Below are 56,930 nucleotides of genomic sequence, written 5' to 3' on the forward strand. Positions count from 1 at the left end.
TCGCCACGCTCGGGTTCATCATGAGCCGGCACCAGTCGCTGCGGACCCGCCTGCTCGCCGCCGGCGACGGGCCGCCGAAGCAGGTCCTCGCCGCGTCCGGCGCGATCACGCTCGAGGTCTACGACGACGACGGCGACCCCGAACGCCTCGCCGCCACGATCCGCGCCCGCTACGAGGCGCAACCGTGGGACCCGTACACCGACTGGCCGGTGCGGATGGCGGTGGTCGCCGACCCCGCCGACCCGGACCGGGCCCTGTGGTTCGTCGCCCTGTACTGCCACATGGTCATCGACGGCTACGGCTTCGAGGCGCTCATCGCCGACCTCGCCAACCTGGAGCCGGTCACCGGCCGCCACCTCGCCCCGGTCGGCGGCATCCAACCCCTCGACCTGGCCGCCGCCCAGCAGGAGCCCTCCGCGCTGCGGCAGCACACCGCGTCCCTGCGGTACTGGGAGCGGCACCTGCGCGCGATCGAACCCCGCCGCTTCCCGGCGCCGCTCACCCCGCGGCCGCAGCGATGGTGCGAGGCGACCCTCACCTCACCCGCGACGCACCTCGCGCTCGCCGCGGTGGCCGGGCGCACCAAGGTGCACACCGGCACGATCCTGCTCGCCGCGTACGCCGTGATGCTCGGCCGCCTGTCGGGCCAGCCGGTCGGCGCGTTCCGGATCGTCGTGAGCAACCGCTTCCGGCCCGGGTTCGCCGAGTCGGTCAGCAACCTGGCGCAGGCCGGGCTCGCTGTCATCGACACCGGCGGCTGCACGTTCGACGAGGCGGTCGCGCGGACCTTCAAGAGCCAGCTCACCGCCGGCATGTACGCCTACTACCACCCCCGCGACCTGTGGGCCCTGGTCGAGCGGGTCGGCGCCGAACGGGGCGTGGAGCTCGACACGGGCTGCTACTTCAACGACCGCCGCCGCTCCGCCGCGCAGGCGCCGGCCCTCGACGTGCCCGCACCCGAGCGGATCACCGCCGCGCTGCCGCATACCGCGCTGCGCTGGGGGCCGAGCTCCGACGAGTGGGATGCGACCTGCTTCCTGCACGTGGACGCCGCCGGCGACGCGGTCGACCTCACCTGGCGGGTCGACACGGCCGCGGTGTCCCCGCGGATGCTGGAGGCCTGCCTGCGTGGCATCGAGTCCCTGGTCGTGGACGCCGCCCTGGACCAGGCCGGGACCCGTCCCGCGGTGACCGCGGGCCGGCCGGGAGGCTGAGGGGCGCGGTCAGCGGCGGGTCCCGCGGGCCGGCCGGGAGGCTGAGGGTCGCGGTCAGCGGCGGGCGAGCCAGGCGCGGAGGTTGGCGACCCACAGGGCGACCGCGCCGGTGGCCAGCAGCGCCGCGACGGCAACCCGCCAGTGCTGCACGGCGGTCTCGACCAGGGCCCAGCCGGCGACCAGGACCACCGCGGTCATGACCCCGCGGCGCAGCAGGCGCAGCAGCCGGGAGCGGGCCGCGGCCTCCACCGCGACGAGCATGGCCAGCAGCGCGACGACGGACCAGAACACCCCGAGCGGCGGGTTGAGCACGATCAGCGCGGCGCCACCGAGCACCACCGACGCCGACGCCGCCGACCACAGCACCAGGAACCGGCGCCGCCTGGCGGCGGGCTGCGCCGCCAGGCGGTGGACCGGGTGCGCCGGCGGGGGCGGTGGCGGGTCGCCGTCGGCCAGCGCCACCCGCTCGGCCTGCAGCCGCTCCAGGTCCGGGTCGGCGCGCAGGTCCGCGGGGCGGCCGGCGGCCCTGGCCGCGGCCCGCCGCCGGCGGACCAGGCCGCGGTGCCGCGCGATGAGCGCCGTGACCTCGCGCAGGCGGGCTGCGGCGGCGCCGCCGGGGTCCGGTCCCTCGGCGTCCAGCCCGGCCCAGGTGACCGGGTACCCCCAGGAGGCCCGCACCGTCCCGTCCCGCTCGTACCGGGGACCGGCCGGCGCCCGTTCGCCGCCGAAGCGGTCCTCGGTGTCCAGGCCCCACAGCCCCCGGTAGTCGCGGACCCAGGGTGTGTCGTCGTCGATCAGGACCGGCGTCCACGCGTCCCGCTCGCCGGCGCCGATGCCCGGGCCGTCGCCGCGGTGGTAGTCCAGGAACGGCAGGCCGAAGCCCGGCCCGGCCGGCGCCGCCGAGCGCGGGGCGACCAGCCGCCGCGCCGCCCGCCACCAGGCGCCGGCGGTCTCCAGCCACGGCCAGCTGACGGTCGTGACGTAGTCGCCGGGCTGGTACGCGCCCGCGTGCGAGCCGCCGCCGGCGTAGACGACGGGATGCTCGCCGACGCGTTCGAGCTCCGGGTCGTCCCAGCGGCGGCGCAGCTCGGGGCCCAGCTTGTCGTGCGAGGAGAACACCACCCACGCGGGTGGTCCGCCGGGCTCCGCGACGAAGACCGTCACCTGCTCCCAGTCCGCCTCGTGGTCGTTGACGCCGCCGAACGTGGAGCGCCAGTCGTTCATGGCGTAGAAGAACCAGTACTGCATGACCAGGTAGCCGCCGTCGCGGGAGACCCGGCCGTAGTAGGGGCGGACCTCCGGCGACGGGCGCGCGGCGTGACGCACCTGCGCGGCGGCGCGGGTGCCGCCGGGCACCGTGCCGCGCACCAGCAGCGACATCCGCAGCGCCGCGTCGACGAGCCGGGCCGCCAGGCCGACGGCGGCGAGCCGGTCACCCGCCCGGAACGTGCCGGAACCCACCTCCCGGCGCCAGCGGCGGTACGCGGCCCCGCGCAGCGGCTGCTCCACGAACCGCAGATACAGCGGCTCGCCCCGCAGCCGGCGCCCGTGCTCGGCGAGCCGGTCCGGGTCCAGCTCGCCCGGCGGCACCAGACACCCGCTGCGCCCGCCGCGCCACAGGGACGCGGCCCGCAGGAACCCGTCGACGGGTGTGGGCAGGAACAGCTCGCCTGCCGTGTACCGGATCACGGGCTCGTAGCGGGTGAGCAGCCGCAGGTCGTCGGACACCCGGCTGGCTGTACCCAGGTGACCGGCCGGAAATCCTCAACGTCCCGCCGGTCGGGTCGATGCTCCGATCGGCCCCGTTTTCCGGTTTCCCGTGGCAAGGACGGCACATGAGCGCAAGCACTGCCCCCATCCAGGTGACGGTCCGTCGCGGTGCGCTGGTCGGCTGGATCGCCGACCGGTCCGTCGGGGCGAAGAACCTCATCGGCGTCGCGCTCGTCGCGCTGGTCGCGATCGGCGTCGGCATCCTGTCGATCACGAACATGTCGCAGCTCAACGACCGGCTCGGGCAGCTCAAGTCCCGGCACCTGGAGAGCGTCGAGCAGCTGGTGGTGATCCGGCAGGGTGTCAGCGAGAACTACCGGGGCCAGTCGCTGTTCGCGTGGTCGTCCTACGACAAGACGCTCGCCCCGCGGGCCCTGCAGGCGATCGACAGCGGCGACGGGATGATCGAGGACGCGATCGCGCAGTACCGGACCCGGCTGGCCGGCTCCGCCGCGCGCGAGGCCGCGCTGAACGACTTCGCGAAGGCGTGGACCGACTACAGCAACCTGCGCGACGTCGTCGTGTTCCAGAAGCCGCCCGCGGCCGGCACCACGGTCCCGACCGACCCGGCGGCCACCAATACCCTGTGGCAGAACCTCGAGGCGCAGATGAACGCCGCGCTGGGCAAGCTGCAGCAGCGGGAGGTCACGGAGTCCGCGGCGATGGCGAAGTCGGCCGCCGACGACTACGCGACCGCGCGGAACTGGACGATCGGCTCGCTCGTGGCCGGGCTGGGCCTGGCGCTGCTGCTGGCCCTCGCGATCGCGCGGCGGATGAACCAGCAGCTGCGCTCGGTCTCCGACACGCTGCGCGGCGTCGCCGACGGTGACCTGACCCTGCGCGCCGAGGTGTACGCCCGCGACGAGCTCGGATCGATGGCGGCCGCGATGAACCGCGCCAACGAGAGCGTCGGGCGCACCGTGCAGACGCTCGCCGCCGCGGCGAACACCCTCGGCGCGAGCACCGGCCGGCTGACCAGCGTCACGACCCGCATCGCGGACAGCGCCAAGGCGGCGGCCTCACGGGCGAACGTGGTGGCGGGCGACGCCGGTACCGTGTCGCACAACGTGCAGACGGTCGCGGCCGGCTCCGAGGAGATGGGCGCGTCCATCAGGGAGATCGCGCAGAACGCCAACGACGCCGCGCGGGTGGCCTCGGAGGCGGTCGGCGTGGCCGAGTCGACGAACCGCACGGTGTCGAAGCTCGGCGACTCCTCCGCGGAGATCGGCAACGTCGTCAAGGTGATCACCTCGATCGCCGAGCAGACCAACCTCCTGGCGCTCAACGCCACGATCGAGGCGGCCCGCGCAGGTGCGGCGGGCAAGGGTTTCGCGGTCGTGGCGAGCGAGGTGAAGGACCTCGCGCAGGAGACCGCGCGGGCGACCGAGGACATCTCCCGCCGGGTCGAGGCGATCCAGTCCGACACCGCCAACGCGGTCGGCGCGATCGGCGAGATCAGCCGGATCATCGCGCGGATCAACGACTACCAGCTGACCATCGCCTCGGCCGTCGAGGAGCAGACGGCGACGACGAGCGAGATGAGCCGCAGCGTCGGCGACGCCGCCCACGGCGCGGCGAACATCGCCGGGAACATCGCCGGGGTCGCCGACGCCGCGGACACCACGACGTCCACGCTGAGCGAGGTCGACGCGACGGTGGCCGAGCTCAACGGGCTCGCCTCCGACCTGCAGCTGGCCGTCGGCAGGTTCCGCATCTAGGGCGCTCACGCGGTCAGCTCGAACCGGCTGCCGGCGGCGTTGCGGCGCAACGCCGCCGGCAGGCCCGCGTGCCCGCACCCGGTCCGGATCGAAGGCATGTGCACGTCGGCACTGGTCCCGGCGCCGCCGGCGGAGGCGCGGGAGCGGATCCGCGCCGCCCTTCGACCGCCTCGCACCGGCCCACGCACGCGACGACGCCCGTGGCTGCTGCCAATCGCCGTAAGGCCGGCCGCCGCCATCCACCATTGCTGTGTGGCGCATGGTACTGTGCAGCGCATGGTAAGTGGTGGCGACAAGCTCGAGCAGGAGCTGCGCCGCGGGGTCGTGGTCCTCGCGGTGCTGTCGCAGCTGCGGACGCTGCGCTACGGCTATGAGCTGCGGCAGTCCCTGGTCGACCGGGGGCTGCCGATCGAGGAGGGCACGCTCTATCCACTGCTGCGCCGTCTGGAGGCGCAGGGCGTGCTGCGCAGCGAGTGGCGCACCGCGGACGGCCCGCCCCGGCGCTACTACGAGCTCAGTGCCGACGGCGCGAAGCTCTTCGAGAGCCTGACCGCCACGTGGCGGGGGCTCAACACGGCGATGGACCTCCTGCTGGAAGGTGAACGGTGATGACCGCCGACGAACTGATCGACAGCTACGTGGCCGACGTGGTCGGGCTCCTGCCCCGCGCGCAGCGCCGCGACGTGGCCCTGGAGCTGCGGATGCTGCTGAGCGAGGAGGTCGGCGCCGCGGCCGCCGGCAATGACCGCGCGGAGACGGCCCGGGAGATCCTGGCCGGGTTCGGGCGACCGGCGGAGGTGGCGGCGCGCTACGGCTCGCCGGTGACCCTCGTCGACCCGGCCGACACCCGCCGGTTCCTCACCCTCGCCGCGGGCGGCGCCGGGCTGGTCCTGTTCGGCGCCGTGCTGCAGGAGCTCATCGAGCGCGCCGCACCGCAGCGCGACCTGGAGCGGGCCGTGCAGCAGGCGCTCCCCGTCGTCTTCGCCTGGCTCGGCCTGCTCCTGGCGGGCTTCGCCGTCGCCGCGTGGGCCCGCCGGCGCCGGCCGGACGCCGGTTGGCGGCCGCGGCCGACGCCCACCGACCGGATCAACCGGCCCGGCCGGGCGGCCGGACTCGCCTTCTTCGTCCTCGGCACCCTCGTGCTGCTCGACCCCGCGAGGGTGATCTCCTCGCTCGCCGGGGAGCGCGCCGCGCCCGCGCTGCGGGAGGCGTTCGCCTACGACGAGGACTTCCTGCGGGTCCGCGGCCCGGTGCTGCTCACGCTGATGCTCACCGGCCTGGTCGTCCAGGCGGTCCTGGTGTGGCACGGCCGCTGGCTGCCACTGATCCACCACACCGACACGGTGCACGGCCTGATCACCTGCGCGGCACTCACCTGGGTCCTCGGCGCCGGTCCGGTCTTCACCGCGACCCAGACCGACCAGACGGCCAAGGGGTTCGTCGCCCTGATCGTGCTCGGCTCCGTCCTCGACCTCGCCGTCCGCGCCCGCCGCCACCACGTCCGCCAAGCCCTCCACCACTGAGCGCGAGCTTCAGGCACCCCGGCGCAGCGTCCTTCGGACGGGCCTGCCTCCGCGTCTCGCGCGAAGGGCAGGCGAATTGGACGACAGACCTGGTGTGCCGCGAACCTCGACCACCGGTCTTTCGATCGCCACGCGCATGCGTGTGAGTCGGCCGCGCCCTTCAGGGCGCAGGGCGTGCGACCAGCGGGAGCATTGGGGGTGTGGGGTGAGAATCCCCCACTGCTCTTCCGGCCGAAGGCCGCCGCGGAAGAAACAGCCCACTGAGAGCGCTCTCTTGACGGGGTGAGTTGCGACTTTGTAGGTTCGACAAAAGTCAATCTGTGAAGATTGCTTACGGTAACCGGACGGACACCGCCATGTCCTCGGGAGGTCGCCCAATGCAACTCCATGTCAAGGCTCGCACCATGCTCATGCTGGGTGCGACTGTGCTGACGTTCCTCACCGCCGTCGCGGTGCGGGACGCGGGAAACACCGCGGCCGAGGCCGCCATCGGAGGACTCACCTGGTCCGACGAGTTCGACGGCGCGGCCGGCAGCGCACCCAACGGCAGCAAGTGGAAGTACGACGTCGGCGGGGGTGGCTGGGGCAACAACGAGCAGCAGTACTACACGACCAGCACGAGCAACGCGGCGCTCAACGGCGCCGGCCAGCTCGTGATCACCGCCCGCCGGGAGAACCCGGCCAACTACCAGTGTCACTACGGCACGTGCCAGTACACCTCGGCCCGGCTGCTCACCGCGGACCGGTTCACCCAGGCGTACGGGCGCTTCGAGTCGCGCATGAAGATCCCGCGGGGGCAGGGCATCTGGCCGGCGTTCTGGATGCTCGGCGCCGACATCGGCAGCAACCCGTGGCCGAACAGCGGCGAGATCGACATCATGGAGAACATCGGCCGTGAGCCCAACCAGGTGCACGGCACCATCCACGGGCCGGGCTACTCCGGCGCCGAGGGCATCGGCGCGGGCTACACGATCGGCGCGCCGTTCGCCGACGCGTTCCACACGTTCGCGGTCGAGTGGGAGCCCAACGTCATCCGCTGGTACGTCGACGGCAACCTGTACCAGACCCGGACCCCCGCCGACCTCGGCGGTGACCGGTGGGTGTTCGACCACCCGTTCTTCATGCTGCTGAACCTCGCGGTCGGCGGCTACTGGCCGGGCTACCCCGACGGCACCACGCAGTTCCCGCAGACGCTGACGGTCGACTACGTGCGGGTGTACGCGTACACCAGCGGCGGTGGTGGCGGCAGCGCCGGACCGATCATCGGCAACGGCAGCAACCGGTGCATCGACGTGCCCAGCTCCAACGCGGCCGACGGCAACCGGCTGCAGATCTGGGACTGCAACGGCACCGGGGCGCAGCAGTGGACGTTCAACAGTGACGGCTCGGTGCGGGCGCTCGGCAAGTGCATGGACGTGTCCGGCGGCTCCACCGCTGACGGCGCGGTCGTGCAACTGTGGACCTGCAACGGCACCGGCGCCCAGAAGTTCACCCTCAGCGGGGCGGGCGACCTGGTGAACATCCAGGCCAACAAGTGCGTCGACGTGCAGAACGTGGCCACCGCCAACGGCTCGAAGCTGCACATCTGGACGTGCAACGGCGCCAGCAACCAGAAGTGGCACCGCTGATGTAAACCCGCGTCAGGTTCGACGCCACCGCAGCACCTCCAGGGCCGCGCCGACGGCGACCACGTTCTCCGCCAGGGGACGGGGGAGCAGCTCGTCGGCGCGGGCCAGGCGGCGCAGCACCGTGTTGCGATGGGTGTAGAGCCGTTCCGCGGTGCGGGTGGTGCTGCACTGCTCGCGCACGTAGGTCAGCACGGTCAGCTGCGTGGCCGTGTCGGCGTGCAGCAGGTCGCCGAGGGTGTCGGCGAGGAACTCCTCGGCCTGGGTCGGATCCGCGGTGAGCAGCGCGACCAGCTGCACGTCCTCGTACCGGGCGACCTGCTGCGGTGACGTGAGCCGGGTCAGCATCCGCTGCGCCTCCGCCGCGTCGAGGTGGCTGCGGCGGAAGCCGTCCACGTCGGCGCCGGGCCGGCCGATGGCGACCCTGACCTCAGGATGGCCGGCGAGGTCCTTGAGCACCGGCGCGGTGCCGGCGGGGAACCACACCCACAGCGCGGCGGCGCCGGCGACGACCGTCAGGCGGTGCGTGGCGCCGGCGGCGCGCATCACCGCCTCCGCGGCGCCCTCCAGGTCCCCGGTCGCCGCACCCGCCACGCTCCCACGATCGCGGCCGTGTGCGGCCCGGCGAGGCCGTAGCCGAGCTGCGCCTCGGCCCTGGCCCGGCCGATCGGCGCACCCTCCAGCAGCAGCGTCACCGCCGCCCGGCGCTCCGCCGACGCGCCCCGGGTCAGCTCGGCGCGCTCCGCCTCCATCCGCTGGGACACCGCCGCGACGGTGTCGTCGATGAACGTCGCGATCGACAGCGCCGAGGCGTCCAGCAGCTCGCGCAGCAGCACCGGATCCGAGGTCAGGTCGAAGCAGATCTCCATCCACCGGCGCCAAGCGACGCTCTGCGCCGTGCGGTACGCGTCGAGGCCGCGCTCGTCGAGGCCGCGGCGCACCATGTCCCGGGCCGCGTCCAGGGCCTCCGCGCCGGTGTTGGCGGGGACGCGGCGGCCCGGGTACCGGACGTTCTGCGCCGCCCAGTGCAGCAGGTTGGCGAGGTTGGCCCGCTTCGTCGTCTCCGCGAGGGCCGGGTCCGCGGCGACCGGCCGCATCCGGTCGCCGCCGAGGGCCGCCGCGTGCAGCTCCTCGATCCACTCCGCGCGCGGGTCGAGGGCGATCTCGGCGCCGCGCCGGAACAGCTCGGCGACCTGGGGCGAGATCCGCGGCCACCGCGGCTGCGCAGCACTGTGCACCATGCGGCGAGTATTTCGGTGCAGATTGCGCTAGCGCAAGGCGGTGGTCGTGGCGCATCGTCGTGCTCATGAGCACCGTGCCGGCAGCTGGGGAGCACCTCGACGTCCTGATCGTCGGTGCCGGCATCTCCGGCATCGGCGCGGGCCGCTACCTGCGCACGGAGCTGCCGGACAGGACCTTCGCGATCCTGGAGGCCCGCGCCGCCTCCGGCGGGACCTGGGACCTGTTCCGCTACCCCGGCATCCGCTCGGACTCGGACCTGCACACATTCGGCTACGAGTTCAAGCCGTGGCGGGACGAGGAGTCCATCGCCGACGCGCCCCGGATCCTGCGGTACCTGCGGGAGACGGCCACCGAGAACGGCCTCGACGAGCACATCCGCTACCACCACCGGGTGGTGTCGGCGTCGTGGTCGAGCGACGAGGCCCGCTGGAACGTCGAGGTCGACCGCGCCGACACCGGTGAGCGGGTCCGGCTCAGCGCCGGCTGGCTGTTCTGCGCCGGCGGCTACTACCGCTACGACGAGGGCTTCACCCCGCGGTTCGAGGGCCGGGAACGCTTCGCCGGCCCGATCGTGCACCCGCAGCAGTGGCCCGGGGACCTCGACTACGCCGGCAAGCGGGTGCTCATCATCGGCAGCGGCGCCACCGCGGTCACGCTCGTCCCGGCCCTGGCGCGTACCGCCGCGCACGTGACGATGCTGCAGCGCACGCCGTCCTACGTGATGCCGGTGGCGAAACGGGACCCGGTCGCCAACGCGCTGCGGCGATGGCTGGGCGAGGAGCGCGGCTACCGGGCGGCGCGGCGCAAGAACATCGCCCAGCAGCGCGCCGTGTGGCGGTTCTGCCAGCGGTTCCCGAAGACGGCGCGCCGGCTGATCCGGTGGGTCAACACGAAACAGCTGCCGGCCGGGTATCCCGTCGACGAGCACTTCAACCCGCCCTACGGCCCGTGGGACCAGCGGCTGTGCGCGGTGCCCGACGGGGACCTGTTCAAGGCCATCCGCCGGGGTACCGCCGACGTCGTCACCGACCGGATCGCGACCTTCACCGAACGGGGCGTGCTGCTGGCCTCCGGGCGGGAGCTGGAGGCGGACGTCATCGTCACCGCCACCGGGCTCAACGTCCAGGCCCTCGCCGGGCTGGCCCTGAGCGTCGACGGCCGCCCGGTACGCCTGAACGAGACCGTCGCGTACAAGGGCATGATGCTGTCCGGCGTGCCGAACCTCGCCTTCGCGATCGGCTACACCAACTCGTCGTGGACGCTGAAGGTCGGCCTGCTCTGCGAGCACTTCTGCCGGCTCCTGGCGCACATGGACGCCACCGGCACCGCCGTCTGCCGCCCCGAGGTCAGCGACCCCGCGATGCCGACCCGCCCCTTCCTCGACTTCGCCGCCGGCTACATCCAGCGCGTCGTCGACCAGCTGCCCAGGCAAGGAGACCGGATGCCCTGGCTCACCTCGATGGACTACCACTCCGACGTCAAGCTCCTGCGGACCGGCCGCGTCGCCGACCCGGAGCTGCGCTTGGAGCGGGCCCCGGCGGGGGTGACGGCATGACCGGCCAGCGAAGCGGCTCGGGCCGGTCATCAGCAGCGCAGTCCTGGGTCACGCGCCCGGAACGAAGTGAGGACGCATGACCGACGACCAGTTCGTGCAGCTGCCGGACGGCCGGCCGCGCATCTGCTACCGCGTCGACGGGCCCGCCGACGGCGCCCCGCTGCTGCTCGTCGCGGGGCTCGGCCTCGACCTGACCTCGTGGCCGCAGCGGATGCTCGACGGGTTCACCGCGCAGGGCCTGCGGGTCATCCGGCTGGACAACCGCGACGCCGGCCGCTCCTCCCGGGTCGCGGCCAGGCCGCCCGGCACCCTGCGGCAGCTGTTCGCGCGGCCGGTGCCCGGCGCGTACGACCTCGCCGACATGGCCGACGACGCGCACGGCCTCCTGGAGCACCTCGGCGTCGGGCGGGTCCACCTGGCCGGGATGTCGATGGGCGGGATGATCGCCCAGACCCTCGCAGCCCGCCACCCCGACCGGGTCGCCACCCTCACGTCCATCTTCTCCACCACCGGCGACCGGCGGGTCGGGCAGCCGGCCCGTTCGACGCTGGTACGGATGGCGAAACGACCCGCACGCACCGTGGAGGAGTCCGTCGCCCGGCACCTGTCGCTGCTGCGGCACATCGGCTCGACGGACTTCCCGCCGGACGAGGCCTTCGAACGGGCCTGGGTCGCGCAGCTGTGGGACCGCGGGTCCGGCCGGCCGAACCACGCCGGCGTCGCCCGCCAGATCGGCGCCATCCAGGCGTCGGGGGACCGCACCGCGCAGCTGCGCACGATCGCCGCGCCGACGCTCGTCATCCACGGCGACGCCGACCGCATGGTCCACCCCAGCGGCGGGCGGGCCACCGCCGCCGCGATCCCGGGCGCCCGGCACGTCGAGATCACCGGCATGCGCCACCACCTCGCACCCGGCGTCCAGGACCGCATCGTCACGCTCACCACCGGGCACATCGCGGCCGGCGCGGGGGTGCCGGAGTGAGCAGTGTCCGGGGCAAGGTCGCCGTCGTCACCGGCGCCGGCTCCGGCATCGGCCGGCAGCTGGCCGTCGAGCTGGCCCGGCGCGGGGCGCGGCTGGCCGTCAGCGACGTCGATCCGGCCGGGCTCGCCGGGACCGTCTCGCAGGTGCTCGGCCTCGGCGTCTCCGGCGATGCCGTGCACGCGGCGCCGCTGGACGTCAGTGACCGGCCCGCCGTGGAGGCGTACGCGGCCACGGTCGCCGCACATTTCGGTGTGGTGCACCAGGTGTACAACAACGCCGGTGTCGCGGGCGGCGGGCGCAGCGTGCTGGACAACGACTGGGCGGACTACGAGCGGACCCTCGCGGTGAACCTGTTCGGCGTCATCCACGGCACGAAGGCGTTCCTGCCGCACCTGATCGCGTCCGGCGACGGGCACGTCGTCAACGTCTCCAGCCTCAACGGCATCATGGCCCAGCCCTCGCTCAGCGACTACTGCGCGGCGAAGTTCGGCGTGCGCGGCTTCAGCGAGGCGCTGCGCGGGGAGCTCCTCGTCGCGGGGCACCCGGTGCGGGTCAGCATCGTGCATCCGGGCGGTGTGCGTACCAACATCGCCACCGCCGCCCTCGATCAAGCCCGGCGGCAGGGTCTTGCGGTGACGGCCCGGGACGAGGCGCGGACCCGGCTCTACAACGAGAAGCTGCTGAAGATGCCCGCGGACCGGGCGGCCCGCATCATCGTCGGCGGGGTCGAGGCGGGCCGGCCGCGCATCCTGGTCGGCGGTGACGCGAAGGCCGTGGACCTGCTGGTGCGGTTGCTGCCGCGGTGGTACCCGCACTTCGCCGTCCGGCTCGAGAAGAAGCTCTTCGGCACGGGGGTCACGGCCGCAGCAGTGCGGTGAACATGTCGCGCAGCGGCCCGGCCAGGTCCTCCTGACCGGCCGACGCCAGGGGCTCCATGGCCGTCGAGGAGCGCACCAGCGCGATCCCGATCGCCGAGGCAAGGGTGATCTGGGCGCGCAGCATGCGCCCCTCGGCGTCCGTGTCGCCGGGCCGCCAGCCGGCGGCGGTGGCCAGCCGGTCGGCGAAGGTGTGCAGGATGTCGGCCCGGATCCGCTCGGCCCGCTCGTCGCCGGAGGAGCGCAACAGCAGCAGCAGCTGGTTGCGGTACTGCGCGGCGTGCGGGCCGGCCAGCCTGGCCGCGATGTCGTGCGGGATCCGCTCCAGCGTCACGTCTTCGCTGGCCTCGCGCCCGAGCTCGTCGCCGACGCCCGCCAGGCACGCCTCGAACAGGCCCTCCTTCGACGTGAAGTAGCGGTTGATGAGGGCGACGTTGACCCCGGCGTCGGTGGCGATGTCGCGCACCGTGGCGGCCGTGTACCCGTCGGCGGCGAAGCGGCGCCTGGCCGCCTCCAGCAGCAACCGCCGGGTGCCGGCCGCATCCCTGCGCCGCGGCCCGGTCTGTGTCGTCATGGCCACCAGGGTAGCGGTGCCCCGATGTGACGTAAACGATTGTTGACTTATCCCCCGGGGCGGCCTTCTACTGGCTAAGTCAGCAATCGTTTACATACCTGCGGGGATCTCATGACGCGAACCATCGAACCGCCGGTCGCCACGAGCCGGCACGTCAACAGCACCCTGCTGGTGGTGTACCTGTCGCTCGGCGGCCTGGCCTTCGCTGTGCTCCAGTCGCTGGTCGCGCCGGCGATGTCGACGATCGCCCGGGACCTGAACGCCTCCACCGCCGACATCAGCTGGATCCTCACCGCGTACCTGCTGTCGGCCTCGGTCCTGACCCCGATCCTCGGCCGCCTCGGCGACATGGTCGGCAAGCGCCGTGTGCTCATCGCGGTCCTGGCCGTCCTCGCCGCCGGCACGCTCCTCGCCGCCCTCGCCCCCAACCTGGCGGTGCTGATCGTCGCCCGCGCCATGCAGGGCGCGGCCGGCGCGATCCTGCCGCTGTCCATCGGCATCGTGCGAGACGAACTGCCCCGCGAGAAGGTCGCCGTCACCGTCGGCCTGCTCTCGGCGATCTTCGGCGTCGGCGCCGGCGTCGGCATCGTCGGTGCCGGCCCGATCGTGGAGCACCTGTCCTGGCACTGGCTGTTCTGGCTGCCCCTCGTCCTCGTCGTCATCGCGCTGCTCGGCGCCGTGTTCGGCATGTCGGAGTCGCCGGTGCGCACCCCGGGCCGCCTCGACATGCTCGGCGCGTCGATCCTGTCCGTGTCGCTGGTGTCGCTGCTGCTGGCGATCAGCAAGGGCCAGGCGTGGGGCTGGAGCGACGGCAAGACCGTCGGCCTGCTCGCCCTCGGCGTGGTCGCCCTGGTCGTGTTCGTGCTCGTCGAGCGCCGGGTCAAGGAGCCGCTGGTCGACATGCGGCTGATGGCGATCCGTGGCGTGTGGGCCACCGACCTCGTCGCGCTGATCCTGGGCTTCGCCATGTTCGGCACGTTCCTGCTCGTCCCGACGCTGCTGCAGCTGCCCGCGGCGACCGGCTACGGTTTCGGCAAGTCCGTGTCGGAGTCCGGCCTGTTCCTGCTGCCGACGGTCCTGATGATGGTCGTGTTCGGCCCCATCGCCGGCCTGCTGAACCGGCGCTTCGGCCCCAAGGTGCCGCTGTTCCTCGGCGCCGTCGCGGTCGTCGCCGCGTTCACGCTGCCCGCCGTCGCGCACGGCGCCGTCTGGCAGGTCCTCGCATCCGGCCTGCTCACCGGCGCCGGCATCGGCCTGTCCTTCGCGGCCATGTCCAACGCCATCATCGAGAGCGTCCCGGCCGGCCAGACCGGCGAGGCCAGCAGCGTCAACACCATCGCCCGCACCATCGGCAGCAGCATCGGCACCGCCGTCGTCGCGGCCGTGATCACCTCCAAGAGCACGCCGCAGGGCCTGCCGACCGACGCCGCCTTCACCGCCGGCTTCTGGGCGTGCGCCGGCGTCGCGGTCCTCGCGGTCCTCGCCTCGCTCGCCCTGCCTTCGGCGCACCGCCGCCACGAGGAGGCCGTCGCCGCCGGCGTCGAGGACCTGCCGCCGGAGCCCACCGAACTGCACCTGCCGCACCTGCCGCACCTGCCGCACCACCACGGCACCCGCGGCTGACGGCCCTGCCCGGCGCCGGCTACCCTCGCCGACGCCGGGCAGGTCGCCGAACATCACCGGGAACACGGCGGCGCGCACGTCCCTGTCAGCGCCGGCGTGGCCGGCTCCGCCGCGCACCATGCCGGCGTGGCCGGCTCCGGCCTGCATCATGCCCCGCGTGGCCGGCTCCGGCGTGCTCCATGCCGGACGGCCCTCAAGGCGCCTCGATGGTGAACCCGGCGAACATCGCGGCGTCCGGCCGTCCTCGGCGACGCCAGTACGGTGCACGCCGGCCCTGCGCCCGCCCTGCGCCGCCCTACGCCCGCCCTACGCCCGCCCTACGCCCGCCCTACGCCCGCCCTACGCCCGTCCGGAGCGTGCATGGAGCGTGCCGCCGCGCGGCGCACACGGCTGCTCAACCGTGCCCGCGGCGCGGTTGCTGCTCAGCAGCGCCCGCGGCTGCTCGGCCGCGTCTGCGGCGCCCGTGGCTGAAAGGGCCGCTGTCGCTGAGCGACCAAAGTTGCATGGCGTCTCGTCGGCCCCGGCGGATTGGCGTACCCCGGCCTCGGCTGCCCGGCCGCTGTACAAGCACCGTACCGCAGCGCACCTAATTGATCTCCGGAGCAGTGGCGGCGTGGCTACGGTCCGCACTTTACCGGACCGGAGCGACGGACAGTCGACAGCTCTCTTGATCACGTTTGCGGCGGGCCGTGACAATGCCGGGCGTGGATACAGAGGACGAGCGGCAGCGACGGCGGTCGAGCGGGTGTGACTGGGCGCCGGACTGCGACATCCCGGGCTGCGACGGCTGCGACGTCCCCGGCTGTGACTGCAACTTCATGCTGGGGATGTCGCTGCTCGGCACGATGGCGATCAGCGCGCCGACGAAGCAGCCGCGGGCGAGCGCCAGTGGGCCCGGGCGCGCCGGGATGGTGGCCATCCGTGGGTATCAGCGCTGGCTGTCGCCGCACCTGCCGACCCGGTGCCGGCAGATCCCGACGTGCAGCAACTACGGCCTCGACGCGGTGCGCCGCTACGGGCTCGTCGTCGGATCCCGCCTGACCGCCGCCAGGATCCGCCGGTGCAACCCGTCAACCCCGCGGGGCACCCACGACCCTGTCCCGTAGACGACCGGCCGGTTCCTCGCCGCGGGCCACCAGGATGGCTTAGTCTCCCGCTACCAGCACCGACGGCGGACGGGAGCCACTGCGATGAAGGCCCTGATCAGCGGATTCATCTGGATCGCCAACTCGGTGAAGGCGACCGTGGCGACCTACCTCGTGCTCATGCTCATCGGCGGCACGCTCTACAGCGTCTTCGAGGACAAGAGCTTCGGCGACTCGTTCTGGTGGGCGGTCGTCACCGCCTCCACGGTCGGCTACGGCGACACGTACCCGACGACGACACCAGGGCGGATCGTCGCCGGCTTCCTGATCTCGATCATGGTGCTGGTCGTGATCCCGCTCATCACCGCCCACTTCGCGAGCAAGCTCATCGTGGACAACGACGCGTTCCGGCACGAGGAGCAGGAGGAGATCAAGGAGAACCTGCGGGCGATCCGGGCCTCCCTGGAGCGGCTTGAGCGGCAGCAGCTGGAGCAGCAGCAGGCGCCGTGAAAACCGATTGCGGTGCGCGGCCGGTTCCACGATCGTGGACCGCATGACGCTCTGACGGACGACACCCAGCGCCCTTTTTTCTTCGAAGTGAAGCGAGCGTCCGTGCCCCACCATCAGGCCGTCCCGGCCACCGTCACCGTGTTCGCCGGGCCCACCAGCTGGATCGAGTCCGACGCCGTCGCGCAGTGCCATCAGGTGGCCGCGCTCGACGGCATGCGCCACGTCGCCGGCATGCCCGACCTGCACCCCGGCAAGGGTGCGCCGATCGGCGCCGCGATGGCCTCGACCGTGCTGTATCCGTTCCTCGTCGGCTCCGACATCGGCTGCGGCATCGCCGTGTTCCCGATCAGCCTCAAGCGCGCCGTGCCGGAGAAGCTCGCCGCCCGGTTCCCCGATCTCGACACGCCCCTCGATCCGGACCGCGACGCCGACGACCCCGCCTGGGAGGTCCTGACCGGCGGCATCCCCGGCGGGCACACCGAGAGCCTCGGCACCGTCGGGCGGGGCAACCACTTCGTCGAGCTCGCCCGGGTCGGCACCGTGTTCGACGACGCCCACGCGGGCCGCCTCGGGCTGGCCGCCGGCGACCTGGTGCTCGTCGTGCACAGCGGCTCCCGCGGCTTCGGTGAGCGGATCCTGCGGGCGCACACCGAGGTCCACGGCGCGGGCCCGGCCGCCGATCCCGCCGCGTACCTGGCCGCGCACGACGACGCCGTGCGCTGGGGCTCGCTCAACCGGCGGCTGCTCGCCGCGCGGGTCGCCCACGCCCTGGGGGCGCAGCCCACCGAGCCGGTCGTCGACCAGTGCCACAACCTCGTCGAGGTCCGTGACGGGGTCTACCTGCACCGTAAGGGCGCGGCGCCCGGCGACGGCAGGGACGTGCTCGTCGCCGGCACCCGGGGCACCCCGTCGTATCTCGTCGCCGCCCACGCCGGGCCGGACGCCAACCACTCGGTGGCGCACGGCGCCGGCCGCAAGATGTCCCGCGCCGACGCCCTGCGCCGCGGCAAGGCCAAGCACACCGTCGAGGAGCTGCGCCGCACGCCGGTCGGGTCGCTGGTCGTGTGCGGTGACCGGCAGCTGCTGTTCGAGGAGGCGCCGACCGCGTACAAGCGCATCGAGCAGGTGATCGGCGACCTCGTCGAGCACGCTCTGGCCACGCCGGTGGCGACCACGGTCCCGCTGGTCACGTACAAGACCCCGGAGGCCGGCCCGGCGCAGCGCAAGGAGCGGCGCGGGTTCAGCAGGTGACGCCCTGCTTGGCCAGCTCGGCGATCAGGGCGGACGCGGTGAGGTTGGTGAAGTTCACGTCCTTGCCGGCGGCGGTCTCGATGACGTAGTCGTCGTCGCCGGAGTCCTGCTCGATCTCCACGTCGCAGTTGCCGGCCTTCGCGTCGGCCTCGTAGTCGTCGAGCTTCTTCTCGTTCTTCTTCTTTTTCTTGTTGTAGACCTGGTCGTAGTCGGCCTCGGCGGACACGTTCGTGTAGCCCGCCTTGGTCAGCTGCTTCTCCAGGTCGTCCGCCTGCGAGGAGCAACCGGCGAGCCCAGCGCCGAGCAGCAGCATGGTCGTGGCGGCAATGATGGTTCGGGTGGCTCGCATGGGCGTTCGCGCTTCTTCCGTCTCAGGGGGTGGAGCCACCATTCTGGATCATCCAGCCGGTGACGCTGTCGGGATGCCGATGCCCGTTGTGTCGGCAAAAGGCATGGTGCCGGTTCGGCGTGCGTCGTAGTCGGGATCGAGCGTGCCGAACAGCCGGTCCCACACGGTCGTGTAGAAGCCGAGGTTGTACCGCGGTGCCGCGTGGTGCCCGGCGTGCATCGCGGGCGTCGCGACCCAGCGGAAGATCGCCGCGGCGCGCACCCGCTGCGGCAGCGGCTCCACGCCCAGGTGGCCGAGGATGCCGAAGAGCAGGTTCACCAGCGTGTACGCGCCGAGCGCCCACGCCGAGAACGGATGCACCGCCAGGACGGCCAGCCACGCCCCGCCGAAGCCGAGCACTTCGACCGGGTGCAGCGCGAACAGTGTGATCGGCCGCGCGTCGGTGAAGACGTGGTGCAGCCGGTGCGCGAGCGGGAACAGCCACCGCACGTGCGCCGTGGCGTGGCCGACGTACAGCAGCACGTCCATGACCACGATGAGCGCGGCGAAGTCGAGCAGCGCCCACCAGTCGAGCGGCAGCGTCAGGGTGATGACACCCTCCCGCCACAGCCACCAGCCGGCCACGGTGACCCCCGCGTTGAGGACCGTGGCGACCGCGACCAGTCCCAGCTCCAGCCGGCTGACCGGCCCCGGTGGCGCGGTGACCCGGTGCGCGCCCGGCAGCCGCAGCACCCAGTGCCCGAGCAGCGCGGTGACCCCGACCAGGGCCGCGTTCTCGGCGAGGGCGAGCACCGCGAACCAGCCGGCGGGCAGCTCGCGCAGCCAGGTGACCATCTCGTGCACGCCCCGCACTGTGCCATCCGCCCGCAACGGGTTGCGGACACTGCTACGTTCTGCGATGCTACGCGGAACGTAGTAAAACGGGAGGTGGCGTGTCCGGACTCACCGCGTTCGGCCGGTTCTCGGAGCCGGCCCTGCTCATCCTCGTCAGCCTCGCGGACGGTCCCAAGCACGGCTACGCGATGCAGGACGACATCGAGGCGCTCACCGGCGACCGCCCGGGCCCCGGCACCCTGTACGGGGCGATCCGCCGCCTGGAGGAGCAGGGCTTCATCCAGCCGCTGCCGGAGCGTGAGCGCCGCAAGCCCTACGCGGTCACCGACAGCGGCCGCGACGCGCTGCGGGTGGAGCTGGCGCGCATGCGGGCCGTCGCCACGACCGGCCTGCGCCGGCTGGCGCTGTCGTGAGCCGGCTGACGGGGCTGGTCCTCGCCCTCTACCCGCGGCGCCTGCGCGACCGGTACGAGCAGGAGATCGCGGACCTGCTCGCCAGTTCCCGGCACCCGGTGCGTGACCTCGCCGACGTCGCCCGGTGCGCGCTCGCCGAACGGGTCCGGGCGCTCACCGCGGCCGAGTTCCGCCCGCACCTGCACGCGACCGCCGGCCTGGTCGCCGCGCCCGTCGCGTTCGCCGGCGGGTTCCTCGCCGTCTTCGCGTTCCTCTCGCTGGTCGTCGCCGTCGTCGTCGGCGGCAACCCGTCGCCGGTCGCCGCCGCCCTCGCCCAGGTCCTGCTGGCGTCGCCGGTCGCGCCGGTCGCCGCCGGCGCGGTCTGGCTGGCCGGGCACACCCGGCGGCCGGCCGCCGCCGTGCTCGCGCCGGTGACCCTCACCGCCGGTCTGCTGCCGCTGGCCCTGCTGTTCACCCGGCCCGGCACGGCGTGGCCGGCCGTCCTCGCCCTCGGCGGCTGGTGCGTGGCGACCTCGGTCCTGTCCGCCGCCGGTGCCGCGTCGCTGCGCCGGGGGCACCGCCTCCGCGCGGCGCTCACGGTGGCCGTCGGCGGCGCGCTGGCGTGCGAGCTCGCCTTCACCGTCTACGGGCTGGCGGTCTTCGGCCCGTCCTCCTGGGCGTTCGCGACCTACCCGGTGAGCGTCCTCGGCCTCGATCCGGGCATCATCGGCGACGGGACCGGCCAGGTCGCGGCGTCGGTGCAGATCCTGCCCGCCGTGCTCACCGTCTGCACCGCCTACGCCGCCGCCCTGACCATCCGCGCCGGCGTGGCGCGCGGTCCGTCCCGCAGCGGCGATCGCGCCGCCCTGCACTGACAAAGCCCCGACCCGCCGGCAACGATCGCGCCGCCCTGCACTGACAAAGCCCCGACCCGCCGGCAACGATCGCGCCGCCCTGCATCGACAAAGCCCCGACCCGCCCAACGGTCGGGCCCGCCCGCATTGACAAACCTCCAAATAGATGGGGGTACAGGGCTTACGCTGAGCGCCATGGCTGTGACGAGCCGCCGCGTGCGACACATCTATCTCAGCCTCGTGTTGCTGAACACGCTGGCCGTCACGTTCATCTGGGGCATCAACTCGCTGCTGCTGTTCGAGGCGGGGCTGAGCAACACCAAGGCGCTGCTGGCCAACGCCTGCTTCACGCTCGGGTATGCGGTGTTCGAGATCCCGACCGGGTCGATCGCGGACACGTGGGGGCGGCGGGTGTCCTACCTGCTGGGCGGCTGCACGCTGACGGTCACGACGCTGCTGTACTGGCTGGCGTGGCGCCTGCACGCGGGCGTGTGGGCGTGGGCGGCGGTGTCGGTCGTGCTCGCCATCGGCTTCACGTTCTTCTCCGGCGCGACCGAGGCGTGGCTGGTCGACGCGCTGCACTTCCTGCGGTACGAGGGCCGCCTGGAGCAGGTGTTCGCGCGGGCGCAGATCGCGACCGGGATCGGCACCCTCGCCGGGTCGCTGGGCGGCGCCTACGTGGCGCAGGCGACCGACGTCGGCGTGCCGCTCCTCATCCGGGCCGGTCTGCTGCTGATGCTCACCGTCGTGGCCTGGCGGGTGATGCACGACGTGGGTTTCACGCCCCGGCGGGCGGCCGGCCCGCTGCGCGACGTGCGGCGGGTCCTCACCGAGTCGGTGCGGCACGGCTGGGGACGGCCCGCGGTGCGCTGGGTGATGCTCGGCGCGGTGCTCGCCGCGGGGACCGGCTACTACGTCGCGTTCACCATGAAGCCGCACCTGCTGCTGCTGGCCGGCGACCCGCACGCCTACGGGCTGCTCGGGATCGCGGCCGCGGTCAACGCGGCGGCGCAGACGGTCGGCGGGCTGCTGGCGATGGCGTTCCAGTCGCTGTTCCGCTGGCGCACGTCGGTGATCATCGCCGGGGTGCTGCTCAACGGCGCGCTGCTGGTCGGGTTCGGTCTGGCCGGTGCCGTGCCGCTCGCGATGGCGCTGCTCGCGTGCTACAGCATGGTGTCCGCCGCGGTCCTGCCGTCGCGGCAGGCGTACCTCAACGGCCTGCTGCCGTCCGGGCAGCGGGCGACGGTGCTGTCCTTCGACTCGCTCGTGTCCTCCAGCGGTGGCGTCGTCATGCAGCCCGGCCTGGGCCGGGTCGCCGACGTGTGGGGCTATCCGCAGTCGTTCGTCCTGAGTGGCGTGCTGCAGGCCCTGGCGTTGCCGGTGCTGTTCCTGGCCCGCCGGCACGAGGTCGCCGCGGCTACGCCGGAGGAGCCGGCGGTCGTGGTGCCGCAACGGAGGTGAACGCGCGCTTCGTGCCCTCGACGACCGGCCACACCTCGCAGGGGCGCAGCGGCACGCCGAGGCGCAGCAGCGCGAGACCGGCCGCCAGGCGCACCGCGGCGAGCCGGGCGGACAGGGCGTACAGCAGCACGTAGAGCCGGCACTGCAGCCGCTGCACCGGCCGCAGCCGCGCGTAGCCGGCCGGGTCGATCCGGCGGCGGAAGTGCCGTCCCCGCACGCCGCGGTACTCCGGGAACAGCAGGTCCAGCCGGCGCGCCTCGTACGTCTTGCGGTGCTGCGCGAGGGAGAAGTCCCGCAGCCGCGGGATCGGCTGGAAGTGCACGCGGGCCGCCGCCGCGTGGCGGATGGCGCCGGGCCCGTGCCGGTCGATGATGACCCGCGACAGGTACGAGTCGTCGCTCATCGGCCCCCGCTCGAGGCTGAGGTACGCGGCGGTGCGCGGGTCGACGTCCGGCGTCCGGTGCACCGGACGCCACGCGACGTCGTAGTGGCGCACGGCGAAGGCCCGCCCGCACAGGTGCCGGCCGCGGTGGATGACGTCGGGGTGGTAGTCGGCAAAGTTGTACACCACGCGCAGGAACCCGGGGCGCCCGTCGTGGTCGGCGGGGACCATGCTCGCCCAGGCCGCCTCCGCCTCCGGATGCTCGGCCATCACGCGGATCAGCTCCCGCAGGCAGCCCGGGTCCAGGACGCAGTCGGCGTCCACGAGGATGAGGTGCTCCTCGGAGCGGGCCAGCCGGACGATCGCCCGCTGCGCCTCGATCAGCCCCGGCGCGGACTCGATGACCTGGATCGTGACGCCGCCGCGAGGAACGGCCGCGTAGTCCTCGACGACCTCGCGGGTGCGGTCGGTGCACCCGTTGACGGCGACGATGATCTCCGCCGGGACCGGCGCGGGCAGCACCGAAAGGGCGACCTCGATCGAGCGCAGGGTCTGCGCGACGGTCGCCTCCTCGTTGCGGGCCGCGACCCCGATGCTCAGCATCCCGGCCCCCTCCGTCAGGCGCCGGGTGTCACGACGCGGTGGACGTACTCCTCGAACTCGGCCACCGAGTCGCCCGTCCACACCATGCCGTGCTCGCGGATGATGAACCAGTCGGTCTGCTTCTGGCGCAGCTCCCGGAAGTAGAGCCGCCCGGCGGCGAAGCGTCCCCCTTCGATCCTCGCGTCGGTGACCAGGTCCCGGTACCGCGCGCCGCGGGTCAGCTCCCGGTGGTGGAAGTGCACGATGAGCCTCGGCCGGCGCCCGTGCATGCTCAGCAGGCTGCTGAGCATCAGGAACTCCGGCGCGTCGGAGCTCGGCAGCCGCGACCCGGCGTAGGTGAGGCTGGCGGCACCCTCGTCGAAGGAGGTGATCAGGTCGAAGTCGCCGGCGGTCATCCGGGACTTGTCGGTGACGGTCTGCGAGGCGAACCAGTAGCCGTCGTGGGTGAACATGATGGACCCGTCGGTGTACGGCTTGCGCTGCCACAGGTGGTGCTCGCGGTGCACGCGCGCCAGTTCGGCGACGTCCTGCGAGTGCTCGTGCCGCAGGCGCTCCAGCACGGCCCGGTCGCCGCGGTCGGCGCTCTCGGTCGGCTGGTACTTGACCCGGATCGTCTCGCCGATCGCGTTGACGTGGACGTCCTGCCACGTGTTGGTGCGGATGCCCCGCGACAGGTCGAGGTGGTCGGGGAAGATCGCGTTGATGTCGAGCAGGTCGCACAGGTCCGGCACCCAGGTGCCCGCCCTGACGTAGTCGGGCTGGTCCTCGTGCGTCTCGGTCAGCGGATACGCGGAGATGACGTTGGTCCTGGCGCCGGCCGCCGCGAGGGCGGCGAGATACCCCTGCTCCTCGACCGGCATCGTCAGCGGGTTCGTCGGCCCGTAGATGACATACGTGACGCCGCCGGGCAGGTGCTCGGGCACGTCACCGTAGGCGAGGGGCTCGATCGTCACACCGTATTCGGCGTGCAGCGCCCGGAACGCCGGCTGGATGATCTCGCGCAGCGCCCACGCGCCGTGCGGCGAGGACGGGTTGAGCACGTAGAAGTAGCGAAGCTCGGCGAGGTTGCGCTTGTAGCGGTAGTCGTATGCCAGCAGGCTCCCCGTGGAAGTCATCGAAGTGACCACCCAGTGGACTTTACATTGACGACTGTCGACACTGCGTTCTCCGGCCGCGCTACTCCCGCCATCCGGACAGCTCGATGCCCTTGCCCGTCTCGACGCGGTACCCGAGCCGTACCGTCTGCGTCTGGCCCTCCGGGACGAGAAGCCGCCAGGTCAGCACGCCGAGGTCGGTGCGCTCGGCCGGCTGCGGCTCCACGAGCGTCTCCCTGACCGTGATCCCGTCGTGGCGGCTGACCGGCACCTGGTCCAGCACGGTGATCCGCACCGGGCGGCCCGTGTAGTTGCCGATCGTGGTGCGGTATTCGACCTCGCGGCGGCGGCTGGAGCCCAGCGTCGCGCGGGTCGCGGTGCGCCGGGTCAGCTCCCGCTCGACGCGGACCCGGTCGTCCAGGCCCAGCGCCAGCTCCAGCTCCTCGCCCGGCGCCCACGTCGACAGGCTGGTCTTGCTGACGAAGTCGGCCTCGTGGAACACCGCCGCCGACCCGGGCGGCAGCGTGTGCGGCGACGTGTTCGTCACCACGGCCCGCAGGTGTACGTCGGTGGAGCCGGCCGGTGCCACGACGTGGTCGAGCTGGGTGGCCAGGTCCAGCACCAGCACCGTGGCCCGCGACGTGGTGCCGTCGGCGGGGACCGCGACGGAACGCGCCGGCCGGTAGGTCGCGGCGACCGGGCCCTCCTCGACCCTCGCCTGCGCCAGCTGCACCGGCGCCGCCATGTCGAACTGCTCCTCCTTGAGCATCGCCGCCCGGGGTGCCGGGGCCATCGCGGCGGCCGGCATCGCCGCGCCGGGCGCGCCGCCGTACGCGAAGGACTGCGGGGGCGGCGGCGGGGGCGGCAGCAGCAGGTCCAGGTACCAGGGCCGCAGCTCCGGGATCGCCACGACCCCGGACGGTCGGGCCGTGGACAGCGCCAGCTCGCACTCCGGCCAGTCCTCGCCGGTGCGCTGCTCGACCAGGCCGAACCAGGTAAGGCGCAGCGTCTCGCCGGTGAGGCGCACGTCGTAGGTGGAGCGCCAGCCGGCGTCCGGCACCTGGTACGACACGTCCAGCTCGACCGGGCCTGCCGCCGACACGGCGAGGGCGACGACGGCGTACCGCGCGTCGGGCTCGCGCTTGCCGGACAGGTCGAGCAGCTGCCGGTCCAGCGCCGCGACCCGCTCCGTGACCTGGGTGCGGCGGTGCTGCAGGTCCCGGATGCCGGCCAGGACCGAGGTCAGCTCGCCGCCCATCGTGGTGGTGAACGCGGCGACCGTCTCCGGCGCCGCCTCGCCGCTGGCGAGGGCCCGCGCGTACGCGCCGCTGGCCCGCTCGCCGAGGGCCGTCAGGAACGCCTGCCGCTGCCGCAGCACGGTCTCCGTGTCGCCGATCTCCGCCAGCTCGTCGTTGAGGACGCGCCGCTGCTCCTGGACGGCGGTCACGGTGCCGTCGGACGGCGCCGCGCGGCGCCGCAGGACCACGTCGACGCCCAGGACGGTGGCCGCGCCGCGCCCGCTGACCCGGATCGAGTCGGCGTCCATGCTCAGCGGCAGCGGCCCGACCTCGACCACCTGGTCGCCGGCCTCCAGGGTGGTCCGGCCGCGGCGGGTGACCCGCGCCTGCTTGGGATAGACGGTGACGGCGACGATCGAGTTGTCCACGATCCGCACCGTAACGCATACCGTCAGCCCCGCCACGGCCGTTCGGGGCGTGCCGCTCGTCCGTTCCGCGCGCCGCCGCTGCCGATCGGCGCGTTGTCGGCGCGGGCGTACGACACACGGCGTTTCGCGTGACGGATCCGGTGGCGTGGCGCACGAGAATCGCCCGATCGCCCGGCACACCCCCGCGCACACGGACGGAGCTCGACGTGACGCACCCTGCCACGACACCCCTGCCTTCGAGGGTCTCGACGCGGTACCCGCTGCGGTACGCCGTCGTGGACGTGGAGACCACCGGCCTGCACGCCCCCAGCGACCGGGTGCTGCAGATCGCCGTCGCGCAGATGGAGGCCGACGGGTCGGTGGGGCGGACCTGGTCGACCCTGGTCGACCCCGGCTGCGACCCGGGTCCGGTGCACATCCACGGCATCACCCGCGAGCGCCTTGCCGGCGCGCCCCGCTTCGACACCGTGGTCGGGCACCTCGCGGAGCTGCTCGACGGGCGGGTCCTGGTCGCGCACAACGCGGCCTTCGACTGGCGGTTCCTGGCCGCGGAGGCGCACCGCGCCGTGCACCGCCTCCCGGTCAGCACCCGGCTGTGCACGCTGGCGCTGAGCCGCCGGCTGGACCTGCCGACCCCGAGCCTGTCCCTCGCCGCGCTCGCCGCGCACTGGGGCGTCGCGCAGGCCCGCCCGCACGACGCCGAGGACGACACCCGGGTCCTCACCGAGATCCTGCGCCACAGCCTCGCCTTCGCCGACACCCTCGCCGTCGAGCTGCCGCTCAGCGCCTGCGACGCGGCGGAGACCGACCGCGTGTACCCGGCCCGCCTGCCCCGCCCCTCTGCCCGTGGGCGTGGCCGGGCCGCTGGACGCCGGGCCGGCGCCTCATCCAGGGCGCGAAGGTCGCCATCACCGGCAGCACCGCGACCGCCCGGGACGCCCTCGCGGCCCGCGCGACGGACGCGGGGCTGGACGTGATGAACACCGTCAGCGGCCGCACCGGCCTCCTCGTCACCAACGACCCGGCGGCCGCGACGAACAAGATCCGGGCCGCCGCCATGTACGCGGTCCCGGTCGTGGACGAGGCCACCTTCGCCGGGCTCCTCGCCGACGTCGAGCCCGGCACGCCCAGGCCGGTCCCGCGCCCGGCGGCCGCGGTGCCGTCCCCGCGCTCCGCCGCGGCCGCCGGCCCGCTCGCCGGCCGGTGCCTGCTCGTCCTCGGCGGCACCCACGCCGACGCCGCCGAGGTCCGTAACCGGATCGGCGACCTCGGCGGCATCGCCGCGGTCAACCTCACCGCCCGCGTCACCGACGTCGTCGCCCTCCCCGGCGCGGGCAACGACCGCCGCTGGGCCACCGTCACCGCGCTCGGCCTGCCCGTGCGCACCCCGGCGGCGCTGGAGCCCGCCGCGGTCGCGGTGCCGGCCACCGAACCGGCCGCCGCGGTGGAGGCACCGGTAGGGACGCCGGTGGAGACGCCGGTCGGGATGCCGGTTGACGAGCCGGTCGGGGCGGCGGTTGACGGGCCGGTCGAAGGGCTCGCCGAGGGGCTTGCCGAGGTGCCGGTGGCGGTGCTGTCCCGGGGCGCGGTGACCGACCTGCCCGACGGCGTCGGCGACTGGACGGTCTCCGTCACGTGGCCGACCGGCACCGACGCCGAGGTCGACGTGGTCGCGTTCCTCACCGACGCCGACGAGCAGGTCCGCGCCGACGCGGACTTCGTCTTCTACAACCAGCCCGCCTCGGCCGACGGCTCCGTGGAGCTCACCCTCGACGTGCGGCACGAGGCCCTCGTGGACGTCCGGCTCGGCCGCATCCCCGACGACGTCAGCCGGATCATCATCGCCGCCGCCCTGCCCGGCACCCACACGTTCGGCGACCTCGGACCGGTCGAGTTCGTCGCCCGTACCGGTGACGGCGCCACCCGCGTGCGGGCCACCCTCGACGCCGCCACCACCGAACGCAGCCTGCTGCTCGCCCACGTCTACCGGCGCGACGGCCGCTGGCGGCTGCGCGCGATCGGCCAGGGCTACGACCACGGCCTCGCCGAGCTCGCCACCCTCCACGGCGTCACCGTCGAGGACGACTGAACCGCCACCCCGGCCCGGCCCGCAGTCGAGTCCGCCCTCGCCTCTCCCCGGGTCGTGCCGCCCACGCCAGACGCTCCGGGTCGTGGTCACGCGGCCCGGGTCGCGGTCGCGGCGGCCGGCGGCACACCGCCGCGGGCCCGGCGAGGACGGGACGGGCACGGCGCCGCCGGGAGGCCACCGCGTCGCCGTGAGCAGACGCGTGGCGGTCTGAGTCGGGGAGCGGACCCACGGCGGTTCGGACCGGGTCCGGGACCGCGGCGGTTCGGACCGGCTGTGGACCCACGGCGGTCTCAGACCGGCTGTGGACCCGCGGCGGTCTCAGACCGGGTGCGGGGCCGGGGCGCCCAGGGCGGCGGACACCGCAGCGGCCGTCTTCATCACCTGCTCGGCCAGGGCCTCGTCGGCCAGCTCGAGGTCGAAGGTCAGCGCCGCGATCGACACGCCGCCCATCACCGCGCCGGTGTGGTCGAAGACCGGGGCTGCGACGCAGCGGATGCCGGGGTCGTTCTCGCCGTCGTCGACGGCGTAGCCGCGGCGCGCCACGCCGGCGAGCTGCTCGTGCAGCACGGCCGGGTCGGTGATGGAGTTCGGGGTGACCGCGACGAGCCCGGCGCGGGCGATGATCCGGTCGGTCTCCGGCCCCGGCAGGTTGGCCATGATCGCCTTGCCGATGCCGGTGGTGTGCAGCGGCACGCTGTTGCCCACGCGGGACTTCATGTCGTAGGGCTGGCGGCCTTCCAGCTTCTCGACGTAGACCACCTCGTCGCCGCTGCGGATGGCGAAGTGCACGGTGAAGCCGGTGCGGTCGCGCAGGTCGCGCAGCGCGCCGCGGGCGTGCTGCGCCGGGTCGAAGCGGGTCATGACCTTGCCGGCCAGGGCGAGGATCCGCGGGCCGGGCAGGTAGCCGCCGCTGCCGTCGGCGCGGGCGAACTCCCAGGCGAGCAGCGACTGCAGGATGCGGTGCACCGTCGACTTGGGCAGCCCGGTCGCCGCGGCGATGTCGGTGACCCGGGTGTGCTGCGCGAGCGACTCCAGCACCATGAGTGCCTTGTCGATGGAACCGTTCGCCGCTTCGCCCGCCACGTCAGACACCCTACGTCAGTCTCCTCACCCCGGACGCTCTGCGCCGGGTTCCCGCCGCCGGCCCGGCCCGTCAGCGGGCGAGCCAGCCCCCGTCGACGGCGAGCACGTGGCCCGCCACGTACCCGGCGGCGGGCGAGGCGAGAAACACCGCGGCGCCGGCGACGTCCTCCGGGCGGCCCCAGCGGCCCGCCGGGATCCGCTGGCGGATCGCCAGTTCGCGGTCCGCGTCGTCGCGCAGCGCCCGGGTGTTGGCGGTGGCGATGTAGCCCGGCGCGATGGCGTTGACCAGTACGCCCCGCTCGGTCCACTCGTTGGCGAGGGCCTTGGTCAGGCCCGCGACGGCGTGCTTGCTGGCGGTGTACGCGGCGACGTTGAGCCCGCCCTGGAACGACAGCAGCGAGGCGATCATGACGACCCGGCCGTGGCCGCGGTGCAGCATCCCGGAGCCCAGCGCGCGGGTGAGGACGAAGACCGCGTCGAGGTTGGTGTCCAGGACCTCGCGCCACGCCGCGAGGGGCTGCTCGGCGCTCGGGCCGCGGCGGATCAGCCCGGCGTTGTTGACCAGGATGTCGATCGGGCCGATGCCTTCGGCGGCGTCCGCGACGCGGGCCGGGTCGGCCAGGTCGAAGACCCAGCGTCCGGCGGTGCGCCCGGCCGCCTTGATCTGCCGCTCGACGTCGTCGAGGTCGGCGTCGTGGCGGGCGTGCAGCACCACGTCGGCGCCGGCCTCGGCGAGGGCGACCGCGACGGCCCGCCCGATGCCCTTGCCCGCCCCGGTGACCAGCGCGGTCTGCCCGGTCAGGTCGAACAGCGCCGGCCCGGTCACAAGAGGGTCGGTCACAAGAGGGTCGGTCACAAGAGGGTCGGTCACAAGAGGGTCGGTCATACGAGGATCGGTCACAGCAGGGTCGGTCACGGCAGGGTCGGTCACCGCATGTCCTCGAGGGCGACGACCTCGACGTCGTCGTACGCCTGGTTCTCGCCGCCCATCGCCCACACGAACGCGTAGCTGCGGGTGCCGAAGCCGCAGTGCACCGACCACGGCGGCGAGATCACCGCCTGGTCGCCGGCGACGATGAGGTTGCGGGTCTCGTCCGGGCGGCCCATCAGGTGCACGACGCGGTGGCCGGGCTCCAGGTCGAAGTAGAAGTACACCTCGGTGCGCCGGTCGTGGGTGTGGCACGGCATCGTGTTCCACATGCTGCCCGGGGCGAGCACGGTGACGCCCAGCACCAGCTCGCAGCTGCGCACGCCGCCCGCGTGCACGTGCTTGTAGATCGTGCGCTCGTTGGAGCCCTCGGCGCCGCCGAGGTGCACGGGCTCCGCGTCGGCGAGCCGGCTGAGCCGGGTCGGGTGGGCGGTGTGCGCGGCGGTGGACACCAGGTAGAACGCCGCCGACGCGCCGGCGAAGGTGACGTCGCGCGCGCCGGACCCGACGTACAGGCACTCCTTCGGCGCGACGTCGTAGCCGGTGCCGTCCACGACGACCCGCCCGGCATCCGCGCCGACGTTGACCACTCCCAGCTCGCGCCGCTGCAGGAAGAACTCCGAGCGCAGCTGCGGCGGGTCCGGCAGCGCGACGGTTGCGCCGCCCGGGCGCACACCGCCGATGACCAGGCGGTCGTGGTGCGAGTACACCAGCCGCACCGCCTCCCCGGCGAGCAGATCCTCGGCGAGGAAACGCTCGCGCAGGGCGGCCGTGTCCATGCCGCGCACCTCGTCCGGGGCGCTCGCGTGGCGGATCTCCATCCAGGGACCTCCATGTTTCGACTGCAACAGATTCCATTGCACAGGATGTTGTTCCGTGTGTCGGAACAGAGTATCGTCCGCGCCAGTGATCCGGAACACCCCAGAAATCACTTGCCGAACATTCCGCTCCCAAGGGGGACCGATGGACAGACGGCGATTCCTCACGCTCGCGACCGGCACGGCGATCACCACCGGCTCGCTGCTGGCCGGCTGCGGCAGCAGCTCCGACGGCGGCAGCAGCGGCGGCGGCAAGACCGACGTCCGGCTCGGCGACACGGTCAACGACACCAACCCGGAGATCGCCGCCGAGAAGTTCTTCGGCGAGCGGCTCGCGGCGCTCAGCAAGAACCGGTACGAGGTGAAGGTCTTCCCCAACGGCACGCTCGGCGACCACAACCGCATGAACGAACAGGTGCGCGCCGGCTCGCTGCAGATGACCAAGACGCTGTTCGCGAACCTCACGGCCTTCGACAAGAAGCTCGGCGTGCTCTCCCTGCCGTACGCGTTCCCCAAGCAGGACGACCTCTTCACCGCCCTCGACGGCGCCCTCGGCAAGCAGCTCGGCACCATCCTGGAGGGCTACGACCTCAAGGTGCTCGCCTACTTCGACTCGGGCTCGCGCAACGTCTACAACAAGAAACGGCCGATCAAGACCCCGGCCGACCTGCGCGGCCTGCGTATCAGGGTGCCGCAGGACGCGGTGGCCATCGACACGTTCAACACCCTCGGCGCGCAGGCCACACCCCTGGCCACCAACGAGATCTACTCGGCGCTGCAGCAGGGCGTCATCGACGGCGCCGAGAACAACCCCATCTTCTACGTGACGAACAAGCACGTCGAGGAGGCGAAGAACTGGTCGTGGACCCGCCACCAGTACGGCGTCGACGCGCTGCTGGTCAGCCGCAAGTGGTTCGCGGAGCAGCCCAAGGACATGCAGGACCTGTTCGTGCAGGCCGGTCTGGAGACGCAGAGCCACGAACGGGCACTGTGGAGGAACGAGACCGACGGCTACGTCAAGCAGGCCGGGGACAAGGGCGCGAAGATCAACGACGACGTCGACACCGCGGCCTTCGTCCAGGCGGTCAAGCCCGTCCTGGACAAGAACCGCGCCACGTTCGGCGACCTGATGAAGCTGCTGCCGGTGAGCTGAGGATGCGACCGACGCCCCCACCCCCCGACGGCACCCCGGACAGCGTCCTGGACGACAAGCTGGACGACAAGCCGGACAGCACACCCGCCCCCGCCGGCGAGGCCCGCGCACACCCCGCACTGCGGGCCCTCGCCGTCGCCGAGAACACGCTCATGGTGGTCCTCCTCGCCGGGACCGTCCTGACCATCCTGGCGCAGGTCTTCTTCCGGTACGCCCTGGACCGCCCCCTGTCGTGGTCCAACGAGGCCGCCACCGACCTGCTGGTCTACGTCGCCTTCGTCGGCTTCGCGATCGGCATCCGCGACAACGCCCACGTCGCGCTCAACCTGTTCGAGACGCGGCTCGGCGTGCTCCCGCGCCGGATCCTGCGCATCGGCGAGCTGCTGGTGCTGGGTGCCGTCCTGGTCTGCATCGGCATCGGCGGCGTGGCGTACATGATCGAGCAGAGCGACGTCGTCTCGCCCGTCGGGATCCCGCTGTGGGCCGCGTTCCTGCCGCTGCCACTGGGCGCCGTGCTCGGCTCGGTCCATCTCGTCGTCGAGATCGTCGCGCTGCTGCGGGGCGCCGAACTGCCGGGACTGCGCGACACCGTCCCGGAGGAGCTCACCAACGACACCGACCGGCCCGCGCCGGCGACACCGGGAGGTGCGGCATGACCTTCGCCATCGCCTTCGTCGGCATCCTGGTCCTGATCGTCGTCGGCGCGCCGATCGTGGCGGCCCTCGGCGCGGTCGGCCTCGCGCAGAGCTTCTCCGCCGGCCTGCCGCTGACCGTCGCGGCGCAGGCCGTCTTCCACGGGCTGAACTCGTTCACGCTCCTGGCGATCCCGTTGTTCGTGCTGACCGGGGAGATCCTGCACCGCTCCGGCGCGGCGGAGAAGCTGGTCCGGTTCGTGACGATGCTGGTCGGCTGGATGACCGGCGGCCTCGGCATGAGCGTGGTCGCCTCGACCATGCTCTTCTCGGGGCTGTCCGGCTCGGTCAACGCCGACGCCGCCGCCATCGGCTCGACGATGATCCCGCCGATGACGAAGGCCGGCTACCGGCGGCCGTGGTCCGCGTCGATCGTGGCCGCCGCGTCCGGCACCGGCATCCTCATCCCGCCGTCGATCACGATGATCGTGCTCGGCACCGTCGCCAACCTCTCCATCCGCGACCTGTTCCTCGCCTCGCTCATCCCGGCCGCCGTCGTGGCGCTGGGCAAGGGCTTCGTCATCTACTTCTACGCCAAGTACCGGGAGCCGACGACGGAGCGGGTCCGGGTCACCCCCCGTGAGCTGCTGCGGGCCGGGTGGGAGGCGCTGCCGCCGCTGATCGCGCCGGTGCTGATCCTCGGCGGCATCCTGTGGGGCGTGTTCACCGCGACCGAGGCGGCGGCCGTCGCCGTGCTCTACTCGGTGCTCCTCGCGGTGGTGTACCGGTCGGTGGGCCGCGGCGAATGGGTGACCATCTTCGTCAACGCGGGGCGCACCTCCGGCGTGGTGCTGTCACTCGTCGGCGTCGCCCAGCTGCTGGCCTACATGCTCGCCTACGACCAGGTCGAGATCGTCCTCGCGGACTGGGCCGGGCAGTTCACCGGCAACTACTTCCTGTTCGTCACCATCGTCATGGTGCTGTTCTGGATCCTCGGCGCGCTGCTGGACGGCGTGCCGGCGCTCGTGGTGCTCATCCCGCTGTTCATGCCACTGGCGCGGGAGGCCGGCATGGGGGAGCTGCACTTCGCCATCTTCAGCCTCGCGGTGTTCGGCATCTCCCTCGTCACCCCGCCACTGGGATCCGCGTGCTTCATCGTGTGCGGCATCGCCCGCATCCGCATCGCGGAGATGCTGCGGCCGATGCTGCCGTTCATGGCCGTGATGTTCGCGACCATCCTGCTGCTGGCCTACGTGCCGGCGTTCTCCGAATGGGTACCGGAGCTGGCCCGCAAGTGAGCACCCGCACGTGAGGAGGGGGTGGCCGGCGGTGGCCGCCCCCTCCTTCGGCTGTCAGTCGGTGCGGTCCGACTCCAGCACGCCGCCGTTGGCCACGTCGGACTTCTCGATCTCGTCGAACCGGATCCGCACCGAGGGACGCTTGGCCTTCAGGATGTCGACGGCGGCGGCCGTGACCGCCTCGGCGAACTCGCGCCGCTGATCCATGGTGCGTCCGGACAGCAGCTCCACGGTGATGTTCGGCATGTGGTCTCCTCCAGTACTGGGTTATGGAACATCATTCCGTACCACGGAACGCCGTCAAGTCCTGCGGCCCCCGCTGTGAGCGCCGGCTGGCTACAGTCATGACCATGGGGACGGACTTGGGGACGGGCGAGGTCGACGGCTGGCAGCCGCGGTCGAGGGTCGGGGCCGTGGTGGCGGCGCTGCTCGTGGGGGATCAGGACGCGGCCGAGCAGGTCGCCGACGAGCCGGAGGACGGCGCCGCCGCCGAGCCGCAGGACGACAAGGAGCCGCTGGTCCTGGCGGCCGCGATCCGGCTCGCCGTCCGGAGCCTGTTCGACGAGGACACCCCGGCCGACGCGATCGCCGACGACGTCGCGGCGATGGCCCGCGACATCGAGGTCGACCAGGACGCGGCGGTGGCGGTCATCCGGGCGCACCTCGGCCCGGACGACCAGCGGGCGCAGCTGCTGTCGGCGTTCCCGCCGCAGGTGGTGATCGACACCACATGGTCGGTGTTCGGCTACCTCTGTGAGCAGCGGCTCGGGCGCGAGGACTCCCTCGAGCTCATCGCCCAGGCGGAGCGCGAAACCCTGTAGCGCGAAACCCTGTGACGCGTGGCGTAATCGCCGGCAGGGCGGGCACTGGGGCGGCCGAAGGACTCCCAAGCTCGTCCGAAGGAGGCCAACCATGCCTTACATCACCGTCGGTACGGAGAACTCCGGCCCCATCGACCTCTACTACGAGGACCACGGCTCGGGCCAGCCGGTCGTGCTGATCCACGGGTTCCCGTTCAACGGCGCCACCTGGGAGAAACTGACCATCCCGCTGCTCGCCGCCGGGTACCGGGTGATCACCTACGACCGGCGCGGCTTCGGCAACTCGTCGCAGCCGTCGACCGGCTACGACTACGACACGTTCTGCGCCGACCTCGACGCGCTGATGACGAAGCTCGACCTGCGCGACACCATCCTGATCGGGCACTCCATGGGCACCGGCGAGGTGACCCGTTACCTCGGGAAGTACGGCTCGCGGCGGGTGTCCAAGGCGGTGCTGATGGCGCCCCTCGCCCCGTTCCTGCTCAAGACCGCCGACAACCCCGAAGGGGTGGACGGGACCCTCTTCCAGGGCTTCCAGTCGGCGATCCTGCAGGACCGGTTCGCCTACCTCACCGATTTCTGCAAGGCGTTCTTCAACTGGGAGGAGAACAAGGGCAAGCGGGTCAGCGAGGAGGCCTTCCGCGGGCACTGGGACATCGGCGCCCGAGGCTCCGCCAAGGGCACCCACGACAGCGTGACCGCGTGGCTGACCGACTTCCGCCCGGACCTGCCCCGTATCGACGTGCCCGTGCTCATCATCCAAGGTGACCAGGACAACGTGCTGCCGTACGCCAAGACGGGCCAGCGGCTCCAGCCGATGCTGCCCGACGCGCGCCTGGTCACCTTGCGCGGCGCCCCGCACGGCATCCCGTGGACCCACGCGCCCGAGGTGGCGAAGGCGACGATGGAGTTCATCGGCGCGACGGCGATGTCGCGCGCCTGAACCCGTTCCCTCGCAGGCAAGCGCCGGGCCGTCGCGGCCCGGCGCTTCGCGTCTGCGGGGAATCATGCCGGTGGCGTGAGGCCGGTCGGCCACGGTGCGCAGCACGCTCGACCTCATGGCGGAAACCACGCGCGTCGTGACCACCGAGCGGCCGCAGGCCGCACCGGGGAGGCCGGCCCGGCTGACCCCGCTGATGGGACCGGCCCTCGTCGCCGCCATCGCCTACGTGGACCCGGGCAACGTCGCCACGAACCTGACCGCCGGCGCCACCTCCGGCTACCGGCTCGTGTGGGTCGTCGTGGCCGCCAGCCTGGTCGCGATCCTGGTGCAGTACCAGGCGGCGAAGCTGGGCGTGGCCACCGGCCGGAGCCTGCCGGAGCTGTGCCGGGACCGGTTCCCGCGCTGGGGCCGGCAGATCCTGTGGCTGCAGGCGGAGCTGGTCGTCCTGGCCACCGACCTCGCCGAGTTCGTCGGCGCGGCGATCGGCCTGCGGCTGCTGTTCGGCATGCCGGTCGCCGTGTCCGCGGTCGTCACCGCCGGCGTCTCGCTGCTGCTGCTCGCGCTGCGCCGGCGCGGCCGGACCCGCCGGTTCGAGTCGGCGACCGCGGCGGCGCTGCTGCTCATCGGCGCCGGCATGGTGTACGACCTGGTCGCCGTCGGGCACCAGTCCGCGTCGGGCTTCGCCGGCGGGCTGGTGCCCCGCCTCGCCGGCAGCGATCAGGTGCTGCTCGCGATGGGCATCGTCGGCGCGACCGTCATGCCGCACGCGGTCTACCTGCACTCGGCGCTGGCCAAGCCCGGCGCCGCCGTCGGCGCGCGGCCCAAGGACGTGCGGCGGGCGCTGCGCTTCGACTGCGGGATCGCGTTGAGCGCCGCCGCGACCGTCAACGTGTCGATGATCGCGCTCGGTGCCGGGCTGGGCGCGCTGACCGCAGGCGCGTGGACCGGTGACCTGTTCGACGCGCACACCGTCCTCGCCGAGCGGGTCGGCGGCGCCGCGGCCCTCGCGTTCGCGGTGGCGCTGCTGTCCTCGGGGTTCGCGTCGTCCGGCGTCGGCACCCTCGCCGGTGACGTCGTCATGGGTGGCTTTCTCGGCCGGCGGGTCCCGGTGTACCTGCGCCGCCTGGTCACCATGACGCCGTCGGTGGTGCTGCTGACGGTCGGCACGTCGCTGACCACGCTGCTGGTCGCGAGTCAGGTCGTCATCTCCTTCGGCGTGCCGGTCGCGCTGTTCCTGCTCATCCACTTCTGCCGGGACCGGGCCCTCATGGGCCAGCTCGTCAACGCCCGGGTCACCACGGCGGTGGCGGCCGCCGCCGCGGCGGTCGTCGCGGCCGTCGGGCTGGCGCTGCCGTTCCTGCTGCTGGCCTGACCCGTGCCCGCGCCGGTACCCGCCCGGATCAGGGTCAAGCTGCTCGCGTCGGGCGCGCTGACGGTCGGGGCCGTCCTGGCCGGCGCGCCCGCGGTGACCGTCGTGGCGCTCGCCGCGACCTGCGCCGCGATCCCTCTCGCCGCCGCCGCACACGGCGGCACCGCACTGCTCCGGGCCGTGCTCGTGCCCGGGACGCAGCACGCACGTACCGACAACACCTCAGGAAGGCCGACACATGGCTCAGACGACCCAGCGGACGCTGCCGCAGCCGATGCGCGGTAACCGGGGCGGCATCGACGCCGGCCCGCGCAACGTTGAACTGGACCTGCAGAACCCCGACCTGCTCACGCCGCCGGCGACGGACTCCGGGACGATCCCGAACCTGAAGTTCTCCATGTCCATGGCGCACACCCGCATGGAGGAGGGCGGCTGGACCCGGGAGGTGACGCAGCGGGAGCTGCCGGTGGCCACTCAGCTGGCGGGCGTCGACATGAAGCTCAACCCGGGCGCGTACCGCGAGATGCACTGGCACAAGCAGTCCGAGTGGGCGTACGTCCTGGAGGGCAGCTGCCGCATCGGCGCCGTCGACCAGGAGGGCCGCACCTTCCTCGACGACGTGGAGCGCGGCGACCTGTGGTTCTTCCCGAAGGGCGTGCCACATCACATCCAGGCCCTCAACGAGGGCGTGGAGTTCCTGCTCGTCTTCGACGACGGCATGTTCTCGGAGAACTCCACGTTCATGATCAGCGACTACTTCGCGCACACGCCCCGCAGCATCGTGGCGAAGAACTTCGGCTGGTCGCAGGAGCAGCTGGCGCTGCTGCCCGAGCGGGAGAAGTACATCTTCAACGGGCAGGTCCCACCGGCCCTCGAATCCGACAAGTTGGTCAGCCCCACCGGTGACGTGCCGCGGACGTTCAAGCACCGCATGCTCGCCGAGGCGCCGGAACGCTTCAAGGGCGGCTCCGCGCGGGTCGTGGACTCCACCAGGTTCGCCGCCGCGAACGCGATCAGCGCCGCGCTCGTGGAGATCGACCCGGGCGGCATGCGCGAGCTGCACTGGCACACCACCGACGACGAGTGGCAGTACTACATCTCCGGGACCGGCCGGATGGGCGTGTTCGCCGGCTCCGGGATGAACCGCACGTTCAACTACCAGGCCGGCGACGTCGGCTACGTGCCGTTCGCGTACGGCCACTACATCGAGAACACCGGCAAGGAACCGCTCGTGTTCCTGGAGATGTTCCGCAACCCGCGGTTCGAGGACATCTCCGTCAGCCAGTGGATGGCGAACACGCCGCCCGAGGTCGCGGCCGCCACCCTCAACCAGGAGCGGGCGACGATCGAGGCGCTGCCGCACACCAAGCCGCGCATCACCCGCTGAGACGGCCGTGCCGGGCCTTACCGAAGGGCCCGGCACGACCTGCTCTCACGCGCGGGCGCTCAGCAGGCGCCCTGGTCCTCCCAGACGCCCCACTGGCCGGTGGTCGCCGGGTTCTCGCCCTGCGTCCACCATTTCGCGCGGTACCTGCGGCCGGCGTGCTGCACGACCGTGTTTCCGGTGTACGCCGTCGTCGCGTTCCACACCGGCAGCGACCCGCAACCGGTGCCGGTGCTCGGCGACGTGCTGGGGCTTCGGCTCGGCGACGCGCTCGTGCTCGGGCTCGTGCTCGGCGACGCACTCGCCGACGCGCTCGCCGACGGCGACGTGCCGGAGCAGACCCCCTGGTCGACCCAGACCGCGTTGGTGCCGGGCGTGTCGCCCTGCGTCCACCACTGCGCCTTCCACGTGTGGCCGTTGTGCGACACCAGGTTGCCGCCGGTGTACACGGTGCCCGCCGCCCACGCCGGTGCGGTGCAGGTGCCGGTCGACGGGTTGCCCGACACGGTCGGGGAGACGGTCGGCGCGGTGCCGCCGCGGGCGTGGTCGGCCGCGAGGGCGTAGGTCTGGCCGCCGAAGCTGAGCGTGAAGTTCGACGGGCCTGAGATGGGCAGCTGGTAGTTGAGGGTGACCTCGGCGAACGAGCCGGCCGCGATCGCCGGCACCGTCAGCCGCACCCGGTGGAAGTCGCCCTTGAGCCCGCCGACGTTGCTGCCGGTGTGCCCGGTGGACACCACGGTCAGCGCCCAGCCGGACTGCTGGCCGAGGTTGCCCGGCGCGGTGGTCGGGTAGTCGAACTCCAGCTGCGCCCCGGCCGGGATCGCCGCGCCGGTGTTGTTGACCAGCCGCAGCTCCGGGTTGATCGGGTAGTTGTTGTCGCCGAGGGCGAAGCCGCCGACCTGCACCCCGACGTTGAGCGTCGCGGTGGGCATCGTGATGTTGGCCTTCCTGGCCCCGTACGGGCCGGCCGCCTTGAACTTGTCGTACAGCAGGTTCGTCAGCGTGTTGCCGATGTAGTACTCGTTGCGGGTCGCGTCCCAGGCGTAGTCGCCGGCGAGCTCCCAGATCATGATGCCGCCGATGCCCTTGTTCACGACGTAGTCGGCCTTGACCCCGAGGGACTGGTCGTCCTCGGTGGACAGGAACACCTGCTTCTGCGCATTCCACAGCCACGGCGCGACCAGGGCGCTGGAGTAGTTGCGGGCGTAGGTGCCGCTGATGCGGTCCTCCGGGTCGGTCGCCGGGGTGAGCCCGTACGCCTCCAGGTAGTCCCCGGCGCGGCCGTCCTGCAGGTTCTTCGCGTGCCACATCGGGTTGGCGCCGGCCGGGACCTCGGCGTTGAGCTCGACGTCGTGCCACAGGTTGTCGATGCCGACCGCGCCGTTGCCGCACGGCGTCGTCGAGCCGATCGCCCCGCCGGTGCCGGCCGGGCACTTCGTCTGGTCCGGCAGCGCCGCGCGCCCCCACAGGCCGTTGGTGCCGCCGGTGACGCCCCGCCAGCCGCGCGTGTAGTACGGCACGCCGAGGTTGATCCGGCCGGACTGCATGGCGCCGCGGAAGTAGTGGTAGGCCCAGTCGGTGTTGAGGTAGCCGATGTTCTGGTACGCCCCGTACACGCCGCCGGAGGACAGCTCCGCGTCGTCGCCGTTGTCGTACAGCGCCGCGTTCGGCCCAACGTAGTTGTTCCACGAGCCGTGCAGGTCGTAGGACATGATGTTCACGTAGTCGAGGTACTGCAACGCCTGGTAGGACTCCAGGCCGCGCAGCAGCCAGCCGGACGCGGGCGCGGCGACGGTCACCATGTAGTACTTGCCGTCGGTGGCCGCGGCGGCGTCGAGCTTCTCCCGCAGCGTCTTCATCAGCAGGTGGTAGGAGGCGTTGAGCCCGGCCCGCTTCGCGTCGGCCTGGGCGAAGTCGAGCGGGTTGCCGGCCTTCGCGTTCGACGTCGGGTACTCGTAGTCGATGTCGACGCCGTCGAAGCCGTAGGTGCGCAGGAACGTCACCACAGAGTCGGCGAAGGTGTTGATGCCGGCGACGTTGATGCTGTTGTCGCTGTTGGTGGTCATCCGGTAGAAGCCGCCGGAGTCGATCCGGTCGCCGTTGTCGGCGAAGTAGCCGCCGGTCTCGGCCCAGCCGCCGACGCTGATCAGCGTCTTGACCGCCGGGTGCTGCTTCTTGAACTTGTTGAGCAGGTTGAAGTGCCCGGTGTACGAGTACGCCGGGTCCATCTCCGCGCCCGCGGTGCCGGGCCAGGTCATGTTGGTCGCGGCGTTGTTCGCCGCGCTGGGCGTGCCGACGGAGATCTTGTTGGTGCCGTCGACGTGCGCGAACGCGTAGTTGATGTGGGTGACCTTGTCCCACGGGATCTGGCTGGCCAGGTACGCAGGTGCGCCGTTCTTGCCCGTGCGCCAGCTGGTGAAGTAGCCGATGATGCGGCGGCCGTGGTCGGCGCCGAGGTTCTCGCGGCCGTTGGTGTCGTAGACGTTGCAGTAGGGGACGGTGACCCCCGGCGTCGGGTAGAGCCCGTCCGGGCGGCACGCCGCGTGGTCGACCTCCGCGTTGGCGGTGGTCACGAAGAACGCCGCGGATGCGGCCACGAGTGCGGCCGTCGCGGCGGACAAGAGGTGCAGGGTGCGTCGTCGCATGGAACCCTCCGCCAACCGTTAATAAAGTTAACAGTAAAGTGTCCTAAAGGTATAGCGACCATTGACGAGGGTGCGCAAGAGCCAGGCTTAACGGCGTCTTAGTACGCGACTTATTTCTGGGTCGCCTGCTCCAAGCTGCGCATCGCCGCCGACTCGTTCGTGCCGGGTACGCCCCCGGATCGGCCGTTGCGGCGGCATCGCCTGATCCCGCAGCACTGTTCATCTGCCGCATGTCCGGCGTGAGCATCGGACCACGTGAGCCGTCACCCCGCCTGACGAGGCTGGCCGCGATGTCTTCGGCACCGGGCCGGCGACGCCGTCCCGGGCGCTCCCGGCCGGCAACGGCGGGGAGGGAACAGTCCGTGACCACGATGATCAAGGCCCCGCCGCGGGGGCCGGACGGGTCATCCCCTGCCGTTGACGCCCCGCGCACGGTCACCACCCGGCCGACCCCAGCGGACGTGCTGTTCCGGGGGATGCTGCGCGCCGGAGGCGGCACGGTGCTCGTCCTCATGCTGCTCGTCGGCGGATTTCTCACCGCCGGGGCGCTGCCCGCGCTGCGCTCGGCGAAGCTGGACTTCCTCACCACCGAACGGTGGGAGCCCGACGGCGGCACGTTCGGCATCGCGGCGGTCCTCAGCGGTACGGTGATCATCGCGCTGGTGGCCGTCACGCTCGCGTTGCCGCTGTCGATCGGCGCTGCGTTGTACCTGTCCGAGTACGCCCCGGCGGCCTGGAAACGGTTCCTGATCAGCCTCGTGGATCTCATGGCTGCGGTGCCGAGCGTCGTGTACGGGTTGTGGGGCTTCTTCCTGTTCCAACCCTTCGCGCTCGACTTCGCCCGGTGGATGTCCACCTGGCTCGGCTGGATCCCGATCTTCTCGGTCGACGGCGTCGAGCCCGGCGACCCGCTGGCCACCGAGACGGTCTACAAGTCCTCGGCGTTCATCGCCGGTGTGGTGGTCGGTCTGATGGTCACCCCGATCGCCACCTCGGTGATGCGCGAGGTGTTCTCCCAGGCGCCGATCGGTGAGCGGGAGGGTGCCTACGCGCTCGGCAGCACCCGCTGGGGGATGATCCGCACGGTGGTCCTGCCGTTCGGCAAGGGCGGGATCATCGGCGGGATGATGCTCGCGCTCGGGCGGTCGCTCGGCGAGACCATCGCGGTGGTGCTCATCATCTCGCCGGCCTTCGTGTTCCAGCCGCACATCTTCGAGGTCGGCACCAACTCCGTCGCCGCCCTGATCGCCAACCTGTACGGCGAGGCGTCGTCGTTCGCGACGTCCGCGCTGATGGCCGCCGGCCTGACGCTCTTCGTCATGACGCTGATCGTCAACTTCATCGCGTCGAGCGTCATCGCGCGCAGCCGATCCGGAGCCTCGAGTGACGCGTGAGAGGACCGTGTTGCCGATGCCTGCCCGCCATGCCGCGCCCGAGGTGACCCGCCCGGCAGGGCACCCCGCGGGCGGGAACGATCCGGTGGCGGCCGCCGTCACGGAGGTCGTCCCGCCGGCGGCCGGTCCCGGCCGCGCGACGACCACGGTCGTGGTGCGGGCACCCGAGATCGACGCCGTCCCCGAGTCGCGCCGCCGGTTCGCCGGCTCGCAGCGCGACGAGGTGCTGTCGCTGGTGGGCGCCGCGGCCGGTGCCGTCGGCTTCACCGCGCTGCTGTACACCTGGCTGCTGCCCTTCGACGGGGTGCTGGGCTTCATCGTGATCGCCTACGTCAGCTTCCTGATCCTCTACGCGATCCTGATCTCGGCCGATCGGACGGGCCTGGCGGTCCGGGACAAGTTCGTCAACGTGATCGTGCACAGCCTGGGCTTCCTGCTGCTGGCCGTGCTGGTGACGATCGTCGTCTTCACGTTCGTCCGCGGCTGGCGGGCGCTCGTGCACGGCAACTTCTTCACGCAGGACCTCAGCGTCACCGGCCCCTTGGCGCCGATGACCCAGGGCGGCGTGCTGCACGCCATCATCGGGACGCTGGAGCAGATCTCGATGGCGCTGATCGTCACGGTGCCGCTGGGCGTCAGCTGCGCGGTGTTCCTCAACGAGATCCCGGGCCGCTTCAGCCGGTTCGTCCGCACGGTCGTCGAGGCGATGACCGCGCTGCCGTCGATCGTGTCCGGCTTGTTCATCTTCGCCATCATCCTGCTGTTCGCCTCCACCGGACTGAAGGAGCGCATACCCTTCGAGCGGTCCGGGTTCGCCGCCTCGTTGGCGATCAGCGTGATGATGCTGCCGATCATCGTCCGCGCGGGCGACGTCGTCCTGCGGCTGGTGCCGGGCACGCTGCGGGAGGCGTCCCTCGCCCTGGGCGCGAGCCAGTGGCGGACCGCCTGGCACGTTGTGCTGCCCACCGCCCGTTCGGGCCTGACGACCGCGGTCATCCTCGGCACCGCCCGGGGCATCGGCGAGACCTCCCCGGTGCTGCTCACCGCCGGGGTCTCCACGTCGGTCAACCTCAATCCGTTCAGTGGCCCGCAGGTGTCGTTGCCGCTGCAGATCTTCGAACTGGTGCGGTACCCGGGTGAGACCATGATCGCCCGCGGGTTCGCCACGGCGACGGTGCTGCTGATGCTGGTCATGCTGCTGTTCGTCCTGGCCCGGCTGATCGGCGGCCGCGGCGCGGGTCAGCTCAGCGCGGCCCAGCTCCGCCGCCGGATGCGCGCTTCACGCGCCGACCAGGCCCGGTTCGTCGCCCGGGAGCGGGAAGCCGCGGTCCAGGTCGTCCCCGATCACCAGCCCCAGTAACCCGTCATCGCGAGGTAGGTCATGTTGAGAGTCCCGATCCCTGCGCCGGTCGGTGCGACCCGTTGGCGGCGGGCGGCGGCGGGTGTCCTGGCCGTCGGGCTGATCGCCGGCACGGTCCTGCACGCCACCGTCGCGCAGGCTGCCGTGTTCGTGGCCGTCACCGGCGCCGGCTCCACCTGGAGCCAGAACGCGCTGACGCAGTGGCAGGCGCACGTGAAGCAGTCCGGCATCACGATCAACTATGACGGCCAGGGCTCGACGGCCGGGCGCAACCGTTTCTCGAACCTCACCGCGGACTTCGCCGTCTCGGAGATCCCCTACGGCGTGACCGACCAGGGCTCCAACGTCGCGGACCCGCCGCCGGCGCGCAAGTTCGCGTACATGCCGGTCGTGGCCGGTGGCACCGCGTTCATGTACAACCTCAAGGTCGGCGGGCGGCGGGTCACCAACCTGCGGCTGTCAGGGCCGACCATCGCCAAGATCTTCACCGGCACCGTCACGCTGTGGAACGACCCGGTGATCAAGGCGGAGAACCCGGGCATCGGCCTGCCGGCCCGGAAGATCGTTCCGGTGTACCGGTCGGACGGCTCCGGCACCACGGCACAGTTCACCGCCTGGCTGGCCGCCCGCCATCAGGGCACCTGGGACCCGTACTGCGCCTCGGTCGGCCGGCGCACCCCCTGCGGGCAGACCTCGGTCTTCCCCGGCAAGCAGGGCTTCGTCGGGCAGAACGGCTCCAGCGGTGTCACCAACTACACCAAGGCCGACACCTCCGAGGGCGCGATCACCTACGTCGAGTACTCCTACGCCCGGGAGGCCCGTTTCCCGGTGGTGAAGGTGCTCAACGAGCAGGGGTACTACGTCGAGCCGACCGCGAAGAACGTCGCGGTGGCGCTGCTGGAAGCGAAGATCGACGAGCGGGATCCCAACTCGCAGACCTACCTGACCCAGGACCTCAGCGGCGTCTACCGCAGCGCCGACAAGCGCTCGTACCCGCTGTCGTCGTACTCCTACGCGATCGTGCCGACCGCGCTGGAGGCGCCGATCAACGAGAACAAGGGCTACACCCTCGCGAAGTTCCTCTACTACGTCATCTGCCAGGGGCAGGAGCAGGCCGAGACGCTCGGCTACTCGCCACTGCCGATCAACCTGGTCCGGGCGGGGTACAGCCAGATCAAACGCATCCCCGGCCGGGTCGAGGAGCAGATGGTCGGCTGCCGGAACCCGACGTTCGCCCCCGACGGCAGCAACCGCAACATCCTGGCCGAGACGGCGCCCAACCCGCCGGAGTGCGACAAGGCTGGTGGCGCGACGCAGTGCACCACCGGCACCGGCGGCGCGGCCGGCACCAACAACCCCGCCGCCGACCCCGGCACGGGCGGCGGCACCACCGTGCCCGGCGCGGGCACGCCCGGCGCGGGCGGGAGCGCCGCGGCGTCCTCCGCCCCACCGGTGATCGACCCGGACACCGGTGAGATCGTCGGTGGCGGGAACGGTGGCGGGGGGCAGGCGGTCTACGCGACGCCGGTCGACCTCGCCGCCGGTGGCGGCTGGACGTTCACCCACACCATGATGATGCTGGCGGGCCTGCTGCTCGGCGGTCTCATCGTCGTCCCGCCGCTCGTGGCCCGTGCCGTCAACGGCCGTGGTGACGACCGGGGCGCCCGGTGACGCCGGTCGACGCGGCGCCCGCGCCCGCCCGGCCGCGCGACCGGACGTCGCTGCGGCGCTGGCTCGCCGCCCTGGCCGTCATGCTCGCCGGGCCGGGCCTGCTGCTGACCGTCGTGCCGGCGACGGCGGAACCGCAGGCCGCGGCACCGGCCTGGACCACCCCGTCGACCGTGACGGTCAAGGGCGGGACCGGCCCGCTGGAGGACTTCTCCAACCTGTCCATCACCGTCTCGCAGACCAGGGACCTGTTCAGCCAGGCCATCGAGATCACCTGGACCGGTGGCAGGCCGACCCCGGCGGACTCCGGCGGGCAGAACGTGCTGTCGATCATGCAGTGCTGGGGCGATCCGCGCGCGGCGGACGACCCGCTGGGGCTGAAGTTCCGGGAGACCTGCCAGTTCGGCTCGGGACTGACGCCGCCCACCTTCGGCGGGGTCAACAGCATCCAGGACGGCGGCACCCGCGGCATCCTGCCCGGCGCCCAGCGCGACCCGGCCGAGACCCAGCCGGAGGACGCCCTCGTGGTGCCCTTCCGCCCGGCGGACGGTGACGCGCCGACCCCGAACGGAAGCCCGAGCCAGCCGCTGCCGGTGCCGGGGGAACTGCCCAGCGCGGTGAGCACGTACTTCTCCGCGTACAACACCAACGAGATCCCGTACGCCATCACCACCGGCGACGGCACCGGCCGGGTCGTCTTCGAGGTGCAGACCGCCCGCGAGGCCAACCACCTCGGCTGCGGCAAGCGCCTGCCCGACAACTCCATCGCGCCGTGCTGGCTGGTGATCGTGCCCCGCGGCGAGATCGACTGGACCACCGGGAAGCCCGCCGGTCCGGGCGGGGTCATCAACGGGTCCCCGCTCACCCCCGGCCTGTGGCAGAGCCGGATCGCGGTCAAGCTCGAATTCCTGCCGCTGGACCGCTTCTGCCCGTTGGGCGGGGCGGAGCTGGGCATCGCCGGCTCCGAGTTCGTCGCCGACGCGGTGCTGTCCTGGCAGCCCGAGCTGTGCAAGGACAACGGGCCGATGTTCGCCTACAGCCAGCTGCCGGAGTTCCGCACCGGTGAGGAACTGGTGAAGCGGAACGGCAACACCGGACTGGGCTTCCTGCAGAACCCGGTCGAGCGGGTCGAGGGTGACCCGGAGGTGCTGTACGCCCCGGTGGCCATCAGCGCCGACACCATCGGGTACAACATCGACTACGACCTCCCGCCCGGTGGCGCACCGCCCGAGGTCGAGAAGTTGCGGGCGACCCAGGTCCGTGAGGTCAACCTGACGCCACGGCTGGTCGCCAAGATGCTGACGTTCTCCTACAAGCGTGACGTCGTCGGCGGCCAGCCGGCCTACCTGCTGACGAACCCCATCACGCCCCGCCAGGACAAGGAGTTCCTGAAGTACAACCCCGCGTTCGAGTACTACATCGAGTCCGGTGTGCGGTGGGACGGGCTGATGGTGCCGGACAAGGACTCGCCGGCCAACCTGGCGGTGTGGGAGTGGATCCTCGCCGACGAGGAGGCCCGCGCCTGGCTGGGCGGCAAGCCCGACGAGTGGGGCATGGTGGTCAACCCGGCCTACCCGGCGCTCTTCAGCGCGGGTGCGGTGGTCCCGGCGGATTTCCCCAAGCTCGACCAGTCCACCCGGCTCGCCGACAACCTGTCGGTGCCGCCGAACCCGAGCTCGCTGATCACCACCTTCAACCACCGGCCGTACACGCCCACCCGCGCCGAGGGCGCCCGGCGGGTCCTGCGGGCGTACTCCCAGACCCAGTCGATCTGGGTCCAGTCCAGCGCCTCCGGCGACTACAAGCTGGACTACACCCCGCCGAACCCGCCGGGACGCCGGTTCGCGATGGGGCTGACCGACGCGCCGAGCGCCGCCCGGTACGGGACATTCACGGCCAGGCTGCGCAACCGCAACGGCGAGTTCGTGGCGCCGGACGAGGCGGCCGTCACCAAGGCGTACCAGGCGATGACGCCGAACGCGGCCGGGATGCTGGAGCTGGACCCGTTGAAGAAGACCCCCGGCGCGTACCCGTTGCCGGTCGTCACGTACGCGGGTGCCAACACGGCGCAGAGCCAGGAGCGGCGCAGGATGTACGCCCAGTTCCTGCGGTACGCCGTGGGGGAGGGCCAGGTCCCGGGCACCGCGCGGGGACAGCTGCCCGCGGGCTACGTGCCGCTGCCGGAGGCGATGAAGGCCAAGACGCGCGAGGTGGCACTGCGGTTGGAGAACTGGGTGGAGCCGGCGGCCACCACCACCGCCCCGCCACCCGCCGCCGCGACGGCGACCACGCGACCCGGCGGGGTGACCCTGACGCCGAACACCGGCACGCGGCCGTCGGTCCCGCCCTCGACGTCGCCAGGGGCGTCGATCGCCCCGGTGGGACCACTGGAGTACACCGCGGCCGAGCCGGTCGGCAGCATCCGGTACGCCTGGCTGTTCGCGCTCGGCGCCGGGATCGCGTTCGCGATGGCGGGTCCGGTGCTGCTGACGATCGCGAAACACCGCCGGAGGAGATCGGGATGACGACCGATTTCGCATTCTTCGCACCGATCTGGAAATGCCGTTCATTCGGCGCTCATGTTGGCGAAGGACAACCCGCGAAACGTTTTCTCAACACGGGTATCCGTTGTGCGGTACGCGGCCGAATGATTACGACGGCTCATTCATCTGAATCGAGCGGTACCTCCTGATCTCCTCAGAAAGGGAGAACGCATGAAGGTGCGCACCTTCGGGCGCATGGCAGCGGCCGGTTTCGGCGCGGTCGTCGCTCTCGTGGCCGTGGCGACTCCCGCCGCGGCCGACCCGATCCCCGCCAACGAGTACCGGGTCATCGCCGGTGCCGGCTCCGACACCACGCAGGACGTGCTCAACGGCCTGGGCAATGTGATCCGGGACGCCGGCAACAACAAGATCATCGCCTCCTGGGACGCCCGTGACCCGGGCGGCGTCGTGCCCGCCCCCAAGATCAAGACCAAGGCGGCGAACTGCACCTTCACCCGGCCGAACGGCTCGGGTGCCGGACGCACCGCGCTGCGCGCCTCCGAGGGCGAGACCGGCGGGCTGTTCCAGGGCGACAACGTGGTCGGCTGCGTCGACTTCGCCCGCTCGTCGAGCTTCTCGCAGACGTCCCCGACGACCACGGGTAACCTCACGTACATCCCGTTCGGGGTGGACGCGGTGACGTACGCGAAGAACGTCGACAGCGACCTGCCGAACAACCTGACGTTCGTGCAGCTCCAGCGGATCTACCGCTGCCTCACCCCGGCCGTCTCCGGCACCCCGGTGTCGCCGATGCTCCTGCAGTCCGGTTCGGGCACCCGCCAGTTCTGGCTGCAGAAGATGGGCATCACCGAGAACGACATCGCCGCCGGTGACTACCCCTGCATCGACCAGGGCACCGGCACCGGATACCAGGAGCACGACGGCACCGTGCTCAACGGCAAGTTCAACTCGATCGTTCCGTTCTCGGTCGGTCAGTACGTGGCCCAGACCAACACCGCCACCATCCTGGCCCAGACGCAGGTCCAGGTCGACGACCGGCGTGGCCCGTCCAGGCTGGGTGCGGTCAACGGCCTGCAGCCGGTGGTGGGCGGCAAGCTCAACATCGCCTTCCGCGCCGAGCTGGTCCGCGACGTCTACAACGTCGTCCCTACCGCCGACCTGTTGGCCGGCTCGACCCTCGAGCGGGTCTTCTCCGGTCCGACGTCTCTGGTCTGCCAGAACGCCGCGACCATCGAGCTGTTCGGCTTCGGTGTCCGCACCACCAACGGCGCCACCCTGTTCCAGGGCGCCTGCGGCAGCACGGCGCTGAAGAACAACGCCTGATCGCCGACTCGTCCCGCGGCATCGGCCGGACGCCTTCACGGGCGTCCGGCCACCCTGCGTCCTGGTGGCGCGAGATGCCGATCATGCCCCGACCGGAAGGAACCACCCGTGCAGTCCACCTCCCCTGTCGCGCGAAGCGTCGCACTGCTCTCAGCGATCGCGGTGATCGCCGTGGCCGCTGTCGGGTTGGCCGGCCCGGTGTGGGCTGCCGACCCGAAACCCATCACCCTCGTGCCGACCAGCGGCACCGTCGAGCAGACCCCGATGTTCACGGCCATCACGACGGCCGAACCCTGCCCGACCGGGTACGGCACCAACGTCGCCGCCAAGATCGGTAAGGTCGGCGGCCCGTACAACAACCTCAACACCGTCTACAGCGACGGCGGGTACGACACGGCGCCGCTCTCGCTGGCGGCCAACCGGTCGTTCACCAGGGCCAACGGCAATGTCGCACCGCCCGCCGGCCGCTACGAGGTCGTCATCATCTGCACCAGCGAGACCCAGGGCGACCTGACCGGCCTGTTCCGCAGCCAGCAGATCGAGGTCACCGGCACCGGTTGGCAGGTCGTCGGCGGAGGCGGAGGCCCCGGCCCCATCCCGACGATCGCCGGTCCCACGACCGCGCCGCCGACCGGCTCGGCCGGTGGCGCCCAGCAGGTGCAGACGAGCATCGCGCCGCAGGTCGCCGCCCCCGGCGGTGGCGGGCTCCCGGTGACCGGTGCCGCGCTCGCCCAGCTGATCGTGCTCGGTGTCGTCCTGCTCGCCGCCGGTGCCGGCGTGGTCTGGTTCACGCGGCGGCGGAAGGCGTACTGAGGATGGCCGTGCTGACCGGACCTCCGCCGCCCGCGCCGCTGCCCGACCCGTCGCCGGCGTCGCTGCCTGAGCCGCGGCCTCTCGCGCCGCCCGTCCGGCCTGCCCGGACGGAGCCCGCAGCGTTCTGGTTGTACCTGCCCGGCGCGGCGATGTCGATCGTCGCGGTGCTCCTGCTCGGCTTCGTCGCCCACGTCACGCTGATCTCCCAGCTACGGTTCGAACGCAGCCAGCAGACGGCCTACGCCGACTTCCGCCAGGACCTGGCCAACGCGGTGGCGCCGGTGGGGCAGCTCGACGAGAACGGCAAGCTCCATCCGCTGGGCACCCCGGTCGCCGTGCTGCAGATCCCGGCGCTGGGCGCCCGCTTCGTCGTGCTGGAGGGCACGACCTCGGGCGTGACGCAGCTCGGCCCCGGGCACCGGCGGGACACGGTCCTGCCCGGTCAGGCCGGGACCAGCATCATCATGGGCCGGCGGTCCTCCTACGGAGCCCCCTTCGCCGGCCTCGACCTGCTGAACACCGGCGACCAGATCCTGGTGTCGACCGGCCAGGGCAAGGACTTCGTGTACAAGGTGATCAGCGTCCGGACCAAGGACGTCCTGAAACCAGTCCCCGTGGCCACCGGCGCCGGCCGGTTGACGCTGGTCACCGCCGACGGCGGGCCCTTCTACCCGACCGATGTGCTGCGCGTCGACGCGGACCTGGTCACCGCGCCCCAGCCGGCACCGCCCCGGCCGTTGACCGCGGCCGGCCTGCCGGCCAGCGAGAAGACGATGGGGACCGATCCGGACGCCTGGATCCTGGTGGTGCTGTGGGGGCAGGCGCTGCTCCTGGCGACGCTCGCCCTGGTCTGGGCCCGCAGTCGCTGGGGGCGCTGGCAGGCGTGGACCGTCGGCGTGCCGGTGCTCGGCTCGCTGGGGCTGGCCACCGCCGACCAGATCGCCCGGCTGCTGCCCAACCTGCTGTAGCCCACCGTCCCCGTTCCCACCATCGACGCCGTCAGAGGACAACGCCATGACCAACCCGCCCGACCTCGCCCAGCACGCCCGCACCGAGGAACTGCATGTGCCGGCGGCGTCCACGTTGCTCATGCCCCGCCCGGATCCGTCCCCGGTCGCGGCGCCGCTGGCGACGCTGGAGACGCGGGACGTCTCCGCCTGGTTCGGCGAGCACAAGGTGCTCGACCGGGTGTCGTTGACCATGCCCGCCGGGCAGGTCACCGCGCTCATCGGCCCGTCGGGCTGCGGCAAGTCCACGTACCTGCGGATCCTCAACCGGATGCACGAACTGGTGGGCAGCGCCTCGCTGTCCGGTGAGGTGCTCCTGGACGGCGAGGACATCTACGCGCCGTCGCGACGGATCACCGACGCCCGGCGCGACATCGGCATGGTGTTCCAGAAACCGAACCCGTTCCCGGCGATGTCGATCTACGACAACGTCGTGGCCGGGCTCAAGCTCACCGGGGTGAAGGCCGGCCGCCGGCAGAAGGACGACCTGGTCGAGGAGTGCCTGCTCAAGGCTGGGCTGTGGAAGGAGGTCAGCGGCCGGCTCCGTCAGCCCGGTGGCGCGCTGTCCGGCGGGCAGCAGCAGCGGCTGTGCATCGCCCGTTCGCTGGCCGTGCGACCGAGGGTCCTGCTCATGGACGAGCCGTGCTCCGCGCTGGACCCCACCTCGACCCGGCGGATCGAGGAGACGATCGCGGAGCTGCGCTCCGAGGTGACGATCGTGATCGTCACGCACAACATGCAGCAGGCGGCGCGGGTGTCGCAGCGGTGCGCGTTCTTCCTCGCCGAACAGGGCACGCCCGGCGGGATCGTCGAGCACGGCCCCACCGAGGCGATGTTCGCCGACCCGCAGGACCCCCGGACGCACGACTACGTGAACGGCCGGTTCGGCTGACCACCTATGAATGGTCGGTCATACCCCCCGACTGATTGGCGGGCCGGGGTGTACGACGGTTTCAACGAGGTTTCCCGAAATGGTCCGAAGTTGCCGGTGGTGCACTGCGGAAAACGACTCCGGTCATCGCGAATTTACTTTTCGCATGTCCGGAGTAAAGGTAAAGCCGCATCCGAAGCCACCCCATTTCACCAGCCTTATCCACGCACCGTCCGCCGGCTTCGTGGAAGTCCGGCGAACCGCCGCTCGAGTGGAGGAACTGTTTATGAAGGGTCCCAAGTCCCTGCTGGCCCGCGTGGGCGCTGTGGCGGGCGCCGCTGTGGTGTCCTCCGTGGCGCTGGTGGGCCTGGCTGCCCCGGCGCACGCCGCAGATCTGGGTTCGATCACGCTGACCCCGACCAGCGGCACCGTCGACGCCAACCCGATGTTCACGTCGGTGACGACTGCCACCGCGTGCCCGACCGGGTACGGCACGAACGTCGCCGTCAAGATCGGTAGGGTCGGCGGCCCGTACAACAACCTCAACACGGTCTACAGCGACGGCGGGTACGACACGGCCCCGCTCTCGTTGGCTGCGAACCGGTCGTTCACCAGGGCCAACGGCAACGTCGCGCCGGCGGCCGGCCTCTACGAGGTCGTCATCATCTGCACCAGCGAGACGCAGGGCGACCTGCCGGACGTGTTCCGGAGCATCAACATCGAGGTCACCGGGGCCAACTGGGCGGTCAAGGTCGCGGCGCCCGCCGAGGACACGACCACCACCCTCGCCGTCTCCCCGGCGAGCCCGCAGGTCGCGGGCACCAGCGTCACCCTGACCGCCACCGTTGCCCCGGCCGCCGCGGCCGGCACGGTGGAGTTCAAGCGTGGCGCGACCGTGATCGGCACCGCGCCGGTCGCTGCCGGGGTGGCCACCCTGACGACCACCACGCTCCCGGTCGGCACCGCCAACCTGTCGGCGTCGTTCGTCCCGGCGAACTCCGCCGCCTACAAGGCGTCGGCCTCGGCTGCGGTGCCCTTCACCGTCAGCCAGCCGGCCGGCAGCATCAGCAACGAGCAGGAGATCACCGGGGACATCGCCCCCGGCGCCTTCTCGCTCAACGTCGCCGGCACCACGGTGCCGCTGATCGGCGGCACGGTCGGTGGCACCGCCACCGGCTCGCTGAACACCGCCACGGTCGTCGACCTGCGCGGCAACAACGCCGGCTGGAACCTCACCGGCCAGGTCGAGGACTTCACCGGCGCCGGCACCATCCCGGGGAACAACCTGGGCTGGGCCCCGACCGCTACGAAGGTCAGCGGCTCGGGTGCGGTCATCGTCGGTGCGGCTTCGCCGAACGGTCTCGGCACGTCGAAGACCCTCTGCTCGGCGGCCCCGACGACCAACGCGGGCACCTTCACCTGTGGTGGCGCCGTCTCGCTGGCCATCCCGGACAACGTCGCGCCGGGTACCTACTCCGCGACCCTCACCCTGACGCTGGTCTGACCTTCGGGTCCGACCTGTTCAGGTCAGCACCGCCGTCGGCGGAGGCGTCGTGGGCAACCGTCCACGGCACCTCCGCCGCACGTCCGTCCACAGTGGTCCCTGAGGCAGTCGTCCTCCTGAAGCGAAGGCGCCCACGCCATGAATCCTCCTCGCCGCACCGCCCGCCGGGCGTTGTCCGCCGCGCTCGCCGCGCTCACCGGACTGGCTGCCGCACTGGTCGTCTCCGTACCGCCGGCGCACGCCGCGCCCGAGGACGAGTTCCGCTGGGCGGTGACGCCGGTCGGCCCGAACGGGCCGGACGGGCGGAGCCGGTACGACTACCAGGTCCGTCCCGGCACCCAGATCCAGGACCGCGTCGCGGTCTGGAACCTGGGCACCAAGGCGGTGAACTTCACCGTCTACTCGACCGACGCCTTCACCAGCTCCGACGGCGCCTTCTCGCTGCTGACCGCGGCCCAGCCGGCGAAGGACCTCGGCACCTGGACCGACCTGACCCCCAAGACGTACACCGTCCAGCCGCAGACACGGGCCGACGTCGCCTTCACCATCAACGTCCCGGTGAACGCCACCCCGGGTGACCACGCCGGCGGCATCGTCGCCTCGGTCGTCGGGACCAAGAACGACGCCGGTGGCGGCCAGCAGGTCGACATCGACCGGCGCGTCGCCAGCCGCATCTACCTGCGAGTCGACGGTCCGGTGACACCCGGGCTGGCGGTGGAGTCGCTCCAGGTCGACTACGCCAACCCGGCCAACCCCTTCCAGGGCGCGGACATGACGGTCACCTACCGGGTGCGGAACACCGGCAACATCCGGGTCTCCGGCACCGCCGCGGTCCGGGCGCGCGGCCCGCTCGGCCTCAACCTCGGGGAGACCGGCGACATCGAGGTGCCCGAGATGCTGCCCGGCAGCGAGATCACCGTCACTCGGAAGATCTCCGGTGTCTTCCCCGCGGTCTGGTTGACCGCCCAGGTGTCGATCAATCCGGTGTCCTCGCAGGGCCGGCTGTCCGCGGTGAACCGCGGCGCGACGATCGCGGCGCCGCCCTGGGCACTGGTCGGTGTGCTGCTGCTCATCATCGCCGCGGTCGCGTTGGTCGTCTGGCGCCGCCGCCGGCGCCGGCACACCGAACGCGTCCTGGTCGGTGCGGGCGCGGGCGCCGGAGGCGGATGAGCCACGCCGTTCCGTGTCCGGCGTGAGGACGCGGGTGGAGTCGCACGGGATCGCTGATCGGCGTTCCTCCGCCCCGCCACCTGTGTCGTCATGTATCGGCACGTCGCAGGACGTTGTCAGGACCTGACTTCGCTTGCTGCGTGGCCTGATACAGGTTGCGCATCGCGAGGATCGACGAGCGGACCTCCTGCAGCAGTTCGGTCGTGGCCAGGGGGCGGCCCCACTCGGTCATCGCGAGGTCGTCGAAGCCGACCGTCTCGATGCCGCAGCCGTAGGGCCGTCCCAGGAGCCGGACCGCGTCGCAGTGCTGATGCCGCACGTACGGGTCGTTGGTCACCAGCAGGACCCGGTCGGCCGGGGTGGGGGTGTGGATGTGCTCCGCCCAGCCCAGCAGGGTGCAGGCGGTGCTCGCGCGCAGCGGCAGGCGAGTCGACGCGGCGGCGAGGACGTGGACGGCGGGCTGCGCCCAGCTCTGGTGCCACCAGCCGTCGCCGCTGCGCGTCTTCACGGGCTCGGGCAGGTCCAGGAAGCGGCGCAGCGCGGCCGTCATCATGTCGGCCTCGGTCTCCAGGGGTCCGAGGCCGAGGCGGATGCCTTCGCGGTGCTCCCGGTCGTCGCGGTGCCGCAGGCTGCCCAGCCCGGCGACGGTGCCGGCGCGCACGCCGCCGCGCAGCAGCCGGGCGGCGTAGTCGACCCGCCCGAGGGTGACCCGGATGCCGCCGCCGAGGATCACGACATGGTCGTAGCGGTCGTGCCGTGGTGCGGTGCCGCCGAGGCCCAGTGCGTGGATCAGGGCGCGGATCTGCTCGTCGAGGCCGGGGCCGTAGCCGACGCGGGCGGTGTCGAACCGCTCCTTCGTGCCGGCGCGGAAGTCCCAGACCGTGCAGAACTGCGCCACCCGGTCCAGCGTGTCGCCGGTCGGGCCGGCGGTCAGGTCGCCGCCGCCGAAGTGGCCGACGAGCTCGCGCATGGCCGGCGAGGTGATCCAGCCGTGGATCGAGGCCGCGACGGCGGCGGGGTCGGGGCCGCCCGGCTCGCACGGCGGCAGTGGCTCCGGCACCCCGGCAGCCTACAAGACGGCCGATTCCTGCAACAAAGCTGCACATCCCTGGCATTGACTTGCGTCACTGTCCGGCCCAACGTGTGAGGAAAGCGCATTCCTATGCAGGGAGGTACCAATGCAGGAAGCGCACCCCGCCCGCCGCCGCGGGCGTCTCCTCGCCGCAGCCGCCGCAGCCACGGTAGCCGTCGCGTTCATCGTCACGCTCGGGGCGACCGCCAACGCCGCCACGCTGTTCTCCGACGACTTCAACGACGGCAACGCCAACGGCTGGAGCACCTCCGGCGGCACCTGGGCGGTGTCGTCCGGCGCGTACACCCAGTCCGGCGCGAGCGCCGGCGCCAAGTCCCTCGCCGGCACCGCGTCCTGGTCCACGGTGACGGTGTCGGCGAAGGTCAGACCCACCACGTTCGGCAGCTCCGGCTCGCGCGGGATCGGCGTCGCGGCCCGCGCCCAGAGCACCTCGAACTTCTACGCCCTGGTGCTCACCTCGACGGCGGTGCAGCTGCGCAAGGGCGCCACGACCACCCTCGCCTCGGCGCCGTTCACGGCGACCACCGGCACGACGTACACGCTGTCGTTGAGCGCGACCGGGAGCGCCCTCAGCGGCTCCGTCAACGGCGTGCAGGTGGTGGCCGCCTCGGACGGCTCCTACGCCACCGGACGGGCCGGGCTCGTCGCCGGGTACACCGCCGGCTCCTTCGACGACGTCGTGGTCACCGACGCGGCCGGCCCGAGCCAGCCGTCGCCGTCGGTGTCCGTCCCGCCGTCGCGGTCACCGTCGGCCTCGCCGTCGACCAGCACCGGCCCGCCGCAGCCCGGCACCGTCATCGGCTGGGCGGCGCAGGCCGGCGGCACCAGCGGCGGCGCGGGCGGCCCGACGGTCACGGTGTCGACCTGGGCGGACCTCCGGACCCAGGCGCAGGCCGCCGGGGCCAGGACCATCCTGGTCAACGGCATGCTCAGCGGCTCGGGCACGGTGGAGATCTCGGCGAACAAGACGATCCGCGGCGTCGGCTCCGGCTCCGGCGTGTCCGGCACCACCCTCAACATCGAGGACATGCAGCCGGCCAACGTCATCATCCAGAATCTCAACATCCGCGGCGTGCTCGGCACCGACGCGATCCAGATCGAGAACGCCACCCACATCTGGATCGACCACAACACCATGTCCAGCACCATCGAGGACGACCCCGACGTCTACGACGGCATGATCGACATCACCCACGCCGGCGACTACGTCACCGTGTCGTGGAACGTCGTGCGGGCACACTGGAAGACCTCGCTCGTCGGGCACTCCGACGGCAACGCCGGCGAGGACGTGGGGCACCTGCGCGTCACCTACCACCACAACTGGTTCGACCAGACCTTCGAACGCAGCCCGCGGGTCCGCTTCGGCGAGACCGTGCACGTGTACAACAACTACTACTCGAACATCAACCACAACGCCGACTCCTACGCGGTCGCCTCCACCATGAACGCCGGCGTGCTCGTCGAGGCCAACGTCTTCGAGAACGTGCAGCAGGCGTGCTGGTCGGCGAGCGGCTACGCGGACTCGGACCCGGGCAGGCTGGTGGCGCGCGACAACTCGCTCACCAACTCCGGCCCGTGCGAGACCAACGGATCCGTGGCGGCGCCGCCGTACGCCTACACCGCCCAGAGCGCCGGCACCGTCAAGGCGTCCGTCACCGCGGGCGCGGGCGCGGGCAAGCTCTGAGGTTCGTGTCCCGCCGTGTCTGTGCGCCGTTCCTGGGTACTGTGACGGGCGCAGACACGGCGGCCACGAAGGGGTAGTCAATGATCTTCATCACGGCGAAGTTCCAGGTCCGGCCCGAGTATGCGCAGCAGTGGGCGGAGCTGTCCGGCGACTTCACCCGGGCGACGCGGGCGGAGCCCGGCTGCCTGTGGTTC

51 protein-coding genes (2 of these 51 only partly in view) are annotated in these 56,930 nt (G+C 72.2%); 36 read left to right on the forward strand and 15 right to left on the reverse strand.

Going from position 1 to position 56,930, the window contains the following annotated elements; all coding sequences use genetic code 11:
* On the forward strand, positions 1–1,214 hold the 3' portion of the coding sequence (locus tag OHA72_RS25530) for a condensation domain-containing protein (protein ID WP_327010317.1). Its footprint begins 157 nt before the window's first position; the window shows 1,214 of its 1,371 coding nt (coding positions 158–1,371); its start codon lies off the left edge, out of view; it ends in the stop codon at positions 1,212–1,214.
* Between the two features lie 54 nt (positions 1,215–1,268).
* On the opposite strand, the gene OHA72_RS25535 is transcribed toward OHA72_RS25530, so the two are convergent.
* On the reverse strand, positions 1,269–2,942 hold the full coding sequence (locus OHA72_RS25535) for a hypothetical protein (RefSeq protein WP_327010318.1): 1,674 nt from the start codon (positions 2,940–2,942) through the stop codon (positions 1,269–1,271).
* 107 nt (positions 2,943–3,049) lie between these two features.
* On the opposite strand from OHA72_RS25535, the gene OHA72_RS25540 reads away from it, so the two are divergent.
* The 4 genes from OHA72_RS25540 (at position 3,050) to OHA72_RS25555 (ending at position 7,853) form a co-directional block, all read left to right on the forward strand.
* On the forward strand, positions 3,050–4,702 hold the full coding sequence (locus tag OHA72_RS25540) for a methyl-accepting chemotaxis protein (protein WP_327010319.1): 1,653 nt from the start codon (positions 3,050–3,052) through the stop codon (positions 4,700–4,702).
* A 276-nt stretch (positions 4,703–4,978) separates the two neighbouring features.
* The gene (locus OHA72_RS25545; protein ID WP_327010320.1) at positions 4,979–5,311 is read left to right on the forward strand and encodes a PadR family transcriptional regulator; all 333 of its coding nucleotides are present in this window, start codon (positions 4,979–4,981) and stop codon (positions 5,309–5,311) included.
* Positions 5,311–6,225 (forward strand): hypothetical protein, encoded by a 915-nt coding sequence (locus OHA72_RS25550; RefSeq protein WP_327010321.1) that lies wholly within the window; start codon positions 5,311–5,313, stop codon positions 6,223–6,225. Before OHA72_RS25545 ends, OHA72_RS25550 begins: the two co-directional genes overlap by 1 nt.
* A gap of 377 nt (positions 6,226–6,602) precedes the next feature.
* Positions 6,603–7,853, forward strand: coding sequence for a family 16 glycosylhydrolase (locus OHA72_RS25555; protein WP_327010322.1), 1,251 nt, complete (start codon positions 6,603–6,605; stop codon positions 7,851–7,853).
* A 12-nt stretch (positions 7,854–7,865) separates the two neighbouring features.
* Here the strand turns inward: OHA72_RS25555 and OHA72_RS25560 are convergent, their stop codons facing one another.
* Together OHA72_RS25560 and OHA72_RS25565 are read right to left on the reverse strand one after the other, a co-directional pair.
* Entirely contained in the window at positions 7,866–8,444 is a 579-nt protein-coding gene (locus tag OHA72_RS25560) for a helix-turn-helix domain-containing protein (protein ID WP_327010323.1), read from the reverse strand.
* Positions 8,396–9,091 (reverse strand): hypothetical protein, encoded by a 696-nt coding sequence (locus tag OHA72_RS25565; RefSeq protein ID WP_327010324.1) that lies wholly within the window; start codon positions 9,089–9,091, stop codon positions 8,396–8,398. The genes OHA72_RS25560 and OHA72_RS25565 overlap by 49 nt, the downstream gene beginning before the upstream one ends.
* Positions 9,092–9,156: 65 nt before the next feature.
* Between OHA72_RS25565 and OHA72_RS25570 the strand changes: the two genes are divergently transcribed.
* The 3 genes from OHA72_RS25570 (at position 9,157) to OHA72_RS25580 (ending at position 12,507) form a co-directional block, all read left to right on the forward strand.
* Positions 9,157–10,647: a flavin-containing monooxygenase gene (locus OHA72_RS25570; protein ID WP_327010325.1), complete on the forward strand. Its 1,491-nt coding sequence runs from the start codon at positions 9,157–9,159 to the stop codon at positions 10,645–10,647.
* 76 nt (positions 10,648–10,723) lie between these two features.
* Positions 10,724–11,629, forward strand: coding sequence for an alpha/beta fold hydrolase (locus tag OHA72_RS25575; RefSeq protein ID WP_327010326.1), 906 nt, complete (start codon positions 10,724–10,726; stop codon positions 11,627–11,629).
* A complete protein-coding gene (locus tag OHA72_RS25580; RefSeq protein ID WP_327010327.1) occupies positions 11,626–12,507 on the forward strand; it encodes an SDR family NAD(P)-dependent oxidoreductase in 882 nt (293 codons plus the stop codon). Before OHA72_RS25575 ends, OHA72_RS25580 begins: the two co-directional genes overlap by 4 nt.
* On the opposite strand, the gene OHA72_RS25585 is transcribed toward OHA72_RS25580, so the two are convergent.
* Complete coding sequence (locus tag OHA72_RS25585; protein WP_327010328.1) at positions 12,485–13,078, reverse strand: TetR/AcrR family transcriptional regulator; 594 nt, start codon at positions 13,076–13,078, stop codon at positions 12,485–12,487. The two genes, OHA72_RS25580 and OHA72_RS25585, sit on opposite strands and share 23 nt — an antisense overlap.
* Before the next feature lie 111 nt (positions 13,079–13,189).
* Between OHA72_RS25585 and OHA72_RS25590 the strand changes: the two genes are divergently transcribed.
* The 4 genes from OHA72_RS25590 to OHA72_RS25605 all read left to right on the forward strand — a co-directional run bounded on the left by OHA72_RS25590 (position 13,190) and on the right by OHA72_RS25605 (position 17,547).
* Entirely contained in the window at positions 13,190–14,701 is a 1,512-nt protein-coding gene (locus OHA72_RS25590) for an MFS transporter (protein ID WP_327010329.1), read from the forward strand.
* A 704-nt stretch (positions 14,702–15,405) separates the two neighbouring features.
* Positions 15,406–15,807 (forward strand): membrane protein insertion efficiency factor YidD, encoded by a 402-nt coding sequence (yidD, locus tag OHA72_RS25595; protein WP_327010330.1) that lies wholly within the window; start codon positions 15,406–15,408, stop codon positions 15,805–15,807.
* Positions 15,808–15,891: 84 nt separating this feature from the next.
* Positions 15,892–16,296 (forward strand): potassium channel family protein, encoded by a 405-nt coding sequence (locus tag OHA72_RS25600; RefSeq protein WP_327010331.1) that lies wholly within the window; start codon positions 15,892–15,894, stop codon positions 16,294–16,296.
* 102 nt (positions 16,297–16,398) lie between these two features.
* A complete protein-coding gene (locus OHA72_RS25605; protein ID WP_327010332.1) occupies positions 16,399–17,547 on the forward strand; it encodes an RNA ligase RtcB family protein in 1,149 nt (382 codons plus the stop codon).
* Here the strand turns inward: OHA72_RS25605 and OHA72_RS25610 are convergent.
* Both OHA72_RS25610 and OHA72_RS25615 read right to left on the reverse strand, forming a co-directional pair.
* Positions 17,537–17,896 carry a hypothetical protein gene (locus OHA72_RS25610; protein WP_327010333.1) on the reverse strand — a complete coding sequence of 120 codons (360 nt, stop codon included), beginning with the start codon at positions 17,894–17,896 and terminating at the stop codon, positions 17,537–17,539. The genes OHA72_RS25605 and OHA72_RS25610 overlap by 11 nt on opposite strands.
* A 48-nt stretch (positions 17,897–17,944) precedes the next feature.
* The gene (locus OHA72_RS25615; protein ID WP_327011661.1) at positions 17,945–18,730 is read right to left on the reverse strand and encodes a sterol desaturase family protein; all 786 of its coding nucleotides are present in this window, start codon (positions 18,728–18,730) and stop codon (positions 17,945–17,947) included.
* 98 nt (positions 18,731–18,828) lie between these two features.
* On the opposite strand from OHA72_RS25615, the gene OHA72_RS25620 reads away from it, so the two are divergent.
* From OHA72_RS25620 to OHA72_RS25630, 3 genes are all read left to right on the forward strand, one after another.
* Entirely contained in the window at positions 18,829–19,143 is a 315-nt protein-coding gene (locus OHA72_RS25620; RefSeq protein ID WP_327010334.1) for a PadR family transcriptional regulator, read from the forward strand.
* On the forward strand, positions 19,140–19,997 hold the full coding sequence (locus tag OHA72_RS25625) for a hypothetical protein (RefSeq protein ID WP_327010335.1): 858 nt from the start codon (positions 19,140–19,142) through the stop codon (positions 19,995–19,997). The genes OHA72_RS25620 and OHA72_RS25625 overlap by 4 nt, the downstream gene beginning before the upstream one ends.
* Positions 19,998–20,171: 174 nt before the next feature.
* On the forward strand, positions 20,172–21,437 hold the full coding sequence (locus OHA72_RS25630; protein WP_327010336.1) for an MFS transporter: 1,266 nt from the start codon (positions 20,172–20,174) through the stop codon (positions 21,435–21,437).
* Here OHA72_RS25630 and OHA72_RS25635 read toward each other — a convergent pair.
* From OHA72_RS25635 to OHA72_RS25645, 3 genes are all read right to left on the reverse strand, one after another.
* A complete protein-coding gene (locus OHA72_RS25635; RefSeq protein ID WP_327010337.1) occupies positions 21,394–22,422 on the reverse strand; it encodes a glycosyltransferase family 2 protein in 1,029 nt (342 codons plus the stop codon). The genes OHA72_RS25630 and OHA72_RS25635 overlap by 44 nt on opposite strands.
* A 14-nt stretch (positions 22,423–22,436) precedes the next feature.
* A complete protein-coding gene (locus OHA72_RS25640) occupies positions 22,437–23,537 on the reverse strand; it encodes a hypothetical protein (RefSeq protein WP_327010338.1) in 1,101 nt (366 codons plus the stop codon).
* Positions 23,538–23,598: 61 nt separating this feature from the next.
* Positions 23,599–25,182: a DUF4139 domain-containing protein gene (locus tag OHA72_RS25645; RefSeq protein WP_327010339.1), complete on the reverse strand. Its 1,584-nt coding sequence runs from the start codon at positions 25,180–25,182 to the stop codon at positions 23,599–23,601.
* Between the two features lie 206 nt (positions 25,183–25,388).
* Here OHA72_RS25645 and OHA72_RS25650 point away from each other — a divergent pair, with 206 nt between their 5' ends.
* On the forward strand, positions 25,389–26,159 hold the full coding sequence (locus OHA72_RS25650; RefSeq protein ID WP_327010340.1) for an exonuclease domain-containing protein: 771 nt from the start codon (positions 25,389–25,391) through the stop codon (positions 26,157–26,159).
* A complete protein-coding gene (locus OHA72_RS25655) occupies positions 26,159–27,271 on the forward strand; it encodes a TerD family protein (protein WP_327010341.1) in 1,113 nt (370 codons plus the stop codon). The genes OHA72_RS25650 and OHA72_RS25655 overlap by 1 nt, the downstream gene beginning before the upstream one ends.
* 318 nt (positions 27,272–27,589) lie before the next feature.
* On the opposite strand, the gene OHA72_RS25660 is transcribed toward OHA72_RS25655, so the two are convergent.
* The 3 genes from OHA72_RS25660 to kduI form a co-directional block, all read right to left on the reverse strand.
* Positions 27,590–28,354 carry an IclR family transcriptional regulator gene (locus tag OHA72_RS25660; protein ID WP_327010342.1) on the reverse strand — a complete coding sequence of 255 codons (765 nt, stop codon included), beginning with the start codon at positions 28,352–28,354 and terminating at the stop codon, positions 27,590–27,592.
* A 70-nt stretch (positions 28,355–28,424) separates the two neighbouring features.
* Positions 28,425–29,195 (reverse strand): SDR family oxidoreductase, encoded by a 771-nt coding sequence (locus tag OHA72_RS25665; RefSeq protein ID WP_327010343.1) that lies wholly within the window; start codon positions 29,193–29,195, stop codon positions 28,425–28,427.
* 86 nt (positions 29,196–29,281) lie between these two features.
* Positions 29,282–30,103, reverse strand: a complete 822-nt coding sequence (gene kduI, locus OHA72_RS25670; protein WP_327010344.1) for a 5-dehydro-4-deoxy-D-glucuronate isomerase — start codon at positions 30,101–30,103, stop codon at positions 29,282–29,284.
* Positions 30,104–30,245: 142 nt separating this feature from the next.
* Between kduI and OHA72_RS25675 the strand changes: the two genes are divergently transcribed.
* From OHA72_RS25675 to OHA72_RS25685, 3 genes are read left to right on the forward strand one after another with little or no spacing between them, the layout of a single operon-like run.
* Positions 30,246–31,253, forward strand: coding sequence for a TRAP transporter substrate-binding protein (locus tag OHA72_RS25675; protein ID WP_327010345.1), 1,008 nt, complete (start codon positions 30,246–30,248; stop codon positions 31,251–31,253).
* A 2-nt stretch (positions 31,254–31,255) separates the two neighbouring features.
* Positions 31,256–31,909, forward strand: coding sequence for a TRAP transporter small permease (locus OHA72_RS25680; protein WP_327010346.1), 654 nt, complete (start codon positions 31,256–31,258; stop codon positions 31,907–31,909).
* Positions 31,906–33,183 carry a TRAP transporter large permease gene (locus OHA72_RS25685; protein ID WP_327010347.1) on the forward strand — a complete coding sequence of 426 codons (1,278 nt, stop codon included), beginning with the start codon at positions 31,906–31,908 and terminating at the stop codon, positions 33,181–33,183. The genes OHA72_RS25680 and OHA72_RS25685 overlap by 4 nt, the downstream gene beginning before the upstream one ends.
* Before the next feature lie 54 nt (positions 33,184–33,237).
* Here OHA72_RS25685 and OHA72_RS25690 read toward each other — a convergent pair whose 3' ends face one another.
* The gene (locus tag OHA72_RS25690; protein ID WP_327010348.1) at positions 33,238–33,429 is read right to left on the reverse strand and encodes a tautomerase family protein; all 192 of its coding nucleotides are present in this window, start codon (positions 33,427–33,429) and stop codon (positions 33,238–33,240) included.
* A 104-nt stretch (positions 33,430–33,533) separates the two neighbouring features.
* Here OHA72_RS25690 and OHA72_RS25695 point away from each other — a divergent pair, with 104 nt between their 5' ends.
* The 4 genes from OHA72_RS25695 to OHA72_RS25710 all read left to right on the forward strand — a co-directional run bounded on the left by OHA72_RS25695 (position 33,534) and on the right by OHA72_RS25710 (position 37,703).
* Positions 33,534–34,004 carry a hypothetical protein gene (locus OHA72_RS25695; RefSeq protein ID WP_327010349.1) on the forward strand — a complete coding sequence of 157 codons (471 nt, stop codon included), beginning with the start codon at positions 33,534–33,536 and terminating at the stop codon, positions 34,002–34,004.
* Positions 34,005–34,095: 91 nt separating this feature from the next.
* Entirely contained in the window at positions 34,096–34,947 is an 852-nt protein-coding gene (locus tag OHA72_RS25700) for an alpha/beta fold hydrolase (RefSeq protein ID WP_327010350.1), read from the forward strand.
* A gap of 115 nt (positions 34,948–35,062) precedes the next feature.
* A complete protein-coding gene (locus OHA72_RS25705; RefSeq protein ID WP_327010351.1) occupies positions 35,063–36,319 on the forward strand; it encodes an Nramp family divalent metal transporter in 1,257 nt (418 codons plus the stop codon).
* Between the two features lie 235 nt (positions 36,320–36,554).
* Complete coding sequence (locus OHA72_RS25710) at positions 36,555–37,703, forward strand: cupin domain-containing protein (protein ID WP_327010352.1); 1,149 nt, start codon at positions 36,555–36,557, stop codon at positions 37,701–37,703.
* 59 nt (positions 37,704–37,762) lie between these two features.
* Here OHA72_RS25710 and OHA72_RS25715 read toward each other — a convergent pair whose 3' ends face one another.
* Positions 37,763–40,345, reverse strand: a complete 2,583-nt coding sequence (locus OHA72_RS25715) for a chitinase C-terminal domain-containing protein (protein WP_327010353.1) — start codon at positions 40,343–40,345, stop codon at positions 37,763–37,765.
* Between the two features lie 371 nt (positions 40,346–40,716).
* Between OHA72_RS25715 and pstC the strand changes: the two genes are divergently transcribed.
* The 10 genes from pstC (at position 40,717) to OHA72_RS25765 (ending at position 53,959) form a co-directional block, all read left to right on the forward strand.
* Positions 40,717–41,739: a phosphate ABC transporter permease subunit PstC gene (pstC, locus tag OHA72_RS25720; RefSeq protein ID WP_327011662.1), complete on the forward strand. Its 1,023-nt coding sequence runs from the start codon at positions 40,717–40,719 to the stop codon at positions 41,737–41,739.
* Between the two features lie 16 nt (positions 41,740–41,755).
* Positions 41,756–43,099: a phosphate ABC transporter permease PstA gene (gene pstA / locus OHA72_RS25725; RefSeq protein WP_327010354.1), complete on the forward strand. Its 1,344-nt coding sequence runs from the start codon at positions 41,756–41,758 to the stop codon at positions 43,097–43,099.
* 21 nt (positions 43,100–43,120) lie between these two features.
* Positions 43,121–44,770 carry a phosphate ABC transporter substrate-binding protein PstS gene (pstS, locus tag OHA72_RS25730; protein ID WP_327010355.1) on the forward strand — a complete coding sequence of 550 codons (1,650 nt, stop codon included), beginning with the start codon at positions 43,121–43,123 and terminating at the stop codon, positions 44,768–44,770.
* On the forward strand, positions 44,767–47,292 hold the full coding sequence (locus OHA72_RS25735; protein WP_327010356.1) for a hypothetical protein: 2,526 nt from the start codon (positions 44,767–44,769) through the stop codon (positions 47,290–47,292). Before pstS ends, OHA72_RS25735 begins: the two co-directional genes overlap by 4 nt.
* Before the next feature lie 189 nt (positions 47,293–47,481).
* Complete coding sequence (locus tag OHA72_RS25740; protein WP_327010357.1) at positions 47,482–48,594, forward strand: hypothetical protein; 1,113 nt, start codon at positions 47,482–47,484, stop codon at positions 48,592–48,594.
* 171 nt (positions 48,595–48,765) lie between these two features.
* Positions 48,766–49,407 carry an LPXTG cell wall anchor domain-containing protein gene (locus OHA72_RS25745; RefSeq protein ID WP_327010358.1) on the forward strand — a complete coding sequence of 214 codons (642 nt, stop codon included), beginning with the start codon at positions 48,766–48,768 and terminating at the stop codon, positions 49,405–49,407.
* 2 nt (positions 49,408–49,409) lie between these two features.
* Positions 49,410–50,375, forward strand: coding sequence for a sortase domain-containing protein (locus OHA72_RS25750; protein WP_327010359.1), 966 nt, complete (start codon positions 49,410–49,412; stop codon positions 50,373–50,375).
* A gap of 46 nt (positions 50,376–50,421) precedes the next feature.
* A complete protein-coding gene (locus OHA72_RS25755) occupies positions 50,422–51,306 on the forward strand; it encodes a phosphate ABC transporter ATP-binding protein (RefSeq protein ID WP_442788675.1) in 885 nt (294 codons plus the stop codon).
* 265 nt (positions 51,307–51,571) lie between these two features.
* Positions 51,572–52,789, forward strand: coding sequence for an Ig-like domain repeat protein (locus tag OHA72_RS25760; protein ID WP_327010360.1), 1,218 nt, complete (start codon positions 51,572–51,574; stop codon positions 52,787–52,789).
* Positions 52,790–52,927: 138 nt separating this feature from the next.
* Positions 52,928–53,959, forward strand: coding sequence for a WxL protein peptidoglycan domain-containing protein (locus tag OHA72_RS25765; RefSeq protein ID WP_327010361.1), 1,032 nt, complete (start codon positions 52,928–52,930; stop codon positions 53,957–53,959).
* An 88-nt stretch (positions 53,960–54,047) separates the two neighbouring features.
* Here OHA72_RS25765 and OHA72_RS25770 read toward each other — a convergent pair whose 3' ends face one another.
* Positions 54,048–55,019, reverse strand: a complete 972-nt coding sequence (locus OHA72_RS25770; RefSeq protein WP_327010362.1) for a hypothetical protein — start codon at positions 55,017–55,019, stop codon at positions 54,048–54,050.
* A 118-nt stretch (positions 55,020–55,137) separates the two neighbouring features.
* Between OHA72_RS25770 and OHA72_RS25775 the strand changes: the two genes are divergently transcribed.
* Together OHA72_RS25775 and OHA72_RS25780 are read left to right on the forward strand one after the other, a co-directional pair.
* Complete coding sequence (locus OHA72_RS25775) at positions 55,138–56,736, forward strand: pectate lyase family protein (RefSeq protein ID WP_327010363.1); 1,599 nt, start codon at positions 55,138–55,140, stop codon at positions 56,734–56,736.
* An 80-nt stretch (positions 56,737–56,816) separates the two neighbouring features.
* Positions 56,817–56,930, forward strand: the beginning of a protein-coding gene (locus OHA72_RS25780) for a putative quinol monooxygenase (protein ID WP_327010364.1). 210 nt of this gene lie beyond the right edge of the window; 114 of the gene's 324 nt are visible here — the first part of the coding sequence; it begins with the start codon at positions 56,817–56,819; its stop codon lies off the right edge, out of view.

Origin of the sequence: Dactylosporangium sp. NBC_01737 (genome assembly GCF_035963215.1) — a bacterium.
In the GTDB taxonomy this organism is placed as follows: Bacteria; Actinomycetota; Actinomycetes; order Mycobacteriales; family Micromonosporaceae; genus Dactylosporangium.

Bases quoted from the DNA above. Each gene is read 5' to 3' on its own strand.
- OHA72_RS25655 (WP_327010341.1), top strand. From the start codon at position 26,159: ATGAACACCGTCAGCGGCCGCACCGGCCTCCTCGTCACCAACGACCCG.
- OHA72_RS25615 (WP_327011661.1), bottom strand. From the start codon at position 18,730: ATGGTCACCTGGCTGCGCGAGCTGCCCGCCGGCTGGTTCGCGGTGCTC.
- OHA72_RS25710 (WP_327010352.1), top strand. From the start codon at position 36,555: ATGGCTCAGACGACCCAGCGGACGCTGCCGCAGCCGATGCGCGGTAAC.
- OHA72_RS25765 (WP_327010361.1), top strand. From the start codon at position 52,928: ATGAATCCTCCTCGCCGCACCGCCCGCCGGGCGTTGTCCGCCGCGCTC.
- OHA72_RS25555 (WP_327010322.1), top strand. From the start codon at position 6,603: ATGCAACTCCATGTCAAGGCTCGCACCATGCTCATGCTGGGTGCGACT.
- OHA72_RS25565 (WP_327010324.1), bottom strand. From the start codon at position 9,091: ATGGTGCACAGTGCTGCGCAGCCGCGGTGGCCGCGGATCTCGCCCCAG.
- OHA72_RS25600 (WP_327010331.1), top strand. From the start codon at position 15,892: ATGAAGGCCCTGATCAGCGGATTCATCTGGATCGCCAACTCGGTGAAG.
- OHA72_RS25585 (WP_327010328.1), bottom strand. From the start codon at position 13,078: ATGACGACACAGACCGGGCCGCGGCGCAGGGATGCGGCCGGCACCCGG.
- OHA72_RS25635 (WP_327010337.1), bottom strand. From the start codon at position 22,422: ATGCTGAGCATCGGGGTCGCGGCCCGCAACGAGGAGGCGACCGTCGCG.
- OHA72_RS25630 (WP_327010336.1), top strand. From the start codon at position 20,172: ATGGCTGTGACGAGCCGCCGCGTGCGACACATCTATCTCAGCCTCGTG.
- OHA72_RS25755 (WP_442788675.1), top strand. From the start codon at position 50,422: ATGACCAACCCGCCCGACCTCGCCCAGCACGCCCGCACCGAGGAACTG.
- pstA (WP_327010354.1), top strand. From the start codon at position 41,756: ATGCCTGCCCGCCATGCCGCGCCCGAGGTGACCCGCCCGGCAGGGCAC.
- OHA72_RS25570 (WP_327010325.1), top strand. From the start codon at position 9,157: ATGAGCACCGTGCCGGCAGCTGGGGAGCACCTCGACGTCCTGATCGTC.
- OHA72_RS25740 (WP_327010357.1), top strand. From the start codon at position 47,482: ATGAAGGTGCGCACCTTCGGGCGCATGGCAGCGGCCGGTTTCGGCGCG.
- OHA72_RS25685 (WP_327010347.1), top strand. From the start codon at position 31,906: ATGACCTTCGCCATCGCCTTCGTCGGCATCCTGGTCCTGATCGTCGTC.
- OHA72_RS25540 (WP_327010319.1), top strand. From the start codon at position 3,050: ATGAGCGCAAGCACTGCCCCCATCCAGGTGACGGTCCGTCGCGGTGCG.
- OHA72_RS25640 (WP_327010338.1), bottom strand. From the start codon at position 23,537: ATGACTTCCACGGGGAGCCTGCTGGCATACGACTACCGCTACAAGCGC.
- OHA72_RS25545 (WP_327010320.1), top strand. From the start codon at position 4,979: ATGGTAAGTGGTGGCGACAAGCTCGAGCAGGAGCTGCGCCGCGGGGTC.
- OHA72_RS25695 (WP_327010349.1), top strand. From the start codon at position 33,534: ATGGGGACGGACTTGGGGACGGGCGAGGTCGACGGCTGGCAGCCGCGG.
- kduI (WP_327010344.1), bottom strand. From the start codon at position 30,103: ATGGAGATCCGCCACGCGAGCGCCCCGGACGAGGTGCGCGGCATGGAC.
- OHA72_RS25680 (WP_327010346.1), top strand. From the start codon at position 31,256: ATGCGACCGACGCCCCCACCCCCCGACGGCACCCCGGACAGCGTCCTG.
- pstS (WP_327010355.1), top strand. From the start codon at position 43,121: ATGTTGAGAGTCCCGATCCCTGCGCCGGTCGGTGCGACCCGTTGGCGG.
- OHA72_RS25715 (WP_327010353.1), bottom strand. From the start codon at position 40,345: ATGCGACGACGCACCCTGCACCTCTTGTCCGCCGCGACGGCCGCACTC.
- OHA72_RS25610 (WP_327010333.1), bottom strand. From the start codon at position 17,896: ATGCGAGCCACCCGAACCATCATTGCCGCCACGACCATGCTGCTGCTC.
- pstC (WP_327011662.1), top strand. From the start codon at position 40,717: ATGATCAAGGCCCCGCCGCGGGGGCCGGACGGGTCATCCCCTGCCGTT.
- OHA72_RS25760 (WP_327010360.1), top strand. From the start codon at position 51,572: ATGAAGGGTCCCAAGTCCCTGCTGGCCCGCGTGGGCGCTGTGGCGGGC.
- OHA72_RS25775 (WP_327010363.1), top strand. From the start codon at position 55,138: ATGCAGGAAGCGCACCCCGCCCGCCGCCGCGGGCGTCTCCTCGCCGCA.
- OHA72_RS25705 (WP_327010351.1), top strand. From the start codon at position 35,063: ATGGCGGAAACCACGCGCGTCGTGACCACCGAGCGGCCGCAGGCCGCA.
- OHA72_RS25700 (WP_327010350.1), top strand. From the start codon at position 34,096: ATGCCTTACATCACCGTCGGTACGGAGAACTCCGGCCCCATCGACCTC.
- OHA72_RS25590 (WP_327010329.1), top strand. From the start codon at position 13,190: ATGACGCGAACCATCGAACCGCCGGTCGCCACGAGCCGGCACGTCAAC.
- OHA72_RS25690 (WP_327010348.1), bottom strand. From the start codon at position 33,429: ATGCCGAACATCACCGTGGAGCTGCTGTCCGGACGCACCATGGATCAG.
- OHA72_RS25675 (WP_327010345.1), top strand. From the start codon at position 30,246: ATGGACAGACGGCGATTCCTCACGCTCGCGACCGGCACGGCGATCACC.
- OHA72_RS25550 (WP_327010321.1), top strand. From the start codon at position 5,311: ATGACCGCCGACGAACTGATCGACAGCTACGTGGCCGACGTGGTCGGG.
- OHA72_RS25750 (WP_327010359.1), top strand. From the start codon at position 49,410: ATGGCCGTGCTGACCGGACCTCCGCCGCCCGCGCCGCTGCCCGACCCG.
- OHA72_RS25575 (WP_327010326.1), top strand. From the start codon at position 10,724: ATGACCGACGACCAGTTCGTGCAGCTGCCGGACGGCCGGCCGCGCATC.